We start from the raw sequence: 55052 nt of genomic DNA, 5'->3' as shown, positions 1-55052 counted from the left end.
CTCTACGCCGAGGCACCGCGCCTGCTGTTCCCGTTCGCGCGCCGCATCGTCGCCGAGACGGTGCGCGACGGCAATTTCCCGCCTTTGCTGCTCGATCCGATCGATTTCGCGGCGATGTACATGGCGCAGGCCCAGCAGGCGCAGTCGCTCGCCGGAGCAGAGCCCGCGGGCGAAGCCTGAGCCGGTCGAGGCCGGGCTGATCGCCGCGCGCGCCCGATGACGGCCAGGCCGCAATCGGGGTCGAGCGCGGGGCTCGTCCGCAAGCTGGGGTCGGTCGGCGGGCTCACGCTCGCCAGCCGGCTGCTGGCGCTGGTGCGCGATACGCTGCAGGCGAGCTATGTCGGCGCGGGCTTCGCGTCGGACGCCTTCTTCGTCGCCTTCCGCTTGCCCAACATGTTCCGCGCGCTGTTCGCGGAGGGCGCGTTTTCCGCCGCCTTCATCCCCATGTTCAACCGCAAGGTGGCGGAGGAGGGCGGCACGGCGGCCGCGATCGATTTCGCTGAGCGCACGCTTGCCCTGCTTCTACCGGTATTGCTGGTCTTCACCGTCGCGATGATCGTCGCGGCGTGGCCGATCACGTGGGCGCTGTCGGGCGGGTTCGATCGCCAGCATCCGACACACGTGCAATTCGCCTTCGCGGTGATGCTGTCGCGGATCACCATTCCCTATCTGCTGCTCATCAGCCTCGCGTCGCTTTTGGGCGGCATCCTCAATTCGCTCGACCGCTTCTGGGTGAATGCGGCGGCGCCGATCCTGCTCAACGTCGCGATGGTGACGGCGCTGGTCTTCTTCCACGGCCACGATCCCTATGCGACCGCGCGCGCGCAGGCCGTGTCGGTGACGGCGGGCGGCGCGCTCCAGCTCGGCTGGCTGATGTGGGCATGCCGCCAGGCGGGCGTGCGGATGCGGCTGCGCCGGCCACGGCTCGACGGCGATGTGCGCCGGCTGTTGCGCCTGATCCTGCCGGCGGCGGCGGGGGCGGGGGCGTCGCAGATCAACCTCGCCATCTCGACCGCGCTGGCCGGCGGGCTGCTGTCGGCCGGGTCGATCTCGTCCATTTATTATGCCGACCGGCTCAACCAGTTGCCGCTCGGCATGATCGGCATCGGCCTCGGCACCGTGCTCCTGCCCACCGTCTCGCGCCTACTCGGCCAGGGGCGCGACGACGAGGCGATGGACACGCAGAATCGCGGGCTGGAGCTTGCTCTGTTCCTGACGCTGCCGGCGACCGCCGCCTTCATCTTCGCGGCGGGGCCGATCGTGCGCGGCATCTTCCAGCACGGCGCGTTCGATGCGGCCGACACCGCGCGTTCGGCCGGCGCGCTCGCGGCCTTCTCGCTCGGCCTGCCATCCTACGTGCTGGTCAAGGTGCTGACCCCCGGTTTCTATGCGCGCGGCGATACGCGGACGCCGGTACGCTATGCGATCATCTCGGTCGGCGTGAACATCGTCGGCAATCTGGCACTGATCCCGACGATCGGCACGATCGGGCCGCCGCTCGCGACCGCGCTTTCGTCCACGCTCAACGTGGCGATGCTCTACCGCACGCTCGCGCAGCGCGGCCATTTCCATGCCGACGCGCAATTGCGCCGGCGCGTGCCGCGGCTGTTCGTGGCGGCTTTGGCGATGGGCGGCGTGCTCTATCTGCTCGCCCCGCTGGCCGATCCCTATCTGACCCGCGGCATCGCCGTGCGTGCGGCGGCGTTGATCGTGCTCTGCGGCGGCGGGGCCGCCGTCTATGGGCTTGCCTGCTTCGTCACGCGCGCTTTCGGGCCCGACGATCTGCGCCTGCTGCTGCGTCGCCGCCGCGCCTGACCGGCACCAAATGGCGCGGCCGACGTTCCGCCGTCATCGATAACAAAGCAGGAGAGTCCGAATGCGTATCTTGATGATCGCGGCCGCCGCCGCGCTCGCCGCGCCCGCGCTGGCCCAATCCACGACCACGACGACCACCGCCGACCCGATGGCGCCCGTCCCCGCGACCACGACGACCAGCACCTCGACCGGCGATTCGATGAACGGCCCGACCGCCTCGGCGACGACGACGACCAGCGGCGATATGACGATGCCGATGACGAACACGTCGACCAGCCAGAAGACCAAGACCGATCCGTCGACGGGCAAGACCACCGTCAAGACGAAGACGAAGACCAACCCCTGGTAAGCGACGCGCCGGGCGGGGGAGCGATCCCGCGCCCGGCCGCTTGACCTTGCCGCGCGGCTGACCGAAGGCGCGCGCCATGCGCATCGTCTCCGGCATCCAGCCCACCGGCAATCTCCACCTCGGCAACTATCTCGGCGCGATCCGCAACTGGGTGCGGATGCAGGACGAGACGGCGGGCGAGTGCTTCTTCTTCCTCGCCGATCTGCACGCGATCAGCGACTATCAGGAGCCGACGGCGTTCGCGCGCGGCATCCGCGAGATGGCGGCGGCTTTGATCGCCTGTGGCGTCGACCCCGATCGCGCCACCCTGTTCCGCCAGAGCAAGGTTGCGGCGCATGCCGAGCTGCAGTGGCTGCTGAACGGCACCGCGCGCGTCGGCTGGCTCAACCGCATGACCCAGTTCAAGGACAAATCGGGCAAGAATCGCGAGGGCGCCTCGGTCGCGCTCTACACCTATCCGGTGCTGCAGGCGGCCGACGTACTGCTCTATCAGGCGACGCACGTGCCGGTGGGCGAGGACCAGAAGCAGCATCTGGAGCTGGCGCGCGACATCGCGACCAAGTTCAACACCGACTATCAGGTCGAATTGTTCACCCTGCCCGAGCCGATCATCCCCCCGGCCGCCGCGCGGATCATGAGCCTGCGCGACGGCAGCGCGAAGATGAGCAAGTCTGATCCGTCGGACATGAGCCGCGTCAACCTGACTGACGATGCCGACACGATCGCAGCGAAGGTACGCAAGGCGAAGACCGATCCCGAGCCGCTGCCCGAGACCGCCGAGGGCCTCGCCGAGCGGCCGGAGGCGCGCAATCTCGTCGGCATCTATGCGGCGCTGGCAGGCGTCACGGTCGCCGATGTGCTTGGCCGCTTCGCCGGCCAGGGCTTTGGCGCGTTCAAGCCTGCGCTCGCCGATCTGATGGTCGAGACGCTCGGGCCGATCGGCGTCCGCCTGCGCGCGCTGGCGGCCGATCCGGCCGAACTCGACCGGTTGATGGACAAGGGCGCGGAGCGCGCCGCAATCGCCGCCGCGCCGACGCTTGCCGGTGCCTATTCCGCGCTGGGGCTGTGACCGGCGCGACGATCCGCCCCGCCTGCGCCGAGGATGTGGCGGCGCTCGCCGCGCTCAAGCGCGCCACCTTCCGCCAGGCATTTGTCGATGGCGGTTTCCACATCCCCTATCCGGCGGACGACCTCGCCGGGTTCGAACGCGCGAGCTATTCGGTCGAGGCGGTGGCGACCGAACTCGCAGATCCGCAACGGATGCAATGGGTGGCTGAGGCGGACGGGCGTTTCATCGGCTATGCCCATGTCGGGCCGGCCAAATTGCCGCACCCCGATGTTTCGGCAGGCGATGGCGAGCTTTACCAGCTCTATCTGGACGACGCGGCGCAGGGGCTCGGCCTCGGGCGCCAATTGCTCGACATTGCGCTCGATCATCTTGCCGCGGCGCGGCCGGGGCCGATCTGGATCGGGGTGTGGTCGGGCAATCACCGCGCGCAGGCGATCTATGCCAAGCGCGGCTTCGTGAAGGTCGGCGACTATCGCTTCCCCGTAGGGGAGTGGCACGACGACGAGTTCATTCTGCGCCACGAGGGGGCCGCGCGCGATTAGATCTCGACGCCGTCGTCGCGCCCCATGACGGCGATCGGGCAAAAGCATCCCACGATCAGCCGGCTCGCATCGAACGGAATCTCGCCGGCGACGTCCAGCGCGCCGTCGGCGTGCATCCGCTCCTCGGCGGCATCGAGGAAGGCTTTGTCGGGCCAGATCTGCCAGCAGAACACGATCTTCTCCCCGTCGTTCGCCGCGACCGCGCGGCGGAAGTCGGTTTGCTTGCCGTTGGGAACCACATCCTCCCACGACTCGACGATCTCGATGCAGCCATAACGTTTGAAGATGCGCGCGCCATTCTCCGCCCACGCACGATAGGCGTCCATCCGGTCCTCGGGCACGGGGATCACGAGACCTGCGACATACATGGTCGGGCTCCTTCGATGCTGTGCCCGACATCATAGCGCGATCGGGCGCGCCGGGGCAGCTCGGTCCTCCAGAGAATCGTTGCGCTTTCTTAATCTATGCTAGGATCACCCGGCGAAGGCCAGCGGCGAACCGACCCGAACCTGTATCGGACGGCGACATGCGAAGCGGCCTTCGCGCGTAAATTGGGCGTTCGGGGGATGCGTGATGAATTGCGAGACGTCGCTGTCGGTCGAGCTGCCCGATGCCGCCCGGTTCAACCGCAACGTGCGCACGCTGCGCACGCCGATCGAATGCGGTGCGGCATTCCGGGCGCTGATCGCACCGCTCGGCTTCGACACCTTCGCCTGCGGTGAGCTCGACCTCGATCATCGCGAGCGCAACACCTTCTACATCATCGATTGGCCGGAGCGGTGGACGCGCTTCTACACCCAGTCAGGCCTGATCGAGCGCGACCCGATCGTCACCGAACTGGCGGTGCGGCACGCGCCGTTCACGTGGAGCGAGCTTCGCGCCGATCGCAAATTGTCGCAGGCCGGCACCGATGCGCTGAACCTCGCGGCGGCGTCGGGCTGGAACGAGGGGCTGGTGGTGCCGCTGCCGACCGGTGGCCGCCGGATCGGGCTGGTGAGCATGGCCGGCAGCACGACGGTCACCTCGGCGTTGCGCGACCATCTCGCGCTGCTGAGCGTCTGCCTGCACAGCCATGTCCGCACGCTCGTCGCGCGCGAGGGCTTTCCGCTGCCGCCCGCCGGCCTGAGCCCGCGCGAGGTGGAGTGCGTCCGCCTCGTCGCGCGGGGCAAGTCCGACGGCGGCATCGCCGCAGCTTTGGGGATCGCGCCGTCCACCGCGCACGAATTCGTCGAGAAGGCGAAGCGCAAGCTGCGCGCGAAATCGCGGGCCGAGTTGATCGCCGTCGCCGTCGCGCTGGCGATCATCGAACTGTAAACGTCGCCGCACATACGGTTAATTATTTGGGAGCCCCTCCGATTGGAGGGTTTTGATCGGCACCGTCCCGGCCGAGAACCGCCTTCGGCACCTGTGCCGAGGGGGAGTATGCGATGCGTAGATCGAAGATCGGCCGGCTCGTGTCCGGTCCGGCGGCATTCGTCGGTATTGCCGCGGGGATGATGACGCCGACCGCCGCGGGTGCAGCGGGATACAGCGTCAATGCCCGATCCTATTCGCGCGCGGGGCATGCCGGCGGGACGAGCTGCTATTATAATTATGGCGGCGCGACCGGTTGCTCGGGCCTCGACCAGCCGGGCACCGGCGGCACCGTGACCCCCGCAGGTCTCGACGCGACGTCTGCGGCGACCAGTTCGATGCAGACCGGCTATGATTACGGCCAGACTCTGCCCGAGACCACGAGCATGACGGCCGCCGCCGACCTGTCGACCGGCAGCCTGCATTTCACGTCGTCCAACTCGGATGGCGCGCCCGCGTCCAGCTACGGCAGCGGCGGCAGCGCGTCGATCGCCGACACGCTGCATTTCGCGGTCGCCGGCGCATCGAGCGCCACGGTGACACCCATCACCGTCACGTTCACGATCGACGGCACGTTCAAGGCCGGCGGCGGAGATTCGCTCGGCGAATTCTACGGGACGATGGTGTTCGGTTCGAGCGATGCCCAATATTATTTCGTCAACGACGCCGCATCCGGCTTTGCGACCACCGGCACGTTCAGCACCTACCCGTCGGCCTATCCGGGGATCTGGACCTACAATTCGGATTATACCGAGGCGTCCTACACCGAATCCTACAATCTCGTCGGGGACGCGACGGACATCGCCTTCTCGTTGAACGGCTCGTTCAATTGCTACACCGGCGCGATCTGTGATTTCGGCAATACCGCGAAGGTCGGTTTGGTGCTGCCGACCGGCACCACCTACACCTCCGATTCGGGCGTGTTCCTGAGCGCGTCGGGCGCCGTTCCGGAAACGGCGACATGGGCATTGATGCTGTGCGGGTTCGGGCTCGTCGGCGGGGCGCTGCGGCGGCGGGGGGATATGCTGCCGCAACTCTGACCGAAGGAGCAAGACCGGGCGCCGTCGTCGATCGGGGGATCGGCGGCGGCGCTTTGGTATTCCGCGTTCCGGCATCGGCTTCTGCCAGGGCGCGTGCAGGCCTGTTTCCAAGCGTGCTGGTGAATAGCGGCCGCTCACCTATGTAAGGCGGTGATGCCACCCGCTTCTTCCGACATGCCGCCGAAACCCGTGAACGGCGTCGCCGCGCTCCGCCGGTTCCTGCCCTACCTCTGGCCGCAGGATCGGCCGGGCCTGCGGCTGCGCGTGGTGGCGGCGCTGCTGATGGTGCTGGCCGCCAAGTGCATCACGCTGGCGATGCCGTTCACCTATTCGGCGGCGATCAACCGCATGACGCACGGCGCCGATCGCGCGGTCGGGCTCGCGGTCGCCCTGGTCGTCGCTTATGCCGCGGCGCGGTTCGGCGGCGCTCTGTTCGACAATCTGCGCAACGCCATTTTCGAGCGGGTGGGGCAGGAGGCGGCACGGCGGCTGAGCCTGCAGGTGTTCGCGCACCTCCACCGTCTGTCGCTGCGCTTCCACCTCGAGCGGCGCACCGGCGCGCTGACCAAGGTGATCGAGCGCGGCACCAAGAGCATCGACACGATGCTCTATTTCCTGCTGTTCAACATCGCGCCGACCATCTTCGAGCTGGTCGCGGTGTGCGTGATCTTCTTCGTCAAGTTCGGCGCCGGGCTCGTGGTCGCGACCGCAGTGATGGTGACGGTCTACATCGTCTTCACCCAGCGCATGACCAACTGGCGCATCGCGCTGCGCCGCGAGTGGACCGCCAGCGACAGCGAGGCGACGCAGAAGGCGGTCGATTCGCTGCTCAACTACGAGACGGTCAAATATTTCAACGCCGAGGCGGTCGAGCAGCGCCGCTATGGCGAGAGCGTCAAGACCTTGGTCGACACCACCACCAAGGTGGAGGTGTCGCTCGCCTGGATGAATATCGGCCAGAGCTTCATCACCAACCTGATGATGGCCGGTGCGATGGCCTACAGCGTATGGGGATGGAGCGTTGGCCGTTTCTCGACCGGCGACGTGGTGTTCGTGAACACGATGCTCTCCCAGCTATTCCGCCCGCTCGACTTCCTCGGCATGGTCTATCGCGAGATCCGCCAGGGCCTGATCGACATGGAGGCGATGTTCGGCCTGGTCGACACGTCCGAGGAGGTGGTCGACGCGCCCGACGCGCAGCCGCTGCGCGAGGCCGGCGGCGCGGTGCGCTTCGAGGCGGTCGACTTCGCTTATGATCCAGAGCGCCAGATCCTCCACGACATCGACCTTTCGGTGCCTGCGGGCGGCACGCTGGCGGTGGTCGGCTCGTCGGGTGCGGGCAAGTCGACGCTCGCGCGGCTGCTGTTCCGGTTCTACGATGTCACCGGCGGCCGGATCCTGATCGACGGGCAGGATATCGCGCACGTGACGCAGGCCTCGCTGCGCCGCGCGATCGGGATCGTGCCGCAGGATACGGTGCTGTTCAACGACACGATCGGCTACAACATCGCTTATGGCCGCGATGGCGCAAGCCGGGCGGAGGTGGAGGCGGCGGCGCGCGGTGCCGCGATCCACGATTTCATCCTGTCGCTGCCCGATGGTTACGATACGCGCGTCGGCGAGCGCGGGCTCAAGCTGTCCGGCGGCGAGAAGCAGCGCGTCGCGATCGCGCGCACCTTGCTGAAGGATCCGCAATTGCTGATCCTCGACGAGGCGACCAGCGCGCTCGACAGCCGCACCGAAAGCGAGATCCAGGAGACGCTGGCGCGTGTCGCCGAGCGGCGGACGACGATCATCGTCGCGCACCGCCTGTCGACGATCGTCCATGCCGACGAGATCGTGGTGATGGAGCGCGGCCGCATCGTCGAGCGCGGCACCCACGGTACTTTGGTGGCGCTGGACGGCCTCTATGCCGAGATGTGGGCACGCCAGCAGGCCGAACGCGAGGCGGCCGAAGCCGAGATGCAAGCCGCTTGACGCCGGCCACCCGTCCCCATAAGAGCGCCGCTCCGCACCAGATCGGCCCCTTCGTCTAGCGGTCTAGGACGTCGCCCTCTCACGGCGAAAACACGAGTTCGATTCTCGTAGGGGTCACCATCTTGGAATTGCGGGATTTTTTCTGAGGGCTGTCGGCTATTTCCCCACAGTGGGGGATTTCTTTCCCACGAGCCCCATGATCTGGCCCTTTTGAACGCGCTCGGCGGCGCCCTTCGCGACCATCAGCACCCGCGCCCGCTTGGCGTAATGCCTTACGGTTTCGGGGGTCTTTCCGGTGATGGCGCTGATCTCACGATCGGACAGGCCCAGCTCGGTCAGGTAGCAGCACGCGTTCTTTCCGAGCCCATGGAAGGTGTACAGCAGCTGGTCTTCCTCATCGACGAAGCCGAGTTCGTGCATGATCCGACGGATTGACGCCTGCAGGCGGTCGGTGTCGGCGAACGGCTTTCCAGCGCGATCGTAGAGGATCGTCACTGATTTGCGGGGCAGCTTTCTGATCTCAGCCAGCCACAGCGGATGCATCGGCACCGCCGCCTCGGCATCCGTTTTCTTGTGGCGCAATTCCATGATGTGGCTGTCGTGCCATCCATGCTGCATGCGGATGCAGTCGCTTAGTCGCTGACCAGAGCAAAGGCCGGTCACGATCGCCAGCCGAAGCATCGGGCTGGCCTTGCCCAGAACGGCTTCCAACACCTCGACTGGCCAGGGATCATATTCGCCAAGCTCCAGACGGCCGACGCCCGTCGCGGGATTGACGGCGATCCAATCCCGCTCGGTCGCGAAGTCGAGCAGCGCGCGAAGCTTGGAGACGTAGGCGTTGGCCTTCCCCGGCGTGTCGCCCATCTTGTCGCGGATCTTGAACACATGGGACTTGCGCAGATCGGCAACGACTCGATGGCCGTGCTCTGTCTCGATCAGGTCGAGATAGTAGATCCAGCTCTGACGAGTACTGACGGCCATCTTTCGGTTGGCCAGAACCGGCCGAAACTCCTCGACGAGCAGCTTGAACGACCCCGGCAGGCCTTTCTCGCGCGCCGGCGGCTGCTTGTTCAGCAGCGCCAGTTCCTCGGCGAACCGTGGATCGGTAGGATCGGGGAGCTTCACGTAGAGGTCGCCCCAGCGACCGTCAGGCTTTTTGATCCTAAAGCGCCGGTACGTGATGCCATTCTTCTGGCAAACGCCAGGGATCATAAGTCGTCCCATGAGGAGCCCTTGACCTCGCCGAGTCCCGAAAGGGCGTCAACATAGCGGTCGAGCAGCTTGATGTCCCATAGCAGTCGTCGCCCATCCTTGTGGGGTTGCGGCAGTTCGCGGCGCTGCCAGCGATCCCGAAAGCGCGTCTTTCCGATTCCGAGATACGCAGCTGCGGTATCTTCGTCGATCAGGCGCGGCGTCGGCATCGCCACATGAGACGATCGCACCGCGCTCACGGTCGGCCGAAGCCGAGCTGGTAGCGGATCGACAGATATTCGGGTAGGCCCATGCGGCCGGCGTCGGCATCCTCGTCGCGCCAGCGGTTGATGAGCTGGTCGGCATCCTGATGCGCCCGCGCTCCGGTGACGCGATCGCCGCGCGTGCCGCCCCGCGTCATGCGCGCGACGACGGCGAAGGGATAGAGCTGCGCGCCGCGATGGCGGTTGCGCGCCTCCCAAGCCCGGCCATGGCCGCGATTGCAGAAGATCTGGAACGGGTGCACGCGTGGGAAGCGCTCCCCGCATTCGGGGCAACCATGCGCCGACAATGGCAATGATGCCTCAGCGGCGATCTGGCGGGGTGTCCCGGCGGAGGACGTCATGCTGCCCGATCCACCGGGCAACGGGTGCGCAGTTCGGCCGTCAGTTCGGCATAGAACATCGGCCCCAACGGGCTCGACGCGTGCCAGAGTAGTGCCTGCCCGAGATGTAGTCGTTCGAGGGCGCGTGCGACCGGCCGGATCACGTCGGCCGCAACGCACCGATCGTTGGCGGCGCGGATCAGATCCTCGATCGAGAACCCCGAGCAATTCACCTCGGCGCGGGTCGCGCCCGTCGCTGAGGGAAGGACTGCCGGCAGCGCGGCGCGCGCGCGTTGGCTCGTCGCTTCCAAGCGGTGAACGGCGCCGGCGAGCGCTTCGCGCTTTTCTTCACGCGTAGCGCTTTCGTCGCGGGCAGGGGTGGCGCGGCCGGCGTAAAGGGCAGAAATCCTTCGCCAATCGGCAGCGATGGCAGCCATGATGCGGATGCCGGACGCCGCCTCGGCCTGGGTCATCTTCCCCGCGTCAATCTGCGAAGGGTAACGACGCTGACGTTCCGCTAGCAGATCAGCTGAGAAGGCGGTCAGCGCCTCCCAGTCGAAGGCGCACCACGATGGCGGAGACGTCAACATGACGATCAGTCGACCGTCGCTACATCATTGCGGGCGAGCCATTGGCCGCGATCGTCGCCAAGCCGGCTGTCCAGCTGCTCCTCGGTCTCGGGCCAGAGGTGCATGTCGTGGACCAGGCGCTCATAGGTCTGGCGCCACCAGCCGCGAATGCGGCGAGTGGGGTGCTTGTATCCTACGATCTCGGCGGCGTGGATGAGATGGAGCTGGAAGTGGTGCGGGATTGCATCGAGTTCGCGCAGGTATTCCCCTGCGATCTCGTGCATAAGCGGCTCCCAGCCGTCCTCGTCTTCCTGGTCCAGCGCGGCGCGTTCGACCGACCATTCACAGATTGCGTTCCGCTCGGCCGTCAGCTTCTCATATTCGGCACCGACGACCTCGTCGGCCCAATAGTTGGTCCGCGCATCGAACCGCTGGGTCGCCTTCATGATCAAGACCGACCTCGGGATACTCGGCCCAGTGAAGGATCCGCCGCCGTCTTCCATCGGATCCGCCAGCACGCGCTGATCCATGGCCGAGAGAAGGATGCATCGGCGATACCAGCGAAGCAGCATCTTCGGTGCGCCATACTTGGGCAGGCCATCGGGGCCGCGGATGGCAGTCAGCAGCACGGTCTGCTGCATGAGTGACAGGTCACCGACCCAAGGCTGCAGAACGCCGCTCACGCAAACCACGCATGGAACAGGCCGATCACGATCAGCGCGCTGAGCAGGGCAAGGCCGGCGCCACGACCGACACCGGGGCGATCGGCGGGGTGGCGGCACTTGGTGCAGTCACACGACGCGGCGTGGATCTGCGGCGGGAAGGGAAGCGGCGGCATCACGCCGCCACCCGCACGGGCTCGGCCAACGTGAGACTGGCGCAGTTGGCATTGCCTGGCCGCTGGAAGGCCTCGCGGACACGGAGAAATTCGACCTTGATGAGCGGCTTCGGCGCTTCGCTCAGCGCTCGGACGAAGGCCGCTTCCTCGGCGACGTAGTCGGGGCCAATCTCATGCGACGCCCACGTACTGAAGTCCTCATAAAGGCGGGCGACCGGCGTATAGCCGACCACCGAGATCGCGTTGTGAGTGCGGGCGGCGCGCCAGCGGTCGAAATGCTCGTCATCGATCCGCTTCAGCGGCTGGATGGCGGGTGCGGGCTTGGTGCGTGGCATCGGTGCCTCCGTTGTGAACGGACGCGATATGCGATTATCGAAGTTTATGCGTCAAGGAAAAACATTCGACTATCGGAATATCCGGCTAACGGTTGACCGCTTGTTCCCTTTGTGTTCCACAACCTATGTTGCGAATCAGAGAGGCGCGAATGCTGCAGCAGGTTTCACTCTACCGCGTGACGAGCTTTCGACGCGCGGTTGCGCCTTGGAGGGCGTCGCGCGAACAGGCCCAGCGCGATGCTATCCATTTAGGTATGGCGACTGCCGAGCATGGCAGAGTTTGGCTGACCGTTCCCGCCGATATCGAGATACTTCATGTCGAAACGGCCGTAATCCGGGAGGCGCTAGTCGGGGCTTATGCGATCGAGGGCGAGCTGCAATTGAAGCTCAAGCGCTGGCCGCGCCCTTCGTTTAAAGACGAGCGGCCGTCCAGATCACGCGCCCAACAACCGAGAACGGCTCGCCACCCATAGGGATTTCTGAGTAAGCTGGGTTGCTAGAGCACGGCACAAGTCGAGCTGGATCTGCCTTAAATTGCTTGAAGGTCGTCTCGTTTTCCGCATTGAGAATCACATAATAGCGGTTCGGAAACAGTGACTTGTCGTCGGGGTCGATCAACACACGGCTGCCATCTGGCGCGACAAGATCCATCGAGTCCCCGTCAACGTCGAGGTAGAACGCGTTCCGTGGAACGGATGGGTCCAACGCCGGCATATACCCGATCGGGTTCTGAATGGCCTCACGCCAGTTTCCCGCCGTAACCATGCCGATCACGGGCAACGCCCTAAGCGATTGAGCTGCTGGCTCTATCAGGAGCCTGCGTAACTCGTCCACTTCCGCGCTCTTCCACTGGCGCGTGCCGGTGAGTGCCTTAGACACTTTTACCTGGTCGATCCCCAGCGCGATTGCGATGTCGGCCTGACGCAATCCCAGCGCCTTCATGCGCAATCTGATCTCTGCATTATCCACGCGACCATGAAGCGCGGCATTCCGATAGTCGCAATTTCTATTGTCGAAAGAACCCGCTTGCGCTGAATATGCGAATATCGCAAATGGGTGGCTATGCCGAATGCTGATGCCCTCATCGACGCCTTGGGCGGGATTACGAAAGTGTCGGAGCTGACCAAAGCTCCCCCGTCGACGGTCCACAGTTGGCGAAGTAAGGCTTCCCGCTCGCGCATCGCGCATCTCGAACTGCTCGCAGAACGCGCTGGCATCGCCGTCGCTTCGGATGAGTGCCTCGCCGATCATGCCGAGAGCGTTACGGCATGACGGGCGCCAATGTCTTGGCTCGCCCGGCGCGCCCGACCACAAAGTCCTATCGCGGTGCGACTAAGAAGATCGTGCTTCGCATTCAGGCCGATCACGATCTCTCCGATGCCGAGCTAGCGGAGCGGATCGGATGCTCTGCCGGGACCGTCAAGAACGCGCGCACGGAAGCGACGAACCTCGACGGCGTCACGCTAGCCAGCATCGAGCATGAGTTTGGCGTGGGATCGATCGATCCCTTCTACGCGCTGGGCGGTGCCCGTGGCGTTCCTCGCGCCGGCCAATCAGCCTGTCCGAAGAACGCTCCGCTGGAGCTGGCCGAGGCGCTCCACCGCCTGATCGCCACCCAGCATCCATCGAGCGACGGCGGCGTCGAAACGACCAAGGTCGAGCTGCGCGCGATCCTTCCCTTCCTCCGCGATGCGCGAGGCGCACTCGATGAACTGATCGAACAGGCGGCATGACGATGATGGGGGGAACGGCGCCGATGATCGCGGGAGCGATGCCGGCATATGAGAGCTTCACGCTGGACGCCTCGGCAATACGCGATTGGTGCGGGACCGCCAAGGCGGGCGATCAGCTGGTCTATTCGGTCGGCTGGCATCTGCCGCCGCGATCGTCGGGCGCAGCCCGCGCCCGCAAGCTGCAAGCCCTCGGCTATGTCGCCCTAGCTCAGAAGCGCTTGCCCAACGGCATGATCGAATATCGGATGCAGCGGCTTCGGCCTGCCCGCGCCGCGGTCGGCCGCGATCCGCGCCAGACCCGCGTGCGTCTCGATGGCGACATGGCGCGTGTGATGAGCGTCATCCGACGTTGCGCCCGAACCCGGCAGCCGTGCCCGCAGAACCGAGTGCTGGCACGCTTGGCCGGGGTCATCAACGCCAGCTACCAGCTGCAGAAGCTGGTCGATGCGGGCTTTATCGAGAGCCGCATCGTCGATGCAGCCTCGGGCGCGCGCATCATCACGGTCAAGGAAACGGGCGCCAGCACCGCGGTGCCCCCGGTCGGTGCCCGCTGATGGGCCGCCCGCGCAAATACGACTTCGGGCAACTCGAGGTCGGCGATCGCTTGGTCGTCGCGCTTAACGGGCGTCAGCCCTACCTGGCGCAGGCCAGCGTCAGCAACGCCGCAGCGCATTATGCGCGCACCAAGGCTTCTGACTTCGCCTTCACCACCAGCACGTCGCTGATCCGCGGGTTCGTCGTGTTGGAGCGGGTCGCTTTTCCCGGCGACCAGCCGCTTCATCTGGCGGCCGATCGCAATCGCGTGGCGCAGATCGAGCAGTCGTCGCGCCAGCGCGAGTTGACCTCGACTGAGATCGATCGGTTCAAGCGCCAGCTTTCCCGCATCGAGCGGAGGGCGGCATGAGCGCGCCCTCAGCGGCCGCCGGCAAGGCGTTCGCGCGCGGGCAGCGGGACGATCCCGCCAACCGCGAGACGCATGACTTCTATCCGACGTGGCCTGCCGCAACGACGGCACTCCTGGCGGTCGAGCGATTCGACGGGCCGATATGGGAGCCGGCATGCGGTGACGGCGCCATGTCGCGCGTGCTGGAGGCTGCCGGCCACACGGTGATCAGCACCGACCTGATCGACCGTGGTTATGGCGAAGGCGGGCGCGATTTCCTGATGGAGTGGGCGCCGCGAGCGCCGAACATCGTCACCAACCCGCCGTTCCGCTGGGCCAGCCAGTTCGTGGATCGCGCGCTGCAGCTGACCACGGGAAAGGTCGCGCTCTTCCTGCGGCTGGCCTTCCTCGAGGGGCAGGATCGCGGCCGCTGGTTTCCGACGACGCCGCTTGCTCGAGCCTGGATCATGTCGCGCCGCGTGCCAATCGCGCGCGGCCGGCTAGCCGGTCCCGACGAACAGGGTGGCGGCGTGATCGCCTTCGCATGGTTCGTTTGGGAGCGAGGCCATTGCGGCCCGCCCGTCCTCGGCTGGCTGGACTGGAAAACCGCATGAGCTTCTCGACCTTCAGCAGGCGTGTCCTGATCGGCTGGCTTCGCGACTGCGAGGAGGACGGCCGGCCGGTGCCCGGTGATCGCGCCATCATGACCCGGCTCAATTTCGGCAGCGTCGCGCTGGCCGGCGACATTCTTGCCGAGCTGGCGGCGGAGGGCCTGATCGCGATCGATGGCAGCGGCGCCGATCGCAAGATTCGGGTGCTGGTTGCGCCTGGCGTGCAGGTCGGATCTGCCAAATCAATTCCCCAGGGGGCGTCTGGAACGGCTCGAAAGGCCCCCAGCGCGTCGGTATCGGCCGACGCCTCGCGGAGCATAGCTCGCGCCCCGATCAGCACGCCGGCACCGGACATGCCGGCGCCCCCGCCCGATCCGGTGCCGCAGGTTGCTCCCTTGCCTGCGGTACCGGCGGAGGCAGAGACGGCGCGCGCCAAGGCGCCGTCGCAGCGGGTGGAAGCCCCGCACCCTGCATTCGCCAAGGGACGCAAGCCCTTCATCTCGGCCGATATCATTCGTGCCGCCCGCGAGCGCGATCAGCCGCTCGACGTGTTCGTAACAGCGCTGCTGAACATCGGCTTCGCCGAATGGCGGCAGGCGAACGGGTGGCGCGGCTGATGGCGCCGCCGGCAATCCCGCCGCTCTGCCCGCCCGCCCTGACGGCGGCACGATGAGCGTAATCGATCAGCCTTCGCTCTTCGATCGTGCGCGCCAGGTGGCGCCGGCCGAGGTCGCACGCCAGCATGGCGGGAAACTGCATCGCGCCGGCAAGAACAAGGCGCGTGGCGGTTGTCCGCTGTGCGATGGGCGCGACACCTTTCTCGCCGACGATCCCGGCCCGATCTGGCACTGCTTCTCCTGCGGTGCGACCGGCGACAGCGTCGCGTTGGAGATGGAGCTGGGCGGCCATCCCGATCGCACCGCCGCCGCGCGCGTGCTGGCTGGAGAGGCACCACGCATCGAGCGCGAGCGCGCCCAGCGCACCCGCAGCGAGGAACCGCAGAGCGAGCTGGTCGACAGCGCGGTCGTCGCATCGTGGATCGCTGAGCATATGCGGCCGGCGCGCGGCACGATCGTCGAGGCATGGCTCACCGCACGTGGGATCGACCCCGCGCGCATCGGCGGGGCGCTCGATCGCCTGTTCTTCCTGCGTGGCTGTCCGGTCACCCCCTGGCGTGTCGGCAGATCTCCGGACGGCATGCGATCGCGACCGGCAATGGTCGCGCCGCTTCGCGCGACTCCCGACGGGGCGATCCTCGGCGTCCATACGACCTATTTGCGATCCGACGGCAGCGCGAAGGCGGATCTTGGCCTCGACGGCGACGGCCGACCGCGAAAGGCGCGCAAAATGTGGGGCCGCGCCCGCATGACAGCCTGTTTCCTTGCCGATCCCGCCGACGCTGGGCCGCTCGTGCCCGGCGAGGGCATCGAGACGGTGCTGAGCTACGCGGCCGGCCTCGGCGCGTGTCGGCCGCTGGCGCTGCTAAGCCTCGATAATCTGCAGGGCCGCGCGATGCGCGATGCCGAAGGCGCGGTACCGCTGTGGAACATTCGATCCGATCCCGACGCGCCGCCGTTCACGCTGCCGAATGCCGGCGAGGTCCGCATCCTCGTCGACGCCGATATGAAGCCGCACCGCATCCGCGCCCAGGCGCAGCGTCGCGGCCGGCGCGAGATGGTGATGATCGACGGCGGGGTGCGTGCCGAGATCTGCGCGACGCTGGCAACGCAGGCTTGGCGTCGCGCCGGCGGCGCTCCGGTGCGCGCGCTTCGCCCCCCGATGGGAATGGATTTCAACGATCTCGGTAGGGCAGCATGAAAATGCTAGCGGACAAAATCCTCTTCCAAAATCAGTTCGCCGCCTTCGTAGCCAATCTCCGCGAGCTGCCAATTTGCAGCGTCTTCGATGATGCTTATCGGGCTCTTGAATCGGTAATTCCGCGCATGCGCGTAGGCCAACTGCTCCGCCCATTCGTAGATTGCCGCCGAAACGACGATACTTATCTCGCGCGCGCCATCCGACGCGACCCACACGCGGCCTCGCGGATCGGGCGCGGAGCGCCTCATTTCGTCGATCTCAAATCGAGGTTCGGTCATGGCTATCGTTCCAGAGATGTTTGCATGCCGATGGTGCGCGCCCTGCTGGCTTGCCGCAAGATGCACACGCAACGGACGTTATTCCCATGTCATGCAGGGCATCACCGATTGGCTTCCGGCTGATGTCCGATCCAGACTACGACCGCGCCGTCGCGCTGGTCCTTGAACACCAGAAGGCGTCGACCAGCTGGCTCCAGCGCCAGATGCGGATCGGCTACAATTCCGCTGCGCGCTTCATCGAGCAGATGGAGAAGCAAGGCTATGTCGGCGCGCCCGATCATGTCGGGCGGCGCGCCGTGCTGCGGCCGCCATCCGCCACCCTGCCGGGATCGAGCGTCGGCGCCGAGGTTCATCCGTGGAACCGGAACGAAGGCAAATACGACACGCCGAGCAGCATGCTGCCCAAGGCCGACACGGCCCACAGCCGGCGCATCGCCACCGATTGGCAGCCGCCGGAACCGCCGATGCGATTCGCGGCCGCAGAGCCCGATGAGGCACGCGCGACGCGGCCCGTGGAAGATATTGCGGCGGAGCTGGTCGGTGCGATCGGTCTGGATGGCGCACGCCGTTTAGTTCGAGTGGCTGCGACCGCCAGCGGCATGATGCTGCCGCCGGCCGTGCCCGACCCTGCCGTCGACTGGCTGACTAAGATTGTCGAGCGGGTCGAGCAACTGTTCGCTGAACGCGCGCAGCTGGCCGAGGAGATCCGCAACGCCTTCACCTTTGCCAAGGATTGCGGTTTCGATGCCCGCGCGATCCGCGCGTGCGTCGCCGATCGCGCGATGGACAAAGACACGCGATTCGAGCGCGAGGCGATCCGCACCGTTTACCGTGCCGCGCTGGGGATCGAGGATCCCGACTTCGCGATCGAGCTGCCGGCGCCGGCCGTTCCAGCGCCGCCCAAGGCGCGCAAGCTGACCGCGCGCGAGAAGAATTACCGGCAGGCACTGGCGCTCACGGCGGCCAGCGCGGCCATCATCGACCAGTAAGGAGGCAGAATTGGGGGACGTGACGACACGCGCCATTGCGATGGCGACGGTCGACCCGGCGGCATTGGCATGGCGCGAGCTATCCGACCTGGGCAATGCGGAGCGCCTAGTTGCGCGCGCCGGCGGGAAACTGGTACACGTGCGCGAGTGGGGCTGGGTCGCATACGACGATCGGCGCTGGTCGGCCGACGACGGCGAGCGCCTCGCCCATCTCAAGGCGCATGAGGTTGCGCGCGGACTGCGCGACGAGATCGCCGCGCTCGCCGAGGTAGAGGACGCCGAGCTGCGCACGCGCTTCGGCGAATGGTGCACTACCGATCTGCGCGCCGATCGCGTCATCAATCTTCGTAAGCACGCGGTCCAGTCGGGGAACGCGAGCAAAACGGTGGCGATGCTCGCCCAGGCACAGAGCCTCGACGATCTCACGCGTCGGATGGACGATTTCGACCGCAACCTGCTGACGATCAATACGCAGAACCGCACCCTGCGTTTTGCGCGCCGGCGTGGCGACGGCGACAGCGCGCCGTGGGTGTTGCTCGATACGGCGCACGATCCGGCCGACCACCTGACCCGCGTCATGACGTGCGAATATGATCCTGCGGCCGAGGCGCCGAAATGGAATGAACACCTCGCAACCGTGCTGCCCGATCCCGAGGTACGCATCTATTTCCAGCAGGTGATCGGCTATGCGTTGTCGGGCCTGACCGTCGAGCAGTGCATGTTCATGCTGCAGGGCAAGGGCGGCGACGGCAAGTCGACGACGATGAACGTGCTGCGCGAGCTGATGGGCGGCTATGGCGTCGCTGCCGATGTGCAGACCTTCATGGCGGCCGGCCAGCGCTCCGGCGCCGACGCGACCCCCGACCTGGTGCGGCTCGCCGGCGATACGCGCCTCGTCTGTACGCAGGAGCCGAAACGCGGCGCCGCGCTCGACGAGCAGCGCATCAAGCAATTTACGGGCGGCTCGCCGATTCAGGCGCGGGCAAATTACGGCGATAGTTTCGAGTTCAAAGCGCGCGGCAAGCTGTTCATCGAGTGCAATAGCCGCCCGCGCATCTCCGGTGATGACGATGGCATTTGGCGCCGCATCATCATCATCCTGTTCCCGCACCAATTCAAGGGCTCCGCGATCGACAAGGGCGTCGAGACGCGCCTGCTGGGCGAGGGGCCGGGCATCCTGAACTGGATGCTTGAGGGACTGCGCCAGTGGCTGGAGGCTGGCAGGCTGGTCCAGCCGACCGCCGTCGCCGACGCCGTCGAGGAGTATCGCCGCGCGGCGAACCCTTTTGGCGAGTGGATGGCCGCGCGCGTCGACACGTCTGATCCGCTGGCCGTGATCGAGGCGCGGGCGCTGTACGATGATTATTCCCGCTGGTGCGAGGACGAGGGCGTCAGCGACCGCGAGAAGCTCAATTCGACCGCCTTCGGCCGCGCGCTGGGCGATCGTCAGATCATGCTCGGGCCGCGCCATCGATCGGGCCGGAAACAGCGCAAGGGCGCGAAGCTGCGCGGCGATCCGCTGCCCATGCCCGACGATCGCGGCGCATCCTCCTCGGCCGCCCCAGCGCAGCCGTTTACGGCCAATGAGTTCGAGCGTGCGGCTTGGCAGGACGAGGACGACGACATGCCGCCGTGACCTACGCCGGCCTCGCCAATCCGCTGACGACGAATAGTTGACGAACAGTTGAGCCGAACAGTTCGTCATTCTCAAGGGTGGCGGCAAGTGAGGCGCGACGGGCGGCAAGTGTCAAGCCAGCACTATCGCCAAATCGCTCGCGCAGACTGTTCGTCTGTTCGTCAACCGTTCGTCGCGTAAGTGACTGATTTTGCGCCATTGAAGAACAGTCCGAACAGTTAGAACCGTTTCTCTCAGGACACTTCCATATGTGTGCGCAGGCATGCGCGATAATGCGTCATCTGTTCGACTGTTCATCATAAGAAAGAAAGAATCAAAAGGATGGAAATGGTCTGGTCATTCGCGATGGTGGAAGAGCGCATGATCGAAGCGGTGGGGTTCCTCGACCGCTGCACTCGCGGCGGTGGATCACCGTTCGCAGGCGACGGGCCGTGGTCACAGATCATCCGTGACCGCAACGCGGCCGCGCAGGTCGGCGGCGAAGTGGCCGACTGGATCGAGAGCGACATGGATGGCGCGGCCAAAGCGCGCGGCGGATTGCGGGCGGCCGAGGTCGACCGCATGGAACAGGCGCTGGAGTGGATCCGCTATGTGAAGGATCGTGCGCGGCTGCGCCCGCTGGTCGGCATCGTGCTGCAGCAGAAGCTCCATTACGGCCGAGATGCGCGGGTGGACTGGGCTGAGGTGAAGCGGCGGCTGCGATCCGGCGACACGCACGACGTGCTGCGCATGGGCTATTCGCGATCGATAGCGACCATATGCATGCAGCTGAACCGCGCGCATGTCGCGGTAAGCTAATGACTTTCGACCCTAAAATCCCGCAACCCCTAAAATCTGCATGGTGCGAAATATTCCCTGTTCGTTTTAGGGGTCTGGAGCAGCTATTTCTTGTCAGGCTGGGGCAGAGCTTCGGCTTCCCGGCATCCTCTCCAGACCTTCCGCGCCCCGCCTCGCATCAGCGGTCGGGGCGCGGTCGTTTGGTGAGCCCGATGCCGATGCCAGCCCCGATCCTCGCGACCCTTGGAGATCTCCATGCGCACGATCGTCATCGCATCCATCAGTATCGCCTCGGCCCTGCTGCTCGCCGCCTGCTCGACCACGTCGATGCCGCCGGTCGACCAGGTCAACCTGATCGACAACGCGCCCTGTCCGACGCCCGACGGCTCGGTCTGCAAGTAGGGGGCCGCCCCTGCCGCCGGCCCTCGCGCCGGCGGCAGGCCCACCCCCCTTTGGGTCCTTCGCCGGCATCTGAGCCGTATGCGGGGTGCAAAGGCGCTGGGAAGGCGACTACGTCGTTTTTTCTGGCGGTTTTCTCTTGTTCTTTCGGTTTCGGTTATGCTCGGTAAGCTTGCCGACCTCGCCGCGATTGCGGGCATGCCGTCGGAGCCGACGCTCCGGAAGCTGATCGCGAGCGATCCCGATTTCGCCGGGATCGTGAAGCGCGGGAAGAATGGCGACGCCTACGAGATCGAGATCGAGACCGCGGTCCGGTACGTCCTGAGTATCGAAGAGCGGAAGCGTGATGCAGAACGGGCGCGGCTCGCCGGCCTTGCCCAGCTCGGCCTGGATCTCGGCCTATCGGCAGGCCCGACCGAGCCCGGCCTGACGCTCGCCGATCGGAAGGCGCTGCTCGAAGAGGAAGTCCTCGCGATCAAGCTTGCGCGCCAGCGCGGCGAGCTGGTGCCGAAGGGCAGCGTCGAAGCGGCTATCGGCCAAGTGCTGGTCTGGCACCAGCAGCAGCAACTGAGCTTCTCGGCGCGGCTCGCAAAGCGTGCGGACGTGTCGCGACAGCTGCAAATTGAGATCGACGCGATGGTCGCGGCCGATCTCGCCGAGTTCGCGCGCCGGATCGGCGCGCTGGGAGACATCGAGGCAACCGAAGATGGCGACGGCAGCACAATTGCCCGCGCCGCGGTGGTCGATCCCGCCCTTTGAGACCGGCGCGCATATATTCGCCCGACTGGCGCACCTCGTCGCGCCGCGCGAGAAGCTGACGGTCAGCCAGTGGGCGCGCAAAAACACCAGTTTCGACCTCGATGCATTGCCCTGGCATGCCGAGGTGATGGACGCGCTGTCCGATCCGGACACGGCCGAGGTCGGCCTGCTCGGCCCGGCGCAGGCAGGCAAGTCGACGATCGGGCTCAGCTGGCTCGGCTGGGTCGTCGATCAGGCGCCCGATAACTTCTTTTTGTGCCAGCCGGATCGATCGGCGACGTCCAAATTCGTCGTTTCTCGCGTCGATCCGTTCATAAAAGAGACGTCCAGCGTCAAAACGAAGTTGCTGGACCTCTCCAACGCCAACAATATGTTCCTGAAGCAATTTCAGGGCATGTTCCTCTATTCGGTCTGGCCAGTGCCCGGCCAGTTCATCCAGGTGCCGGCCCGCTACGGCTGGCTCGATGACTTCGACCAGATGGACGACGACATCGGCGGCACCGAGGAGAAGGCGGGTCAGGGGTCGGCGATCAAGCTGGTCGAGGGACGTCTTACGACCCGCAAGGGCCGCGACACGAAGTTCGTATCGTCATCCCCGGCGGACGAAACCGGCGGCAAGACCGAGGCTTTCGTCGAGGGCGGGACGGACGAGCGACTGCACCCGGAATGCCCGACGTGCGGCGACCGTTGGGCGATCGACATTCGACGCGACCTGCGCTTCGACGACACCGGCGACGAGGACCTGGCGGAGCGCACCGCCCACGTGATCTGCGGCGCCAACGGCTGCCTGCTCGATCCGGCCGACCGTCGTGCCTTGCTGAACAGTCTGGCGCGGCTGCCTCGAAAAGGGTTCGTGCCGGCGCGGCCGGGGGCGAGCAACCGACGCCGCAGCTTCCGGGTCGACGGCCTGCTGGCTTTCACGACCTGGCCGGACCTCGCGCGCGAATGGCGCGAGGCGCAACGCACCTGGGCGACCCGGCAGGACGAGGCGCCGCTGCGCACGTTCATGAACACCAAGGCCGGCGTGAACTACCGCTCGATCCTGTCGGGCGAGAAGCCGCTTGAGACCGAGAGCCTGCTCGACCGGCGCGAGAAGGGCTGGAAAGCCGGCACCGTCCCGGCCGGCGTGAAGGTCGTCGTCACTACCGTCGACGTGCAGCAGAAGAGCTTCCAGTGCGCGACGATCGGCATCGGCGAAAAGCGCGAGCTGTGGCTGATCGATCGCTGGTCGATCGATACCCTTTCGGACGGTCTGACAACGGTGCAGCCGCTGCGCTACCGGGAGCATTGGTCTGCGCTGCTCCCGCTGTTCAGCCGCGAATGGAAACTGGCGGACGGATCGGGTCGCTCGGTTCGTGCGCTGACCGTCGCGATCGACGCGCGCGGCGGCGAAAGCGACCTGGCGATTGGCTTCTGGCATATGGCGGCGGCTGCCGGCATCCACCCGACGCGCGTCACGCTTCTGCAGGGCGGCAACAATCCGAAGGCCGCACTGATCAGCCCCGCCCGCCGGTCGGATCAGCGCTCGAACGGCGGCCAGAAGCGCAATTCGCCGGGCATCTGGACGATCAACGTCCATTGGCTGAAGAACATCCTCGACGCGATGCTGCGCCGGGACAAGCCTGGCCCCGGATATGTCCATCTCGCGGGCAATCTCGCCGAAGTGCATGTCGACGAGATCACCGCCGAACAGCTCGACAAGGGCAAGTGGAAGAAGATCCGTCCGCGCAACGAGACATGGGATCTGCTCGTCTACGCTTTGGCTGCCATCCTGCGCCGTCCGTTCGCACAATCGCGGCTCGACATGCGTTGGGTGCCCCCGGATTTCCGGGTGCCTGATCCCATCGGGCCGGCAGCGGCCGAGATCGAGCCGGACGAGGTAGCGGCAACCGTCGCCGCGGCCCGACCCGCCCCGGTCAAAGCAAAGACCGACAGTCGCAAACAACTTATTCGCACCAGGCCCAGCCCGAACTGGCTCAACCGACGAGGACGCTGATGGCTTACAATCAGGGCGACCTCGACGCGCTCAGTACGGCAATGCTGAACGGCATTCAGGAGGTGACCTATGCCGATGGCCGCAAGGTTCGTTACCAGACGCTCGCCGACATGCGCGCGCTGCGCAACGACATGAAGGCCGAGATAGCCGCCGCTGCGGCAAAGGTGACGCCCGCCCTTCGAACGACGATCGGCCGGATTTGCCGTCGATGAACATGATCGATCGCGCGATCCGCGCTGTCTCGCCGGTATGGGGCGTCAAACGCGCTGCAGCGCGTCGCGCCCTTACCGTGATAGACCGCGCCGATCAGCGCGTCAGCCAGCGGTTTGTCGGCAAGCCGGCCGACTGGGACCGGAACACAGGCAACCCGGATGACGCCCGCCTCGGCCGCGTCGTCGACCGTCGCCGCGTCCTCGAACTGGTCGCACAGGACCCGTTCGCCCGGAAGGCGCTGGCCGCGCTGGTCAACAATACCGTCGGCTGGGGCATCACCGGCGCGCCCAAGAAGGCCCCGGCTACTTTCCGCAACCTGTGGAACGACTGGCTGAAGATCTGCGACTGGAACGGCCGCCTCAACTTCTATGGGCTGCAGGAACTGGCGGTCCGCACGATGTTCCGCGAGGGCGAGTGCTTTATCGTGCTGCAGCAGCTTTCGCTGCAGGACGCTGCCGGCACCGTCCCGTTGCGGCTCCAGCTGCTCGATGCGGGCATGCTGGCCACTGGCCTCACCAGTTTCCAAGGCAATAGCGTCGTCCACGGCGTCGAATATGACGCCCGTGGCCGCCCCGTCGCCTATCACTTCTATCAGGGCCGCCCGAACCAGCTGTGGGTCAGCTATCAGACGGTCCGCATCCTCGCCGCCGACGTCATCCACCTGTTCGTTCAGGAGTATGTCGGCCAGCGCCACGGCGTCAGCGTCTTCAACACGGTCGTCAAACGGCTGGGCGACATCGACGAAGGCGTCGAGGCGGAACTGGTCCGCAAGAACATCGAAGCATGTTTCGCGGCCTTCATCACGCAGGGCGTTGACGACGAGGGCCGCCTGTTTGGTGCCCTCGATGCCGATGCCCCGACGCCGGTCGAAGGGCTGCAAGCCGAAACGCTGACTCCCGGCATGATCAACCGGCTCGCACCCGGTGAGGGCGTCAGGTTCGGCGATCCGAAGGCGTCGGGCGGGCTAGCCGAAATTTTGCGGCTGGCATTGCTATCGTCGGCGGCTGGCACGGGCATCACCTACGAGCATTTCGGCGACCTCTCGAACGTCAACTTCTCCAGCTACAAGGCCGGAAACCTTGAATTTCAGCGCTCCACCGGCCGGATCCAGTTCAACACGATCATTCCCGTGTTTCTCGACCGCGTGGCGGCTCGCTTTCAGGAGGCGGCCTTCACCGCCGGCATGATGGCGAACCGGACCTACGAGATGAACTGGGCGCCGCCGCCGTTCGAGAGCATCGACCGAATGGGCGACGTGCAGGCGGACATTCTTGAGATGGCCGCAGGCGTCGAGAGCCGACAAAATCTCGTCGTCGCGCGCGGCCATGACCCTGACCAATTGCGCGCGGACATCGCCACCGATCGCGCCGCCAACAAGCTGGCCGGGCTCGTGTTCGCCGGCGACTTCCCGCCAACCCAATACGCCGCGGCGAAAGATCCGGCCGCCGCAACGGCCGCACCGGCCAACTAGGAGCCACCATGGAAAAGCCCGACACGCCGCAGGAGGCTGCGGCGGAACCCACGCGCGCGCCCGAGCCGCGCACTGCGAACGGCCCGCTGCCACCGCCAGCGAAGGGGCGCACTGTGGCGATCGTTGGTGCCGGCGCCATCGCCGGCGCCGCTCTTGCCGGCATGCTGACCCGCGACGATCCCGGCCAGCGTCCGCAGCCTGACGCGGAGGAGCGGCGCCAACCGCAGGCGGGCGGACGCGGCACGCGCAGCCTCGATCTGACGCCCGGCAGCTACGATGCCGCCGCCCATACCGTCGAGGCGGTGCTGTCCGTCGGCTCGCCGGTCACGCGCTATTATTTCGTCGAAGAGCTGGAGATCAGCTCCACCGCAATCGACCTCACGCGGGTCACCGGCGGCGTTTGTCCGATCCTCGACTCTCACAATCAGGGCGACACCGGCGCTCAGGTCGGCCGGCTGGTCGAGGCTCGTATCGAGGGCGGCCAGCTCGTCGGTCTGATCCAGTTCGACCAGACCGATGCGGGGCAGGCGCTGGAAGCGCGCGTCGCGCGCGGCGAGCTTCGCGCCATCTCGATCGGATACCAGGTCACCACCTGGCAGATCACGTCCACTCCCGGCTCCGCCGATCTCGAAACGTGGCGCGCTGTCTCGTGGCAGCTGCTCGAGGCCAGTTTTGTCACCGTTCCCGCCGATCCGAACGCCGTGGTTCGATCAGCACCGGGCAATGCACACGGCACCACCCACCAGGAGAATGATATGTACCGGAACGCTCCGGGCGGCGGTGTCGCCCACCCAAATGCCAACCGCGGCGCAGCGCCGGAGACCCCGGCGGCCGATACGACCGTCGTCGTCGAGCCGAATGGCGAGACCCGTACCGAGCCGCACGGTCACGCGCCGGTCACGCCGCTGGCTGCCCCCGCGCCTGCGGTCACCGCTTCGCGCATCAGCGACCTGTGCGGTCGATCGACGGCGCTGGGTAGCGACTTCGCGCTGGAGCTGATCCGCGCGAACGAGACGACCCCGATGAACGAGGCGCAGCTGCTGGCGCGCGTCAACGAGCGTCTGCTCGATCCCTCGCGGCATACGATCGATGCGCGGGCCGGCGCCGCCGGACACGAGAGCGAAGGTTTTCGGCAGGCGATGGAGGATGCGGTCACCCTCCGCGCGAACCCTTCGCTGCGGCTGGAGGACGTCGCCGGCCGCACCCACGACCAGCGCGTCGCCGACGCCCGTGAGTTCCGCGGCATGACGATGATGGAGATGGCGCGTGACTATTGCGGCCGCACCAACGTCACCATCCGCGGCCTCGGCCGGATGGAGATTGCGGGCGCCGCACTCGGCATGCAGCGTTATGGCGCGCTGACCACCAGCGACTTCGCCAATGCGCTCTCCACCGCGTCGAACAAGCGCGTGCGCGCCGCCTTCACCGCGGCACCGCAGACGTTCCGACCGATCATCAGCACCGACACCCTGCCCGACTTCAAGCCGACGCAGCTCGTCGGTCTCGGCGACGCGCCGTCGCTGCTGGTCGTTCCCGAGAATGCCGAGTTCAAGCGCGGCGGCCTGACGGACACCGGGCTGTTCTACAACCTGACGACCTATGGTCGCATCATCGCGATCACCCGGCAGGCGATCGTCAATGACGACCAGTCGCTGTTCAGCCGCATCCCGACCATGTTCGGGCGCAAGGCAGCGGACCTCGAAAGCGACCTGGTGTGGGGCATCGTCATCAGCAATCCGACGATGTCGGACGGCTATGCGTTGTTCTCGACCCAGCACGGCAACCTGATGACGGGTTCGGCGATCACGATCGACTCGATCGGGCTCGCGACGCAGGCGATGCGCCAGCAGACGAGCGCCGAGGGCGGCTATCTCAGCATCCAGCCGTCCTTCCTTATCGTCGGGCCGGCGAAGGAGGCCGAGGCACGCAAGCTGTTCTTCGTCGATCCGCAGCTGAACGGGAATTACTTCTCGTCCACGCTGACGCTGATCGTCGAGCCGCGCATCACCGGCAACCAGTGGTTCCTGGCGGCCGACCCGGCGGCGTTCGACACGATCGTGCTGGCGCATCTGCTCGGCCAAGAAGAACTGTTCACCGATACGCGCGTCGGCTTCGACGTCGACGGCATCGAGAACAAGGCTCGCCTCGATGTCGGGGCGGCCGCGATCGACTGGCGCGGTCTCGTCAAGAACCCCGGCAACTAAGCCGCGGCGCAACCTCAAATGGGGGCGCCGGGTGATCCCGCGCCACCGGGAGACAGAACATGCAGGAAGTTATTCTCAAGGGCCCGCGTGTCATCGACGGCCAGGTTCGCTACCCGATCGAAGGGCCGATCCCGGTCACCGACGACGAATATGATCGGCTGCTCGAGGCAGGCGTCATCGACACCGACGATGATCATGACGGCGAGGACGCCGATGGGCTGGAAGACATGACCCTCGCCCAGCTCAAGGTCATCGCCGACAAGGAAGAGGTCGATCTCGACGGCAAGTCCCGCAAGGCCGACATCATCGCCGCCATCCGCGCAAAGCGCGCCCCGGCTGCCTGAGCCGCCGGATAGGAAGGAGCATCCACCATGAAGAACTTCGTTCACCCCGGCGACAACGTCAGCTTTGTCGCACCCTACAACGTCACGAGTGGCCAAGGCGTTCTCGATGGCGTCGAGTTCTCCGTCGCCTCGACCGATGTCGCAGCCGGTGCCACTGGCCAGGGCGTCACGCGCGGCGTGTTCACCCTGCCGACGGCCGCCGTGGCGGTCGTGCGCAAGACCGTCGCATATTGGGACAACGCCGCCCGTGTTGTCACCAACGTCGCCGGCGGTAACACCAAGATCGGCATCTTCCAGGCGTCGGCCGCCACCAGCGCCGGCGCGCCGGTCAAGCTGATCCCCGTCATCTGACAAGGTCCCTGACCTGACGGGCGCTGCGGCTTCGGTCGTGGCGCCCGTGCCATTTGGAGCACCGCCATGAAGAGCATTCAGCTGCTCGACGATGTCGTCATCGCAGGCGTGCGCCGCACGCCCGACGACGATCCCTTCATGCTCGACACCGACGCCGCCAATGCCCTCATCACCGCCAAACTGGCGGAGGAGAGCGACGACCTGGACAAGATGAAGCTCGACGAGCTGACCGCGCTTGCCGCGGCAGAGACGGTCAACCTCGGCGAGGCCAGCCGCAAGGTCGACATCGCCGCCGCGATCCGTGCCCACCGCGCGCTTGCCGCCGGCTGATCCAGCGTGTTCGATCCTTTCGCCTCGGCATTGGTCGCGCTGTTCCGCGGGCCAGGGTCGGCCGAGGCGATCTATCTTCCACCTGCGAGTTCCCCGGTGGCGCTTCGTGTGATCCGCGGCAGCAGTACCAAGGATGCCGACTTCAACGGCGGGTCGATCGAGGTCGACGTCAATTCTGTCCAGATCCTGCGCTCCGATATCGCGATGCCGGTCGCGGGCGCGCTGCTGTCGTTCGTCACGCGAGACGACACTGGAGCGATCGCCAGCCATGAGGACTTCACGCTTCAGGGCGGACCCAGGTCGGACGTCGAGCGGCTGACCTGGACCTGCGATTTGGAGCCGCTGTGAGCTTCAAGCTGAAGGCGCAGATGTCCGGTCTCGCCGAGGCGCTCGACGCGGCCGACATCAAGGCTCGGATGGATTCAATGAAGGCGATGCGACGCGCCGGCGAGGGCATGAAAGACGACCTGCGCGACCAGATGCTTGCCGCTGGCTTCTCCGACCGCTTTTCGAAAACGTGGCAGGATAAGGTTTATCCTTCGGCCGGATCGAGCCTGACGCCCGCCGCTTTGGTCTTCTCCAAGGCGCCCGGCATTGTCGACGCCTATGCGCGTGGCGTCACGATCATCGCGAAAGCCGGCCGCCGGCTGCTCGCCATTCCGACCGACGACACGCCGCGCAAGGGGTCAGGCGGCCAAGCACGCCAACCTCGCGCCAAGACGCCGCGCGAGGTTGAGGCGCAATTCGGCCGCCGCCTCCGCTTCGTTCCCGCCAAGAGCGCACAGGGGTCGCATGCTCGCAACGGCACGACCCGGGGCGCTGTCGGCTATCTGCTGATGGACAATCTGGTTGCCCGCAAGGAAACGGGCCGGTTTCGCAAAGCGAGCGTCCGCGAACTCGCCGGCACCAGCCGCAACAAGGCGCGCCAAGTGCAGGCTGTGGTGATGTTCGTGCTGGTGGCGTCGGTCCGCATTCCGAAGAAGCTGGATCTGCAGACCGTGCTCGATCGTGCCGCAGCGACCCTGCCGCAGCTTCTCGCCGAGGAATGGAGCGCATGAGCCTGCAGCTCGACATTCTTGCGGCGCTCAAGGTGCTGGCACGCTCAGCACTGCCCGCCGCCGACGTCGACATCATCGCGCCCGAGGATGATCTGCCAGCCGCGGATCGGCTGTCGCCCGATGGCCGCATCGTGATCGAATATGGCGATCCGGGCGAGCCCGAGATCGATCTTTGCCCGCCGACCTACAATTACGAGCATCAAATTCCCATCGGCTTCGCCGCCAGCAAGGCGATCGGCGGAGACAGCGCGGTCCGGGCAGTCGCCTCAATGATCGACTCCTTCTCGGCCGCGATTGCCGCCGATCGCACGTTGGGCGGGCTGGTCGATTATCTCGACGCTGCGGCGCCCGCCATCGACGACATGTTCACGCCCGGCGCCACGCCGGCGCGGGAAGCACAGGTGGTGCTGACCGCGATCTACGCCACCACCCGCCCGCTGTAAGGAGAACCACTATGGGACGCGCACGCGGTTCAAACGCCCTGCTGACGGGCGCTTTCGAGACGACTGCCGGCGTCGCGCCCGGCCCTGGCTTCGCCAAGATGCCCTTCGTCAGCCACACGCTGGGCGAAGAGCGGCCGCTGATCGCGTCCGACCTGCTGGGTCAGGGGCGCGAGCCGCAGGATCCGACGCCGGACGTTGCGACCAACACCGGCGACGTCGTCGTGCCGGTCGACGTTCGCAACTTCTGGTATTGGCTGAAGCTATTCTTCGGCCAGCCGGTGAGCGCCGCCGGTTCCGGCGCGGAGACCGTGCACACGTTCACCTCGGGCCTGCTCGCGCTGCCGTCGATGTCGCTGGAGATCGGCTCGCCCGAGATCCCGACCTACAGCACGCACTATGGCGCGCGCGGCAATCAGCTTAAGATCAGCCTCGCCCGGTCCGGCCTTCTCAACGCGACGTGCAGCCTGATCTGCATCGGCGAAAGCGATCCCAGCGCCACCAGCATCTCCGGCGCGCCGACGACCAAGGCAACGCAGCGCTTCCCGCAGGCCACCGGCTCGGTGAAGAAGGATGGCGCCCAGCTGGGATCGGTGGTCGCGGCCGATTTCACCTTCACGAACAACCTCGAGACCGTCGACACGATCAAGTCCGACGGCCGGATCGAGGACAGCGACCCCGGCATGGTCGGCATGTCGGGCTCGGTGACCGTCCGGTTCAAGGATACGGTCCTGCTCGCGGCGGCCAGCGCCAGCCCGCCGACGCCGGTCGAGCTCGACTTCGGCTGGACGAGCGGCGCGCATAGCCTGATCTTCTCGGTGCCGCGCGTATTCCTGCCGCGCCCGAAGCGCCCGATCTCCGGTCCGAACGGGATCCAGGCCGTGTTCAACTGGCAGGCCAGCGGGGCGGCTGCAGCCAGCGTCATCGCGACCCTCACCAACGACATCGCGTCCTATGCCTGACGCAGCCACGCCGCAGATCGCGGTCAAGCTGGTCGCGTCGGGCAACGAATGGCTCGGCGAGATCGTCAGCAACGATCCGGAAGACCCCCGGCCGTTTCTTCTGCCCGGCGTGCGCGTGGAGTTCGCGCCGATCGGCCGGAAGGCGGTGCGGGCAGCTCGCGACGCTGTTCGCGAAGCGCTCGGCCTCGACGAAACCGATCTGGTCGGCGCGGCGGACGCGCTATCCGAGGAACTGATCCGGCGCGGCATCACTGCGTGGGAAGGCGTCGGCGATCAGGACGGCAACGTCATCCCGGTGACGCCCGACGCGGTCGCGATCTTCCTCGGCGACATCGGCCGCTTCGAGGCCGCCGATCGCATCTATGTCCGCCCATGGTCCCGCCGGGACATGGAGGGAAACGTATCCGCCGGCTCGCCGATTGGCACTTCGGCGGAGGCGACGCCGGCGGACGATATTGCCATCTCTCCTGCGGCTACGGAGGGGCAACCGGAAGCCCTCGCTGCGAAGCGTGCCCGTACCGCGAGCACGAGCCGGCGACCGAAGAAGGCGAAGCCGTCTGGGAAGTGATTGTCGGCTGCGGCTCGCAGCTGCGCGTGGGCGGGTTCGGCGTGCCGTTCGCGCTCGATTTCGGGGCCGTCATGGCCGTCGGAACCGCCCGCCGTGTCGATCTCGATTTGCTGGCGGCGTCCCTGCCGGCGGCTGAGGCTGCGATCCTTTCCGGCCGCGACGACTGTGCCACCGATGACGAAGAGGAGGGATGACGATGGCGAGCAAGCCCGGTGTGTCCCTTCGTCTCGGCATGGACGGCAAAGAGGAGATCAAGTCCGGCTTCGCGGAGATCGGCGCGAGCGGCGAAGCCAACGCACGGCGTGCGTCGGCGGCTTTCGAGCGCGCGGGCGACGACATCGCGCGCGCCACCGCCCAGCAGGCCGCCGCCGCGCAGAAACTGGCGGCCGCCGGCGTCTCGACGCCAGGTGCCAACCAGAACCAGCAGGTGCTCGACTATCGCGCGTTCACGAAGGAGATGGCCGAGCAGCAGCGTCAGGCCGACGCGCTCCGGAACGCGATCGACCCGCTTCGCACGGCTCAAAAGCGTTATGACGACGAGATCGCGCTTTCGTCCAAGCTGCTCGCCTCGGGAAAGATCAACGAGCTCGAGCACGCCGCAGCAGTTCAGCTATCATCCAAGGCGCTCGCCGCTGCGCAGCGTGACGTCGAAGGCCACACTGCGGCGATGGGGCTCAATCGCACGCAGACGGTGATCGCTCAGTCTGCGGTCATGCGGTTCACCGACTCGCTCATCGCGGGTCAGTCGCCGATCCGCGCCTTCGCGCTGGAAGCGCACAAGATCGGCGAGGTTGCGGCATTCGATGACGGAGGTGTCGCGGGCGCGCTCGAGAAGGTCTCGGCCATTATCACCCCGACGACGATCGGCATTGCCGCAGGCACGGTCGCCTTGATCGCCGGCGCAGCGGCGTGGCTGTCCTACGACGACGCCATGAATAAGTTCGCATCCCTATCGTCGGGCGTCGGCGCGGTTGCGGGCGTCACCAAGGATCAGATGGAGCAGATCGCCGAGGCAGCGGCGAGCGCCGGCGATATCACCGTCGGCACGGCGCGCGAGTTCGAGACGGCATTCGTCCAGACCGGCCGCATCGGCACCCAGGTCCTGCCTGGCCTGATCGCGCTGGTGAAGGATTATGCGGCCGCGACCGGCGAAGATGCCAAGGAGGCGGCGAAGGAATTGGCGGCGGCGTTCGCCAACCCCGCCAAGGGTGCCGAGGAGCTTGCGACCAAGATCGGCGCGCTCGACGCCAGCACCGTCGCCTATGTCCAATCGCTGGTGGAGTCCGGCCGCGAGACCGACGCGCAGATCGTGCTGCTGAAATCGCTCCAAGACGCGGCGGGCAAGGCGTCGACCAACATCAATGGCATGGCGTGGGCGTGGCGAAACGTTACCACCTTCGCGTCCGAAGCCTCGACCTGGCTGGGCAAGGCGATCGAGCAGGCGCTGTCCGGCGGCTCCGCCGTCGAGCGGCTGGCCAACCTCCAGGCGCAGCGCGCTCGCGCGATGCGCGACAGCTACGGCATGGCCGACACGTCGGATTATGACCGTCAGATCGCGGCGCTCCAGCAGCAGCTTGCCGCCTCACAACAGCGCCAGAACAGCGCACGGGCGCGATCGGAGGCGGCGCCCGGCTTGAAGCTGGTCGACAGCTTCACCGGCGACGATAAGCTGGGCGAACTGCGAACCAACCTCGCCGCGGTGAACAAGCTGCTGGTCGACAACGGTTCGGCAGCCGGCCTATCGGCTGATCAGCTCAAGGGCGCCCGCGAAACGCAGGATGCCTATACCCGCGCGATCCAGTCCTATTTGTCGCCTGCCGAGAAGCAGCGGCAGCTGGACGGCCTCGATGCCCAGATCGCGGCCGCCCGAACGCCTGCGCAGAAGGCCGCGCTCGCCGTTCAGAAGGAGCGGGTCGAAAACGCCGGCAAGGTCATCACCGCCGCACAGGCCGAGGCTGACGCGCACTCCAAGGGCGCTGCTGCCTTGGCGACCGCGAGCAAGGCTGGCGAGAAGCATGCCGACACGATGGCGCGCGACGCCGCGTCGATGGATGCGAACATCGCGGCCACGCTCGCCCTCGCCGACGCCTATCTGAAGGGGGGTGCCGCGGCGATCGAAGCGGAGGCGCGCCGCAAGGCCCTGACCGACGCCACCAAGAAGGGGATCGACGTCGAGGCGGAGATCCGCCGGCAGCTCGCGCTGAACGTCGCCGAGGGCATCGCCAACGGCGCGAAATCCGTGTCATTCCTGCGTGACGAGCTCACCGCCCGGAAGGCGGCGAACGACAACGTCGCTGCCGGCACGCTTGCGATGGCCGATCTCGGTCATGCGCTGTCCGACGAGGCTGCGCTCCGTCCGCTGCTGACCCTGCGGACGATCGCCCATGGCGATGCGCTCAAGAAGCTGACGGACATCATCACGGCCTATCGGGCGGCGCTCGCGGCTGCCCACGAGGAAGAGAAGCGGACGGCCGCGCTGACCGCGATCGACGCCACAAATAACAGCATCTCCGGGCTGCAGGATCAGGCGGAGTTCGCCGGCGATCGGACCGGCGCCGGCCAGATCGAGATCGCGCGCCGCGCAGCGCAGCGCGACAGCGACAAATATGGCGCCAGCGCCGGTGATGTGGCCGCCGCCAAGGTGCGCGAGGCGGAGCAGAAGCTGGCGACCGACCGGAAAAAGTACGCGTCGGACGAACTAAACAGCCAGAAGGACGCGCTCACCCTTTCGCAGGCCGATCTCGCCAGCGTTACGATGGGCACCGACCAGCGCCAGAAGTATCTCGACCTCGTCAAGAAAACGGTCGACCTGCAGGGCAAGGGGATCGACCTCAACAGCGACGACGCGAAGGCGATCCTCGCTGGTGTGGCCGCGCAGGATGACATGACGGCCGCGGTGACGCGGCTCTCGAACGCGATGCAAGAGGTGCGCGACTTCACCTCCACGTTCATCGACGACCTCGCCTCCGGCAAGAACATCGCTCAGGATCTGGAGCAAGAGTTCATCAAGCTCGCCGCGCTCAATCCGCTCAAGAACCTGATCAACGGCAACAGCAATCTGCCGACGCTGGGATCGGTGTTCAGCCTGCTCGGCAAGTCGGGCGGCGCCGGCGACTTCAGCGGCACCGGGCTCAGCCTCGGCGATATCGACACGACATCGCTCAGCATCCCCGGCTTTGCTACAGGCACCGACGATGCGCCCGGCGGGCTGGCCTGGGTGGCGGAGAACGGTCCGGAGCTCATCAACCTGCCGAAAGGCGCGAGCGTGACTCCCGCGCCGCAGACGCGCCAGATGCTGGCCGCGAACGGCAATGGCGGAGACACGCACATTCACGTTTACGCGCAAGACGCCGTCCTGGCCGATACGGTTCGCGGCTGGGTTCGCGCTGGCGTCGAGGAGGCATCGACGCGGGGCGCCTACGGAGGTGCCCAGATGGCGCGCGCCAACGATGTCCGGCGTGCCGCGCGCCAGATCCGGCGCTGAACATGGCTTTTATCCTCCTGCCTTCGTCTCCGCTGCCCCAGTCGGCCAATCCGAAGCCGATCGACTATGGAATGTGGCAGCAACCCATCGCCGGCGGCACGACGACGCGGCTCGATCGGTTCGGCAATCGGTTCAGCATGGATGTTGTGCTTCCGCGGCTGAAGCCGGAGCCTGACGGCCGCATCTGGGTCGCGCGGCTGCTGCAGGCGATCAACCAGGACGTGCAGCTGGCCTTCCCACAGATGGGGCTCAATATTGGCGTGCCCGGCGCCCCGGTTGTTGACGGCCCCGGACAGGGCGGCCTCGCGCTCGCCATTCGCGGTTTCTCAGCAGGCTATCACGTCCGCGAAGGTCAGTTTTTCAGCTTTGTGGACGCCGGTGGCCGGCCATATCTGGAAATGTCGACGGCCGACGTCGTCGCGGACAGCGCGGGGAAAGCGGTGGTGCCGCTCTATCCGATGCTTCGCACATCACCCTCCGATGGCATCGCGCTCAATTTTGCCGCTCCGGTGATCGTCGGCCAGCTCAGCGGCAACGAAAACGGCTGGACGCTCGAGCGTGCCGGCACCCGCGGTCTTCAGTTCACGATCACGGAACGCAAATGAGCGCACTCTCCCCCGGCCTCGATAATGCGCTGACGCAGGAGCGCGCGCTGATCGCCATGCTGATCCGCGCCGAACTGCCCGGTCATACCATGCGGCTGCTCGTGGGCGGCGCAGGCGCGATCTCGTGGGGGTCCGACGTGTATTCCGACGTCGATCCCATCTTCGGCACGATCGCCGCGATGGACTCGTTCGAGGATGGCGCGGGGGATGAGGCGCCCGACTGGAGCTTCTCGATGTACCCGCCGAGCAACAGCACGGCCGCCCAACTCTGTTCGCCGACATATCAGGAAGCGCCGGTCTACGTGTACCTCGCCGCATTTTCGCCCTTCACCGGGCTGCTGATCCCCGATCCCTATCTCTACCAGAGCTTCCTGTGGGACGTCGGCACGCTGATGCCGGATCGGCAAAAGCGCGAGGTCGACATCCAGTGCGTGTCGATGTTCGAGCGTCTGCTCGAGGACGATGAGGGTGCGCGCCTGTCCGACGCATTCCACCAGAGCATCCACCCCGGCGAAACCGGCTTTGCCAACGTCACCGGCAACGAGCGCGATATCTACTGGGGCTTGGCGACGCCGCCAGCCGGCGCGGTCGTCACCGGCTACGGCTATGCAGGCGTCGACGGGGGGTTCGATCGGTGATCGCGCGCCCGCCCACCCCGCTCGAAATCCGGGTGGCGGCAGCCCAGCAGCTTCTGGACGCCTGGAAGGGCCGACCGTTCGACTGGAAAGCGAAAAGCCACTGCGCACGCATGGTGGCCGAGCACCTGCGCCGCATGGGCTATACGCCACCGCTCGCGAAGGCCGGACCTTTTTCGACTGAGATGGGCGCCCTGCGCGCGCTGCGCCGGCTCGGGGTGCATAAGCTGGGCGATGCGGTCGATCTGCTCGGCGTCCCTCGCATCGCGCCGGCGGCGGCCCTGCCAGGCGATATCGTCGAACTGACGAGCGCGAGCCCGCTCGGCTGCCTCACGGTCGCGCTATCGAATGGCCGCGTGCTAGGATTCGTCGACGATCACGAGGGTGTTGCGGTGTTGGAACCGCTGCAGTTCGAAGCGGCATGGAGGATCGATCCACGATGAGCGATGATCCGAAAGAGCGCTGGCGCGCGGTTATTGATAGTCAGATGTCGGCGGCCACCGCTGACGCGGCCGACCGAGTTAAGAACCAGCTCGCATTGGCGCAGGAGGCGCTGAAAGCGCTCCTGATAGCCAACGGCGGCGCGATGGTCGCGCTGTTCACGTTCGTGGGCAATGTCCTGTCGCGCGCTCCGACAGTGCGTTTCGACTTCCACAATCTGCGGGTTGCGTTCTGCTTGTTCGTGATCGGCTTTACAGTCGACCTGATCGCCTACGTGCTGGCGTTCATGTCGCAGGACCGGTTTTACAACACGTCGATGGCGGAGTTGGAGCGGCTCCGGTCAGCAGCCCTCATCGACCAACCGATCCTTGATCAAGCGAAAGAGTTCAAATTAATCGGCCAAGGCTTTGGCTATTATTTTTGCGGGCTCGGGTTGGCGCTCGTGTCGGTCATTTCTTTCGCCTTGGGCTCGGTTTTTGCATTGGCTGGCGTGCTCGTATGATCAGCGGTCAGGACGCGGCGCGCAGCCCAATATTACGCTTTCCGGAATCCACGCTTTAATTGCGGTTCCGCTCTCCAATTCTTGAACATCGACGCGAGCGGCAGTTTGGCCGTTTCCTAGTCCGCCCATCCACACAAACATTTGAGACTTAGGCCGATCTGCTTGCCGATAAATCATCGGCGGTTGATATCCTCGCAGATCGATCAGGCATCGCTCAATCTCAGATGAACTTCGTGTCGAGATATAGCTAGCCGTTGGCGGCCGATCGTCAAATTTCGAGATGGGTCCGCCTGCGACTGCAGCGATAAACATTACAATCATCGAAAATTCTTCCTCGCCACCGAAAGGCGGTAATGCCTTATGGCCAAAGCTTTGAAAACCGCCGCGCTCGTGGTGGGCGCGGTGGCGCTTGTCGCGACCGGTGTCGGTGCCGCTGCAAGCGCGGGGCTTATTGGGGTCGGGATCGGCTCTTCGGCCACGGTCTTGGGCGTCACGGCCGGCACTCTTTCGACCATCGGCACTCTCGCGGGCATTGGCGCCGCCGTGCTAAGCGTCGGCAGTTCGCTGCTCACCAAGACGCCGCCCACTACCATCTCGGGCAATCAGACCAAATTCACCGCTGCGATCGATCAGGGCATCCCCTACGCTGTCGGTCGCACCGCCATCTCGGGCTTCATCGTCCATCGCCAGACGTTCGACTGGTCCAATTCGCAGCCGCAGAACGCCTTCCAGACCTTCTTCGGCATTTGGTCGTGGGGTCGATCGAAGAACGACAGCAACGCCGTGTTCCAGGTGGAAGGCAACCCGGTCACGTTCGGCGGCGACGTCGGCAACGATGTCGCGCAGGGCGGCTATAACGATGGCCACAACACCGGCTGGATGTGGCTGCGCTGGCAGGACGGCACGCAGACGGAAGCGGTCAAGGCTACCGGCTTTTACCCTTACCCCGCCGGATGGTCGGCCAGCTCCAAGATGTCGGGCTATTCCGACTTCGCGTGGACGCTGAAGTTCGACGAGAGCGGCAAAGCGTACCCCGGTGCGGTCGTGCCGCAGCCGCGGCGGATCGACGAGTGGAACACGGTCTACGATCCCCGGCAGGATAGCACCTATCCCGGCGGCTCGGGCACGTGCCGCGCGCTGGACGAGAGCACCTACGTCTGGTCGCGCTGCCCCGCGCTGCATGCTCTGACCTGGGCGCTGGGCCGCTGGGACAACGGCAAGCGCATCCTCGGGATGGGCATGGCACTCGCCGCGATCGACGTGCCGGCCTTCGTGCAGGCCGCCAACGTCCATGATGTGAATGGCTGGGAGGTCGGCGGCGTCGTCTACTCGACCGACGGCAAGTGGGACGTCATCAAGAAGATGCTGGCGGCGGGCTCGGCCGAGCCGCTGCAGCTGGGCGGGATGCTCAGCTGCACGGTCGATGCGCCGCGCACCAGCCTTGCGACGATCACCGACGACGACATCATCGGAGCCTGCACGGTGCCCGGCGGCGCTCGGATGCGGGACCGCATCAATGGCGTGATCCCGACCTGCCGACTGGAAGATCACGATTGGCAGCTGGTGCCTTGCGCCAAGGTTCAGGTCGACTCTTATGTCGCGGCCGACACGCGGCCCCGCACGAAGGCGATGACGTGGGAGCTTGTTCAGAGCGCGAACCAGGTGGCCGAGCTTGCCACCTACGCCATCTGCAATAGCCGCGAGATCGACGGCATCGTGGTCCCGCTCAAGATCCGATGGATCGGCTATAAGGGCGGCGACGCGCTCACGATCCAGTCGCCGACGTTGGGGATGGAAAGCCAGCTGGTGGTGGTGCGCAAGCGCCAGCTCGAGCCGACGACGGGCGCGGTGACGCTGACGATGCGGTCCGAAACGGCCGAGAAGCATCCATTTTCGCTCGGCAAGACGACCACGCCGCCGCCGCAGCCCGCCCTGCAGACGGTGGACCGGACACAGCTGCTCATCCCCGGTGTCAGCGCTTCGTGGAGTGCGACCCGTGACGACAACGGAAAGCGGCCCGAGGACAACGCCACCAATACCGCCGATCCGACCAGCCCGTGGGGCGACGCCGGCCAGAAAGTGGCCGACGCGATCGCGGGGATCAAAGCGGCGGAAGACGGCGTGGCGTCGCTGGTCGCAACCTATGGGACGACCGTTGCGGCTACGACCTCTGCGACCGCCGCTGATAACGCGAGGAAGGCTGCCGAGGCAGCGCGCGATACGGCTGTCGGTGCATCGGGCGACGCTGCGACGCAGGCCGGTCATGCGCAGGGCTATGCGCAAACCGCGACCGACCAGGCTGGCGCCGCGGCGTACTATGCCAACCTGTCTTCGCAGACGAGCGCCGGAGCGCTCGACCAGAACCCGTTCTTCGTCAAATGGGACGATGCGACCCAGCCGCCCGCCGGATGGGCGTGGTGGGATGCGTCGGCCGGCATTCGCCGCGACACTGGCCAGCAGGGGCGCCCCTACGCGGCCGCCTTCGATCCCATCGCCAACCAGAATGCTGGTATTCTGCAGTTCGTTACAACGACGTTCGGCGCCTACGTGATCGAGGTCACCGGCCGCGCCACGAATTGGAACGGCGCCGGGCTCCTGCTGAACTGGCTCAACCCCTCGGGCCAATACATGGGCGAGGCACGGATCAACTGTGGCGGGGAGAAGGACAACTCGGGCTGGCTGAGCAATGTCGACGGCGGCGGTGGCACGTACCAGCGCACCTGGTCGAAGCTGTTCACCACCCCGATCGACGGCAACGTGCGCAGCTTCGTCCTGTACGCTATGGCGAACTGGGAAGGGTTTGAGGGACTGCAACCCAGCGGCGTGACTGTGCACCGCGACGCCAAGTCCATCTCATTCGACAGCGTTGTCTTCCGCAAGGCGACGCAGCCGGAGATCGACGCCGGCGCGGCGCTGTCGGGGCTGGGGGCGAAGGCCGATATTTCATACGCCCAGCAGGTCGCGACCGACGCGGCCGGCAATGCCCTGACCGCCGCGCAACAGGACTTCAACTCCAAGTTCTCGGGTACGGTCAGCACGCCACTGTTGACCGCCATCAACGGCAAGGCGTCGATCGCCGATGTCAACGCGAGCCTGCTGGATCAGGTCAGCACCGGCGCCGGTCCGCTGGGCGCGGTGGTCAGCCGCACAAGCACCCTGGAGGCCAAGTTCCGGGCCGGTTCGACCTGGAACATGGTCAAAAACTCGGACTTTTCGAATGGCTTGGCCAACTGGAATATCAACGGCGGTAACTGGGCCACTTACGTCGACCCTAATGTCGGGCCGTTCGTCGCCCACGCGCCGGGTAACGGCAATCCGCTGTTCCAGGACATTCCGATCTACGGAAATACCGATTACGCGCTGAGCTTCGAAGGCAATAGCCGTCAGGTCGGAAACCCCCAAAACTCCTACGTTCGTGTCCAATGGTGGGACCTGGTCAACGGCGGCGGCTTCCTTGGCGATGGCGTCGGGCAGGTGCTTTACGGCACACCGCAGGACGCCTGGAGCGGCCGGATGGAGGTCTATGCCGGTCATAGCCCGGCGAATGCGACCCACGCCCGCATCCTTTTATACACGGGCGATTATTTCGACGTCTCGCGCATCCAGTTCCAGCCGGGTACGCGCCCGACCGCCTACCGTCGCGACAACGACCAGGTCGATGTCAATGCGCGCCTGACCACGGCGCAAGGAGTGCTGGCCACGCTCGACGGCCGCACCACGGCTTACTTCCGCGTCGGCGCCTATTCGAGCGCGGGCGAAGCGCTCCTCGATCTGGTCTCGGACTCGCTGGCGGGCACGCTGTTCCGGATCCGCGCGGGCACGATCGTGCTCGACGGCGACGTGTTGGGGACCGGCACGGTCCGGGCCAAGGCGTTTGTTACCGATCAGGGTGTCGATCTGGCGGCGATCGTCAACGGCACCTTCAGCTTCGATCTGGTCGGCAATCAGGGGTTGAGCCAGACCCTCAACAACGGCGAACAGACCGGCGTCGTCGCGATCAGCGGCGCCGGCAACTTCAACGGCGCTCAGATGGTGATCGTCGACGGCGCTTGGCAGTACAGCGGCCCGACGGGCTCGACGGGAAGCCCGGACTTCGTCACCTTCTCGTCGTACCTGCAGGCGACGTTCGTCTGGTCGAATAACGGCGGTGCTAGCTGGAACGCGTTCGGCAGCACCGACTATCCGGGGACCGGCGTCGTCTCGACCGTCAGTTGGGGAACCGGCACGTTCAACGTCAACAGTCCCAAATACTATTTCGGGGACAACGTCATCATCGGCGTCATCCTGCGCAACGTCAGCAACGAGAATGGCCACGACAGCCATGGCCAGAACATGCCGATCAACGTGTTCGGCATGAGCTACCGCGCGCGCTTCATCACCCTGAAATAGGTGCATCATGGCCCAGCCGGCGCAGCTCAATTATGTCCTGTGGGACAGCGCACTTTTAATCACGGTCCGAAGCACGGTCGTCGTCAATGCGGCCCATCTGCCGCCGGCCGCTCCCAATACCGAATGGGTGGCGATCGAAGGCGACGCGATGACGACGTGCCTGGCTATGGTGGCCGGCGTGCGGACGGAGGTGCCGTTCGCGCTGCCTGCGGCGGTGGCGCTCGACGTCGCGCGCGTTGCCGCGTGGGCCGATGCGCTCGCCTACCGCAATGCGCGCCAGACCGGCGGATGCCTGACGCCGCTCGGTCGGGTCGACACCGACGCGGATAGCCAGCGCAAGATCAGCGGCGCTGCGCTCGCCGCGTTGATCGCCAAGAGCGCAGGCCAAGCCTTCTCGATCGACTGGACCATGGCCGACAACAGCGTCGTCACTCACGATGCCGCCGCCATGATCGCGATGGGCATGGCGGTCACCCAATATCTCGACGCCTGCCAGAAGGCGGGCACCGCGAAACGCGAGCAGATCGAGGCCGCGGCCGACGAGGCCGTGCTCGCCAGCATCGACGTAACCACCGGCTATCCAGTCTGATCCGCCCGCCGGTCCGCCGGCACTTCTTCTTCCGAAAGGACGACAATGACCAGCCACGCCGCGCGTCGTTACCTGTTTGGCACCAGTCTCAGCACGGGGCCGACGCTCCCGTCTGTCGACCAGCAGCGTATGGCGACCGTCTCGAAACTCCAGCGTGTGATGACGGCCGCGCAGACGAACAATCCGCGCGACATCGCGCCGCTGGGGATCGTGCCCGTCTCGTCGCTGGCGCCGTCGCTGACGAACGAGGTGACCTATCAGAACAATCCCGGCGTGTTCGAGGTGCTGGGTGGCGTCCCGTTCGTCACCACCGACCCGGCGATGTTCATTGTCGGGCAGGCGGATGACACGCCGAACAACAATAGCAGCACTGCCGCCTTCATGCCCAACAGCCAGCCCGTCTGGCAGTATGCAGGCAAGTGGAACATCTCGATCGCAAACACCCGCTATATCGAGGTCGTCACCCGCGAGAATGCCAGTCCGCTCATGCGCGTATGGGTCAACGGCCGCCTCGCGCATGCGACCCGTGCAGGCTATGCACCAAACCCCGGCGGCAGCGGCCTCGTCTACACGAAGTACGACCTCGGCGCTGTCGGCACCTATGAAATTGCCGTCGAGATGCATACGTCGATGCGCTTCAAGGGCATCCGCGCCGACACGGGAGCGATCTTCTCGAAGCCGACGCGCGCCGATACCGTCACGATGGCTGTCTTTGGTGACAGCTACAGCGCAGGCGTGGCGAACAACTCGCTGCGCGGCGACGACCTGATGAACAATTTGGCGCAATATTTGGGCGTCAAGAGTTCGGTTACGGCTGCCATCGCGGGGTCGGCGCTGGCGATCACCAGCAACCTGATCAAGATGATCCCGCAATTCTATTCCGACTTCGTCGTCCCGAACCTCAAGCCGGCGATCGATCCCGACATCATCGTCATCGCCGCAGGCTACAACGACACAGAGAGCGCGGGCATCAGCACGCCGGCCGCCTACGCCTTCTGGCAGCAGGTCCGAGCAGACTTCCCGCGGGCGCTGATCGTCGTCGTCGGCATGTGGGGCGGCGTTATCCAGGTTCGCACCACGCTTCAAAATCGCGAGGAGGCATTCCGCGCCCAGTTCAACACCTGGGCCGACCCCTTCTCGATATTCGTTCGCTCGGTCTATGCGCCGGGCTCGGCTGGCGACTTCGGCTGGCAGATCGGCACCGGCTATGTCGGCACCCCGAAATATGACGGCATCAACGACTACATTCTTTACAGCGACCGCAATCACCCGACCGACGGCTACGATCAGTTCAACGGCAACTGGTACATGTCCACGAAGGCGCGCGACGCCGTCATTGAGGGCATCAACAACCTCGGCGCGACCTACAATCCAGCGGGCACGCAGATCCCACGCTGGCCGCTTAGCCTTAAGCTGGCCGATCCTTCGGGCGCACCGCCTGCTGCAACGCTTAACGCTCCCTACCTGCTCGCAACGATGGCAACAGGCGGTGCGGTCGCACGCACCTTCTCGATGAAGGCGGGAAGCCCAGCGCTCCCGACCGGCCTGACGCTGAACCCGCGCGCGGGCCATTGGACTGGCACGCCGACGGCAGCGGGGACCTATGGCCCGTGGACGCTGACCGTGACCGACGGCGTTACGTCGACCGACCTGACCATCCCTCCGATCACGGTGAGCTGACGAAATGGGGCGCGGCGGTCCAATATCGCCGCGCCCCATCCCTTTGCCCCAGCGACTCGCTGAGGGGTACCCATAGTCGGGATGGGATGTGCCGGCGACCTCGCCGTGCACGTATTATCCAGAACGGATGCAATGAAGCGCGCCTGAGCGGGAGGCCGAGGGCGCGCTTCACCGACAAAGCGCTGGATGCGCATCCTTATCAACGACCTCGCTCGCCGCGCCTTTAGCTAGTCGAGCGTATCAACGGAGATGTTTGACGACGACCCGGTCACAAGCCCGGCATCGTTGAACGAACGTCCCGAAGCGCGCCGTGGCGCGGATCCGCCAACGATGAAGTCCGAAATAACAAAGTAGCTTCATGCGTATCCCCCGGACCGGATCGATCACCGGAACTTCCACAACGCTGCAATCGAACGTGGGCCGCCAACCCTTCAACATAAACTCTGAGAGGCCTGTATGCTCACGCCCGAATACCTTTTGCGCTGCGCGAGCATCGGTGCGTGGCTGATCTGTCTCGGATCGCTATCGCCTGCTGTCGCTCGCTTGCTGATCGCAAAGGGCCGATACCTTGATCCGATCTGGGCGATCGCCTTTCTGCTGGTGCTCAATCGGCTGTCGTTCCTCGCCCGCGTGTCCTCCACGTTCTCGCTCGTCACCGCCCTGTTCCTGGCGCTTGTTATGGCCGGCTTCTCGACCTGGTATCAGCGCCATGACGCCTGAAGGCATCGAGCCCGCAAAGCAGGCGGTGCAGCATGTCGCCGTCACCGGCTTCTCGTGGTCGGCAACCCTGCTGACCGTTCTCAACCTTCTCGTAGGGAGCGCGCTCGTGACGTGGCTCAAGCTGCGACCGAAGATGGCAGAGATCGAACAAACCGCGGATGATCGCTTGCTCACGACGTTGACGACCCGCGTGGAGCAGCTCGAGCGTAAACTCGATGAGGAGCGACAGCTGGCTGCATCTGATCGGCGGTCCCTTGAGCAGAAGCTTGAGGCGGAACGCCAAAGGCACGAGGCCGAAATCGCACTGCAGCGGCATCGGGCCAACAACTCGGACCAATGCCTCGATGCGATGATCTTGCTGCTCAAGAACGCCGACGAGTTGCCGGAAAAGGTGAAGCGGGCGATCGCGTCCGTCGAAGAGATGCGCGCGCGGCAAAAGGCGGAGGAGGCTTTGGAAAAGGGCGCGATCGCGGGAGCTAAATTGGCGGCGGTCGGACCGCAGGCCGCGCTCCCGGAACGTGCCCCGCCGGCCGCCTAAAAGGGGGGTGACCGGCGAGGCACTCCCGCCGCACAGGGGAGCACGGACGGGTCAGCGCGGCATATCGCAAAAGCTGATCGCGCAGCAATACAAAGGATTGCAGAAACCTTCTGCCGAGACAGCGTTGGACGCGGCATCGACGCGTCAACTCAGGACGGCGCCGTCGCGAAGATGAGCGCAGAGACCCTGTAATTTATGGCCGCAGACGCCCCGCCGCAGCATCCTCCCCCAAGGTGAGCGACGGAGCGTCACAACAGCCGGCAAATCGCAGCTGCCGGATCGGTCGATTAGCATACATATATTAGTTTCGGAAACGCCCCGCTGACCTTCGTGGAAAAGGCCAGCGGGGACGCCGGAGGCGAGCATCGGGGGCGAAGTGCTCAGCCTCGCGCTCCAAAACATTCGGCTTTAACTTGGAGTTCCGCATGATCGACTGGAAGGGCATCGCCCAGCCAGCGCTTTCGCGCGCCGGCTATTACGCGGGTGCGACCGACGGCGACGATGGCCCGAAGACCTATACGGCGGTGTTCGCCTATGCTGCCCAGCGGCCGGCCGACATCACCATCGCCGCAATCGGCATGGCGGCGGCGAAGTGGATCAAGGGTGATCCGATCGCGCAGACGCCCGCGCGGCTCGCCGAGTTCGTCGCGCAGACCTGCAACGAGACCGGCGGCTTCACGAGGTTCGAGGAGGATTTGCGCTACTCGGCGGCGGCCTTGCTCGCGCAGTGGCCCACGCACTTCACCGCTGCGCAGGCGGCGGCCTGCGTCGGGCGGCCGGTCGACATCGCCTGCCGGGCCTATGGCGGCCGTATGGGCAACGTTGCGCCACCGGCGAAGGATGGGTGGCTCTACCGCGGTCGGGGCATGCTACAGCTGACCGGCAAGGCCGCTTATGCGCGTTTCGGCCAGCTGGTCGGGCTCGACCTTGTCGGCAACCCCGATCTGGCCGCCGACCCGGCCGACAGCCTCGTCATCGCGCGCGAGTTCTGGCGCGCGGCCGGCGTCAACGCCGCTGTCGACGCCGGCAACTTTGCGAAAGCGCGCCAGCTCACCAATGGCGGATCGATCGGCCTCGCAAATGTCGCGGCGATCCGCGCGCGCCTGCTCCGCGTCTTGGCCTGACGGAAAAGCGGCGGCCGTACTCCACACTACCAACACGGACTGAAGCCGGAGCGCGGGTGCTTACCCCTCACCGCGCTCGACATGCCCCGTGTTGAGACGCCGCCGCGTGGCAACGTGCTCATCTCATGGAGAAATTTATGTCCGACCTTCCCGCGCCGGTCGCCACGGCCGTGCATGCCCTGCTCGCGTCGCTCGTCCGTCACGCCCTCGTCGCCGCCGGCTCCGCGCTGGTGACGCGTGGCATCGTCGACCAGGGCGCGGTCGACGGTTTCATCGCCACCATGGTCGAGACGATCGTCGGCACGCTCATGGTCGCCGGCGCCACCGGCTGGGCACAGGCGCGCGCCTTCCTCTCCCACACCCGCTGGCCGCCGCATGGGCGGCGCTCAACGTCGAGCCCGCATCTCTTCCCGCCGCTGCCGCCGGTCAGGCCGGCAGCGCTGGCCCCGTCGCCTGACCTTCAATCGGAGAACATCATGTCCAAGCTTTTCGTCGGCTTCCTCAATTCCGCGCAGCTGACTGCGCTCCACGCCGCCGGCCACGCGGTCGAACAGTTCGCCCTGTCCGAGACGCAGAAGGTGGTCGCCACCCTCAAGGCAACCTCGATCGGCGCCACCGTCACCGCCGACATCAAGGCGCTGAAGGACTCGACGCTGACCGGCGCTGAGAAGTTCGAGCAGGTGGTGACGAACACCGCGCCGCTCGTCCTGTCCTATGTCACCGGCGGCGGCCTTGCCTCGCTGGCCTCGGACGCGGCCGACGTCGCGCGCGAGCTCGTGCAGTCGCTCTACAATGACGTGGCGTCGGCGCTGAAGGTTGCCGCTGCGCCGGCGGCCGCTGCCGCCTGACCCAAACGGCGGAGGGGCTTAGCGCTCCTCCGCCAACGCGGCATCGAACATGGCCAGCCCCCGTTAGCCGCCGATGCTGGCTAGGGCGATAACGGGCGCGTCCTGGTCAGCAGATATTTGCACGAATGGCAGACCCATTATCCTTCGATCGCCACCATCGGCCACGTTGTAAGCCAGAAAGCCGTTGTGCTCCGCCTCAATCTCAATCGAGATTAACGCCTCGCGCTTGATCTCCCAATGTGTTGGCGTGCGGCCCTCGGCAGTGACATCCGCCAACAGTTTGCGCATCTGCTCGATCATGGTCGGTTCGGTCATGCTGCCACCCGCGGCTCGATCTTGATCTGCAAGTCGAGCGCCTTCAGTACCTTCATGACGGTCGCCAGCGTTGGATTGCCGTCGGTTGCCAACGCGCGATAGAGCGCCTGTCGCTTCATGCCGGTATCCCGCTCCATCTGCGTCATGCCGCGGGCGCGCGCGATGATGCCAAGAGCGTGTGCGAGATAGCCCGCGTCGCCCTGCTGGATCGCATCCTGTAGGAGTTCGGTCTGTGCGGCCGGCTCTTTGAAATGCTCGGCGCTGTCATAATCGATCAGTTCGGTCGTCATTTTCCAACCCTCCGGTTTGACTACTGCCCAGCCATCCGGCTTGGGGGGCGGGAGGCTCAATCGAGCCCCGCCGCCAGTTCTTTCGCTTTCCTGATGTCGCGCTCCTGCGAGTTTTTGTCGCCACCGTTGAGCAGGATCACCCATTCGTTGCCGCGCTTCACGAAGTAGACCCGATAGCCGGGGCCGACATCGATGCGCAGCTCGCCGATGCCGTCGAAGAACTTCACGTCGCCCAGCAGGCCGGCCTCGACACGGGCGATCCGGATCGTGACGGCGCGCGCTGCGCGCTGATCCTTCAGGCCCTTGAGCCACTTTGCGAACAGGGGGGTCTGCTTCGTCTTCATACGTCGTATATAAGCGACGCATCGTAATACGTCAACATATAAGTGACAGATTGTCGGGCTTCGGGAGGATAAAAATTTTACAGCGCCCGGCTAAGCTTTTGAAAAGAAGGGCCGATTTTCGCGTGATTTTACACGAAGCGCCGCAGAAAACTGGCAAATCTGGTAGCTTGGAAGGCTATCTATTTGCCCTATATTTTCGCTTTCGGTACTTTTTCCGCATACGTATTACGTTGATGGAGAGGGTCCGCACCGCTTGCGCAGAAACAAAGGAGCCGCTCAGGAACAAGAGCGCAAAGGTTAGGTTTATGAACCTGGCCAACATCATGATCTTAAAATATTTATGTCCGAATACATGCGCGTCGGCGAACGGATCGAACTGACCGAGGATTCCTATCAGCGCTCCAGCTATCGATAGAGCAAATAGACAGGCCGCCATCGCGAGGTAGGCGGCGTATAGATTTATGTCGTTCGCACATTGGATCGATCTGCGAGCAAGTTGGAACTTAGTGCGTTCGTAAGCAACCTTGATTGAGGTGTGATAAGCATTTGCGCAGAAATTCCAAACCGCGCGCAAACTGACCGCAATCAGAACGATGCCCGATATCAGGGCAAACGCGTTTGCGGCGGCCTGAATAAGGGTGTTCTTAGCAAATAGGATTGTGATTGCTTCCATGTGCCCCCCCCGTATGCGCGTGTTATGCGTTTACGCGCACTCAGGTTCAATCACACAGAGACACGTCCGCTGGCCGTAGGCTGAGCGGGGGTGCCGTGCTTGCAACACGGCAACCAACGGGAAGAGAGCCCGTCACGCGCGGCTGGCCTAGCCGCTAACGCCCCGCACCCGTCGACGGGCGGGGCTCCCCTGAAAGCAAAACAGAATGGAGTCCATACTGAGCGAAGTGCGTCCGGTCAGCCCGGCCGCTCCATACCTTGGCGGAAAGCGAAACCTCGCGAGCCGCATTGTCTCTTTGATCCGGAGCGTCCCCCATCGGACTTACGTCGAGCCTTTCGTGGGCATGGGCGGAATCTTCCTTCGTCGCGATCGCCGCGCGCCGGTCGAGGTTATCAACGATCTTTCCGGTGATGTGGCGACGCTCTTCCGTATCCTCCAGCGCCATTATCAAGCGTTTATGGATCTGCTGAAGTGGCAGTTGACGAGCCGTGCCGAGTTCGAGCGCCTCCGGGCCACGGCCGCTAGCAGTCTCACCGACTTAGAAAGGGCCGCCCGGTTCCTTTATCTGCAGCGGCTCGCCTTTGGCGGCAAGATCGAGGGTAGGACTTTCGGCGTTGATCGACGTACCCCCGGCCGATTCGATGTCACCAAGCTCGAGCCCATGCTGATGGAAATTCATGAGCGGCTTGCCGGCGTTGTGATCGAACAGCTGCCGTATACCGCAGCGATCGAACAGTACGATAGCGCGGAGACCTTGTTCTATCTCGACCCGCCCTATTGGGGCTGCGAATCGGACTATGGCGCTGCCGCATTTTCGCGCTCGGACTTTGCGTGCCTTGCTGACCTCCTCGACCGAATCGAAGGTCAGTTCGTTCTGTCGATCAACGCAACCGATGGTGCCCGAGAGGTTTTCAGCCGCTTCGACTGCGCCGACGTTGAAACCACCTACACGGTATCGAGCGGCGCCACGGGGGAGGGCAAGCGAGCGACCGAGCTAATCGTCAGCCGGCTTGCTCCTGGCCGGCTCTTGCTTTGAGGCTACACGTCCGCTTTTAGGATTGCTGGTAGCGATCAAATCCCTCTACCCGCTCTCCGCTCACTCGTTAAAGCACATAGCCGCAGCTGATCGCTTCAGGCCATCGGGTAGAGCAATGGCCGGAAGTGGCGGTTAGCGGACGTGTCCGACCCAGGGCATGCCTTGCCGCCGCACGCTTTTCTGCCAAAGCATACCCAAGACCGTCTTCACGGAAGCGGATCGATTAGTGCTTTGACCGTTTCGTGCAAAACCTCGACGAAATGCATGAGATGTAGCTTGCGGAGCCGGGTGCTTCGAATCCGGAGAAATTGTCCGGCAGACATCAAAAAAAGGCGCTCTGTGCCAAGATAGTTTCGCTGAACGATGCCGAATTGCTGGCGAGCCTCCAACGAATCATGGGCGATCCGATTCCGGATACGTTCCCCATCCGATAGCACCTCCTCCTTGGTAGCCATCATATCTATTAGCGGCCACCCTTCTTTCATATAGATCGACGCAGTATTTCGTATCTCGGATGGCTTTGCCCAGCTTAGGTACTGCTTCCCAGCTTTCGTTAATCGACGTGCGTGCTGTGCGTCCTGGACATTGAGGTAGCTTGTTCCAATTGTTCCTCCTCGTGATGCGCCGCCGGTGACGTAGTGTAAAAACATTGCTTCTACTGAAGACTCATAGGCCGTGAACGCTCGGAGAAAGATAGCTTCGGCAAAGCCGTCAGATCGAAAATCATCGGACTCGACGTCCGCCGAAGCCGCTTCGAGTTCATCTACCATTCCGAGCGCGAGCGCGTTTTTCGCGGCCGCCGCTTCGGCGAAGTCGCTCAGCTCTTCCGGGCTCACAGTTCTAGGGCAGCTAGAACGTACTTCGCGCGCTCCCGGCGAGCCTCAGTATCGGTCGTCCGGCGCTGAGCGTAGTTGATGAATCGTGCGAAGGCCGCCGGCACGTCCTCTTCTGTGTCTTCGGTATAACGATCATACAAGGCACTCAGCTCGTCCAGCTGTCCCCGCCAATATATTACTTGGGCTTGGGTAAGGGATGGCCGATCCGCATCTTCCAAGCCTACCAGCGGTTGCAGGGCGTGGGCAACGCAGGTGAAGAGAGTATAAAACCAGTGGGACCGAGCCCAATTCGTGCCCGCAAGTTCTTGTGCAGGGTAAATTGCCCCGATGTATCGCATCGTCTCATTATAAAGCTCGATTGCGCTTGCCACTTCCGGTGGCACGACTTCTTTGCTCTCATATAAACGGTAATATCGCTCGATATTCTTAACCGTCTGCACTCCACCCACCAACGCGACCAACAGATCAGACGCCAGTTGAGCCTCCCCCATTCGGCTGATAGCTTTCTCTGACAGCACACCGCCGTCCAAAACATACCCTACGTATGCATGCCCAAGTTCGTACGCTGCAGTTTTAAACACCCCAAGGTACTTCGCATTGAGCTTCTCTTGCGTGTTCAGGGTGACCGAATAAGTGTTGATGCGGGCGAATATGTCCAGCATATCGGACAGGCTCACATTGTATAGAAGATCAACGCCTAGCTCATATTGCAAGATAATCCCTTGGGTATCGTCATCCAGTGCGGAAAACGTCTTTCCGGCGTGATCCGCATTATGAGCGGCAAGCACGGTGAATCCGTCCGACACAAACTCCAAGATCGTACGGATCCGCTGCTGCCCATCGACCACAGTGCGGACGTTCTTTTTGCCCACCAAATCCTGCGTCAGCAGCACCTTGGGCATAGGCTTGCCGCGCAAGACGGTATCGATAAGGAAGGATTTTGCAGCGCGCGTCCAAACGCTACGACGTTGGAACTTTGGTGATAAATCCAGAAGCTGGCCCGCATTCCACTCGATGAAGTCAGCAATACTGTAGGATCGGGCATCAAATTGCTTCACGGTTCGGCCTCGAATGGTATGGCCTTTCCTTAGCTAGGCCGATGGGGAAGAACCAGAGCCAAGACCCTGGCTAGCTCGCCTCCGGTTAATGAGCCGTTCGTAGCAGGCGCCCGGCTTACCGCCGCAGTGTCACTACGCGGCTGAGATGGCCCTGCCGCTCCCGCCGATCGCCGAGCATGAAAAGCTGGATATTTGCCGTTGTGTGCCCAAATCAGACCCGCCGCGAATGTCCGCACCTGGGCGATGCCCGCCACTCGCGAATCAGCAGCACGTTCAAACGATAGCGATCAAAATAGCTGGTAGCGGCCAACTTCCTCTAGCCGCTCCAACCCGCATTTCCATCCCACAAGGGTTCTAAGTCTTTGAAATCTAACGGCATGAAAATAGGGGCGCGATGGGGAAAGGGCTTTGAAAACGTTGACCTTTTCCCTTCCACGGCGAAAACACGAGTTCGATTCTCGTAGGGGTCACCATGGTCGGCTTGAGCCAGTTTCGGCTGGCATGCCCGCACACCGCTCGTGCAGGAGTCGCGCCGCGAGCGTGTGGCGGTTTCCCCGCATCGACCGGCAAGATTTGGCCTGCGACGCCGCGATTTGCCGCTATTCCGGTTCCGTTCGCCGTCATGGCATTCGGAGCCGATCGATGATCCTGCCTGCTCTCGTGGTGGCCGCCGCCGGCTTCCATTGCACCATTAGCGATGCGAATCCGAGCGCAGCGCCCGTCATCCTCGAGCTGCGCCGGGATGCTGGCGGGCTCGTCGATCAGTCCGGATCGCGATACGTGCTGGTGGGCGAGAATCAGAATGGCCTGGCCGCCGCCCAGTGGATTTCGGGCAAGGATCTGCTCGCCGACACGCCCTATGTCGGCAGCCGCACCATCGTCATCAACAAGGTCACGGGCGCGTTCAGCCTGAGCCAGCTTTCGATCCCGCTCGGCGGTGGCGTCGAAACGGTCGCGGGGCTGTGTACGCACCCGGACCATGTCATCGAGAGCCGGCCAAATCCGGCGCCTGCGCCGAAGAAAAAGGGCGGCCGGCGTTGAGCCGGCCGCCCCAGGGCGTCGCATCGTGAGCAAGGGGGCGGCACTGCGCCGTCCCCTCGGCCCCATTAGAAGTTGATCGTCGCATCCACGCCGAAGGTGCGCGGCGCGTTGAAGTTGCCATAGTCGCCCAGCACGTTCGAGATGCTGCCGGTCGACACGCTGGTGGTCGGCGAGCCGGGCAGGCTGTTCGACGGATCGCGGCGATAGACATATTGCTCGTCGAACATGTTGCGGACCCACACGCCGAACGTCAGCTTCTGGCCGCCATTGCTCATCGGCAGGTCGGCGAGCGAGAGGCGGCCGTTGAACAGCAGCGACGCGTCGTTCTTCGTCGCAAACTGGTCGAACGCCTGCGTCGCCTGCGAGTAATTGCCGTCGATGTGGAAGCGGACGTTGGTGCCCGCGCCGCCGACCGGCAGGCTGTAGTCGGCCGAACCGCTCGCGGCGTTGCGCGGCGTGAAGACGATGTAGAAGTTCTGGTAGACGCTGGTGGTGGCACCGCCAGCGGTGGCGCTGATCAGCACCGGCGGGATCTTGGTATAGGTATAGGCGTAGGACGCGTTCAGCGTCAGGCCTTCGATCGGTCGCACCGTCAGGTCGGCCTCGATGCCGCGGATCTTGGTCGTGCCCGGCGCATTGATCGTGACGAGGTTGTTGAAGCTGCCGGTCGTGGTCGTCTGGATCGAGCTGATGTCGACCTGGCTGTTGTCGCGATCCATGATGTAGCCGGCGAGGTTCAGGCGCGCGCGGTGATCCCAGAAATCGGTCTTCAGGCCAACTTCGTATGAGCGCACGTCCTCCGGGTTGAACGCCTGATAGTTGGAGGTACGCGAGCTGGCGCCACCGGCGCGATAGCCGGTCGCATATTTCGCATAGGCATGGATCGTGTCGCTGAGATCGTAGGCCAGCGTCACCATGGGATTGAAGCGATCCCACGTCTTGTCGAGCGGCTTGTAGCCATTGCCCGCCGCGGCGGCGGTGTTGGTGTCGTAATTGACGTTGCGCGACATGTGCAGCACGCCGCGCTTCTTGTCGTGCGTGTAGCGTCCACCGACCGTCAGGTGCAGCACGTCGAGCGGGTTCCACGTCACCTGGCCGTAGACGGCATAGCTCTTCGACCACACTTCCGATGCGCGGTCGGTCGACCGGCAGCGATATTCGGAGCCGAAGCCGCCTGAGCCGGTGCACGAATCGAGCACGCCGATCACGCCGGTGGCAGGCGTGTAGACGTTCGAGTTCGGCGTGGCGGCGTCGTCGCTGACATGCTCGTTGAAGTAATAGAGGCCGCCGACATAATCGAACCGGCCGGCGCTGCCGACCGCCTGCAATTCCTGGCTGAACTGATTCTGGAACAGGTCGGCGAGGCTGTAGCGGCTGAAATTACACGTCGCGCTGGTGCAGTTCATGATCGGCACGCGGTGTGCGCCGCCCGAATTGTCCCACTGGGTCGCACCGACGCCGCGCCATGCGGTGATCGAGCGCAGCTCGACCTCGGGCAGGGCCTTCCACTTCAGCACGTTGGTGTAACCGTGGGTGGTGTCGACGCTCGGCTGCTGCGGCACGCCGATATCGGCCACGCTCATGCGCGTCTTGCCGTTGACCACCACCTGCGGTGCCAGCGGGCGGACCGAGCCGCTCAACGCGGTATAGGCCGTGCCGGGCAGGACGCAGCCGGCCGAAGCCGATTGCGCGCCGGCGGCGCAGCCGTTGGGATTGAAGTTCAGCAGCTGGCTGTAGAAGGGCGAATTGGCGTCGCGCGCATTGTCGTACGAGAAGTCGTTGGTCAGATCGGGGTTCGGCTGCCAGCGGACGGCGGCGCGGACGCCGCGCCGGTTATAGTAATTCCAGCCGGTCTGCCCCGCGAGCGGGTTCTTGGTCGTGGCGCCCTGATATTGGACGACGCCGTCCACCTTGGCGCTGAAATTGTGCCAGGTCGGCAGGTCGACGTGCAGCTCGCCGGTATAGGCGCCGTAATTGCCGATGCCCGCGCTGGCGCGGCCGCCCCATTCGCCGCTCGGCGCCTTGGTGACGATGCTCAGCGCGCCGCCTTCGGTGTTGCGGCCGAACAGGGTGCCCTGCGGGCCCTTCAGCACTTCGACCCGTTCGACGTCGAACAAGGCTGCGTTCAGGCCGTGCTGGCGGCCGAGATAGACGCCGTCGATATAGATGCCGACGCCCTGCTCGCGCGCGGGCTGGTTGGCGTCGAGCGGCACGATGCCGCGGATGCCGATCGTCAACGCGCTCTGGCGCGCCTCGAACGTGGCGACACGCAGCGACGGGATGGCACCGTCGGCGAGGTCGTACAGGCTCTGGACGTGGCGATCCTTGATCGCCGCCGTGCTGAGCACGTTCATCGCGATCGGCGTGCGCTGCAGGTTGGTCTCGCGCTTGGTCGCGGTCAC

Annotated in this window: 63 protein-coding genes, 1 tRNA gene and 1 pseudogene (2 of these 65 running past the window's edge); 48 read left to right on the top strand and 17 right to left on the bottom strand. The window is 65.1% G+C overall.

Going from position 1 to position 55052, the window contains the following annotated elements:
- The 5 genes from secB to K8P63_RS18220 form a co-directional block, all read left to right on the top strand.
- Window positions 1-180, top strand: the 3' end of a protein-coding gene (gene secB / locus K8P63_RS18240) for a protein-export chaperone SecB (protein WP_223797407.1). It extends 321 nt beyond the left edge of the window; only the last 180 of its 501 coding nucleotides appear in the window; its start codon lies off the left edge, out of view; it ends in the stop codon at window positions 178-180.
- Between the two features lie 36 nt (window positions 181-216).
- Complete coding sequence (gene murJ, locus K8P63_RS18235) at window positions 217-1815, top strand: murein biosynthesis integral membrane protein MurJ (protein WP_223797406.1); 1599 nt, start codon at window positions 217-219, stop codon at window positions 1813-1815.
- A gap of 61 nt (window positions 1816-1876) precedes the next feature.
- Entirely contained in the window at window positions 1877-2164 is a 288-nt protein-coding gene (locus K8P63_RS18230; RefSeq protein WP_223797405.1) for a hypothetical protein, read from the top strand.
- A gap of 76 nt (window positions 2165-2240) precedes the next feature.
- Window positions 2241-3233, top strand: coding sequence for a tryptophan--tRNA ligase (gene trpS, locus K8P63_RS18225; protein ID WP_223797404.1), 993 nt, complete (start codon window positions 2241-2243; stop codon window positions 3231-3233).
- On the top strand, window positions 3230-3775 hold the full coding sequence (locus K8P63_RS18220; protein ID WP_223797403.1) for a GNAT family N-acetyltransferase: 546 nt from the start codon (window positions 3230-3232) through the stop codon (window positions 3773-3775). Before trpS ends, K8P63_RS18220 begins: the two co-directional genes overlap by 4 nt.
- On the opposite strand, the gene K8P63_RS18215 is transcribed toward K8P63_RS18220, so the two are convergent.
- Window positions 3772-4143: a DUF1428 domain-containing protein gene (locus K8P63_RS18215; protein WP_223797402.1), complete on the bottom strand. Its 372-nt coding sequence runs from the start codon at window positions 4141-4143 to the stop codon at window positions 3772-3774. The two genes, K8P63_RS18220 and K8P63_RS18215, sit on opposite strands and share 4 nt — an antisense overlap.
- A 205-nt stretch (window positions 4144-4348) precedes the next feature.
- Here K8P63_RS18215 and K8P63_RS18210 point away from each other — a divergent pair, with 205 nt between their 5' ends.
- The 4 genes from K8P63_RS18210 to K8P63_RS18195 all read left to right on the top strand — a co-directional run bounded on the left by K8P63_RS18210 (window position 4349) and on the right by K8P63_RS18195 (window position 8265).
- Entirely contained in the window at window positions 4349-5089 is a 741-nt protein-coding gene (locus K8P63_RS18210; RefSeq protein WP_223797401.1) for a LuxR family transcriptional regulator, read from the top strand.
- A 113-nt stretch (window positions 5090-5202) separates the two neighbouring features.
- On the top strand, window positions 5203-6168 hold the full coding sequence (locus K8P63_RS18205) for a PEPxxWA-CTERM sorting domain-containing protein (protein ID WP_223797400.1): 966 nt from the start codon (window positions 5203-5205) through the stop codon (window positions 6166-6168).
- Between the two features lie 153 nt (window positions 6169-6321).
- Window positions 6322-8145, top strand: coding sequence for an ABCB family ABC transporter ATP-binding protein/permease (locus K8P63_RS18200; RefSeq protein ID WP_223797399.1), 1824 nt, complete (start codon window positions 6322-6324; stop codon window positions 8143-8145).
- 44 nt (window positions 8146-8189) lie between these two features.
- Window positions 8190-8265 (top strand) — tRNA-Glu (locus K8P63_RS18195).
- A 36-nt stretch (window positions 8266-8301) separates the two neighbouring features.
- Here the strand turns inward: K8P63_RS18195 and K8P63_RS18190 are convergent.
- The 8 genes from K8P63_RS18190 to K8P63_RS18155 all read right to left on the bottom strand — a co-directional run bounded on the left by K8P63_RS18190 (window position 8302) and on the right by K8P63_RS18155 (window position 12933).
- The gene (locus K8P63_RS18190; RefSeq protein ID WP_223797398.1) at window positions 8302-9357 is read right to left on the bottom strand and encodes a tyrosine-type recombinase/integrase; all 1056 of its coding nucleotides are present in this window, start codon (window positions 9355-9357) and stop codon (window positions 8302-8304) included.
- Window positions 9354-9572, bottom strand: coding sequence for a helix-turn-helix transcriptional regulator (locus tag K8P63_RS18185; RefSeq protein WP_223797397.1), 219 nt, complete (start codon window positions 9570-9572; stop codon window positions 9354-9356). The genes K8P63_RS18190 and K8P63_RS18185 overlap by 4 nt, the downstream gene beginning before the upstream one ends.
- Before the next feature lie 20 nt (window positions 9573-9592).
- Window positions 9593-9961: a hypothetical protein gene (locus K8P63_RS18180; protein ID WP_223797396.1), complete on the bottom strand. Its 369-nt coding sequence runs from the start codon at window positions 9959-9961 to the stop codon at window positions 9593-9595.
- Window positions 9958-10413: a hypothetical protein gene (locus tag K8P63_RS18175; protein WP_223797395.1), complete on the bottom strand. Its 456-nt coding sequence runs from the start codon at window positions 10411-10413 to the stop codon at window positions 9958-9960. The genes K8P63_RS18180 and K8P63_RS18175 overlap by 4 nt, the downstream gene beginning before the upstream one ends.
- Before the next feature lie 122 nt (window positions 10414-10535).
- Window positions 10536-11192, bottom strand: coding sequence for a hypothetical protein (locus K8P63_RS18170; RefSeq protein WP_223797394.1), 657 nt, complete (start codon window positions 11190-11192; stop codon window positions 10536-10538).
- Window positions 11189-11347 carry a hypothetical protein gene (locus tag K8P63_RS18165; RefSeq protein ID WP_223797393.1) on the bottom strand — a complete coding sequence of 53 codons (159 nt, stop codon included), beginning with the start codon at window positions 11345-11347 and terminating at the stop codon, window positions 11189-11191. The genes K8P63_RS18170 and K8P63_RS18165 overlap by 4 nt, the downstream gene beginning before the upstream one ends.
- Window positions 11347-11682 carry a hypothetical protein gene (locus K8P63_RS18160; protein WP_223797392.1) on the bottom strand — a complete coding sequence of 112 codons (336 nt, stop codon included), beginning with the start codon at window positions 11680-11682 and terminating at the stop codon, window positions 11347-11349. Before K8P63_RS18160 ends, K8P63_RS18165 begins: the two co-directional genes overlap by 1 nt.
- Window positions 11683-12093: 411 nt before the next feature.
- The gene (locus K8P63_RS18155; RefSeq protein WP_223797391.1) at window positions 12094-12933 is read right to left on the bottom strand and encodes a LexA family protein; all 840 of its coding nucleotides are present in this window, start codon (window positions 12931-12933) and stop codon (window positions 12094-12096) included.
- Window positions 12934-12950: 17 nt separating this feature from the next.
- On the opposite strand from K8P63_RS18155, the gene K8P63_RS18150 reads away from it, so the two are divergent.
- From K8P63_RS18150 to K8P63_RS18125, 6 genes are read left to right on the top strand one after another with little or no spacing between them, the layout of a single operon-like run.
- Complete coding sequence (locus tag K8P63_RS18150; RefSeq protein ID WP_223797390.1) at window positions 12951-13415, top strand: XRE family transcriptional regulator; 465 nt, start codon at window positions 12951-12953, stop codon at window positions 13413-13415.
- Window positions 13412-13969 carry a hypothetical protein gene (locus K8P63_RS18145; protein WP_223797389.1) on the top strand — a complete coding sequence of 186 codons (558 nt, stop codon included), beginning with the start codon at window positions 13412-13414 and terminating at the stop codon, window positions 13967-13969. The genes K8P63_RS18150 and K8P63_RS18145 overlap by 4 nt, the downstream gene beginning before the upstream one ends.
- Window positions 13969-14319 (top strand): hypothetical protein, encoded by a 351-nt coding sequence (locus K8P63_RS18140; protein WP_223797388.1) that lies wholly within the window; start codon window positions 13969-13971, stop codon window positions 14317-14319. Before K8P63_RS18145 ends, K8P63_RS18140 begins: the two co-directional genes overlap by 1 nt.
- A complete protein-coding gene (locus K8P63_RS18135) occupies window positions 14316-14912 on the top strand; it encodes a hypothetical protein (RefSeq protein WP_223797387.1) in 597 nt (198 codons plus the stop codon). Before K8P63_RS18140 ends, K8P63_RS18135 begins: the two co-directional genes overlap by 4 nt.
- Entirely contained in the window at window positions 14909-15526 is a 618-nt protein-coding gene (locus tag K8P63_RS18130; protein ID WP_223797386.1) for a hypothetical protein, read from the top strand. The genes K8P63_RS18135 and K8P63_RS18130 overlap by 4 nt, the downstream gene beginning before the upstream one ends.
- A gap of 52 nt (window positions 15527-15578) precedes the next feature.
- Complete coding sequence (locus K8P63_RS18125) at window positions 15579-16727, top strand: DUF7146 domain-containing protein (protein ID WP_223797385.1); 1149 nt, start codon at window positions 15579-15581, stop codon at window positions 16725-16727.
- Window positions 16728-16732: 5 nt separating this feature from the next.
- On the opposite strand, the gene K8P63_RS18120 is transcribed toward K8P63_RS18125, so the two are convergent.
- Window positions 16733-17005 carry a hypothetical protein gene (locus tag K8P63_RS18120; RefSeq protein ID WP_223797384.1) on the bottom strand — a complete coding sequence of 91 codons (273 nt, stop codon included), beginning with the start codon at window positions 17003-17005 and terminating at the stop codon, window positions 16733-16735.
- Window positions 17006-17151: 146 nt separating this feature from the next.
- Here K8P63_RS18120 and K8P63_RS18115 point away from each other — a divergent pair.
- The 31 genes and pseudogenes from K8P63_RS18115 to K8P63_RS17965 all read left to right on the top strand — a co-directional run.
- Window positions 17152-17310 (top strand): annotated as a pseudogene (locus K8P63_RS18115) (DNA translocase FtsK); the annotation flags it as partial.
- 90 nt (window positions 17311-17400) lie between these two features.
- The gene (locus tag K8P63_RS18110; RefSeq protein WP_317629375.1) at window positions 17401-17994 is read left to right on the top strand and encodes a DUF2312 domain-containing protein; all 594 of its coding nucleotides are present in this window, start codon (window positions 17401-17403) and stop codon (window positions 17992-17994) included.
- Between the two features lie 19 nt (window positions 17995-18013).
- A complete protein-coding gene (locus K8P63_RS18105) occupies window positions 18014-19630 on the top strand; it encodes a DNA primase family protein (RefSeq protein ID WP_223797383.1) in 1617 nt (538 codons plus the stop codon).
- Window positions 19631-19957: 327 nt separating this feature from the next.
- Window positions 19958-20428, top strand: a complete 471-nt coding sequence (locus tag K8P63_RS18100) for a hypothetical protein (RefSeq protein ID WP_223797382.1) — start codon at window positions 19958-19960, stop codon at window positions 20426-20428.
- Window positions 20429-20662: 234 nt separating this feature from the next.
- A complete protein-coding gene (locus K8P63_RS18095; RefSeq protein WP_223797381.1) occupies window positions 20663-20809 on the top strand; it encodes a hypothetical protein in 147 nt (48 codons plus the stop codon).
- Window positions 20810-20965: 156 nt separating this feature from the next.
- Window positions 20966-21565 carry a hypothetical protein gene (locus tag K8P63_RS18090; RefSeq protein WP_223797380.1) on the top strand — a complete coding sequence of 200 codons (600 nt, stop codon included), beginning with the start codon at window positions 20966-20968 and terminating at the stop codon, window positions 21563-21565.
- Window positions 21513-23561 carry a terminase gpA endonuclease subunit gene (locus K8P63_RS18085; protein ID WP_223797379.1) on the top strand — a complete coding sequence of 683 codons (2049 nt, stop codon included), beginning with the start codon at window positions 21513-21515 and terminating at the stop codon, window positions 23559-23561. The genes K8P63_RS18090 and K8P63_RS18085 overlap by 53 nt, the downstream gene beginning before the upstream one ends.
- Window positions 23561-23773, top strand: a complete 213-nt coding sequence (locus K8P63_RS18080) for a phage head-tail joining protein (RefSeq protein WP_223797378.1) — start codon at window positions 23561-23563, stop codon at window positions 23771-23773. Before K8P63_RS18085 ends, K8P63_RS18080 begins: the two co-directional genes overlap by 1 nt.
- Entirely contained in the window at window positions 23770-25245 is a 1476-nt protein-coding gene (locus K8P63_RS18075) for a phage portal protein (RefSeq protein WP_223797377.1), read from the top strand. The genes K8P63_RS18080 and K8P63_RS18075 overlap by 4 nt, the downstream gene beginning before the upstream one ends.
- A gap of 8 nt (window positions 25246-25253) precedes the next feature.
- Window positions 25254-27449 (top strand): prohead protease/major capsid protein fusion protein, encoded by a 2196-nt coding sequence (locus tag K8P63_RS18070; RefSeq protein ID WP_223797376.1) that lies wholly within the window; start codon window positions 25254-25256, stop codon window positions 27447-27449.
- Between the two features lie 59 nt (window positions 27450-27508).
- Window positions 27509-27793 (top strand): hypothetical protein, encoded by a 285-nt coding sequence (locus K8P63_RS18065; protein ID WP_223797375.1) that lies wholly within the window; start codon window positions 27509-27511, stop codon window positions 27791-27793.
- A gap of 27 nt (window positions 27794-27820) precedes the next feature.
- Window positions 27821-28144 (top strand): DUF2190 family protein, encoded by a 324-nt coding sequence (locus K8P63_RS18060; protein ID WP_223797374.1) that lies wholly within the window; start codon window positions 27821-27823, stop codon window positions 28142-28144.
- Window positions 28145-28210: 66 nt separating this feature from the next.
- Entirely contained in the window at window positions 28211-28474 is a 264-nt protein-coding gene (locus K8P63_RS18055; RefSeq protein WP_223797373.1) for a hypothetical protein, read from the top strand.
- Window positions 28475-28480: 6 nt separating this feature from the next.
- Window positions 28481-28822, top strand: coding sequence for a head-tail joining protein (locus tag K8P63_RS18050; RefSeq protein ID WP_223797372.1), 342 nt, complete (start codon window positions 28481-28483; stop codon window positions 28820-28822).
- A complete protein-coding gene (locus K8P63_RS18045) occupies window positions 28819-29532 on the top strand; it encodes a DUF6441 family protein (RefSeq protein WP_223797371.1) in 714 nt (237 codons plus the stop codon). The genes K8P63_RS18050 and K8P63_RS18045 overlap by 4 nt, the downstream gene beginning before the upstream one ends.
- Window positions 29529-29975 carry a hypothetical protein gene (locus tag K8P63_RS18040; protein WP_223797370.1) on the top strand — a complete coding sequence of 149 codons (447 nt, stop codon included), beginning with the start codon at window positions 29529-29531 and terminating at the stop codon, window positions 29973-29975. Before K8P63_RS18045 ends, K8P63_RS18040 begins: the two co-directional genes overlap by 4 nt.
- Window positions 29976-29986: 11 nt before the next feature.
- Window positions 29987-30934 carry a phage tail tube protein gene (locus tag K8P63_RS18035; RefSeq protein WP_223797369.1) on the top strand — a complete coding sequence of 316 codons (948 nt, stop codon included), beginning with the start codon at window positions 29987-29989 and terminating at the stop codon, window positions 30932-30934.
- The gene (locus tag K8P63_RS18030) at window positions 30927-31502 is read left to right on the top strand and encodes a hypothetical protein (protein ID WP_223797368.1); all 576 of its coding nucleotides are present in this window, start codon (window positions 30927-30929) and stop codon (window positions 31500-31502) included. The genes K8P63_RS18035 and K8P63_RS18030 overlap by 8 nt, the downstream gene beginning before the upstream one ends.
- Window positions 31499-31696, top strand: coding sequence for a DUF7697 family protein (locus K8P63_RS18025; RefSeq protein ID WP_223797367.1), 198 nt, complete (start codon window positions 31499-31501; stop codon window positions 31694-31696). The genes K8P63_RS18030 and K8P63_RS18025 overlap by 4 nt, the downstream gene beginning before the upstream one ends.
- Before the next feature lie 2 nt (window positions 31697-31698).
- Entirely contained in the window at window positions 31699-34986 is a 3288-nt protein-coding gene (locus tag K8P63_RS18020) for a phage tail length tape measure family protein (RefSeq protein WP_223797366.1), read from the top strand.
- A gap of 2 nt (window positions 34987-34988) precedes the next feature.
- A complete protein-coding gene (locus tag K8P63_RS18015; protein WP_223797365.1) occupies window positions 34989-35591 on the top strand; it encodes a hypothetical protein in 603 nt (200 codons plus the stop codon).
- Window positions 35588-36229, top strand: a complete 642-nt coding sequence (locus tag K8P63_RS18010; protein WP_223797364.1) for a hypothetical protein — start codon at window positions 35588-35590, stop codon at window positions 36227-36229. The genes K8P63_RS18015 and K8P63_RS18010 overlap by 4 nt, the downstream gene beginning before the upstream one ends.
- Complete coding sequence (locus K8P63_RS18005; RefSeq protein WP_223797363.1) at window positions 36226-36669, top strand: DUF6950 family protein; 444 nt, start codon at window positions 36226-36228, stop codon at window positions 36667-36669. Before K8P63_RS18010 ends, K8P63_RS18005 begins: the two co-directional genes overlap by 4 nt.
- On the top strand, window positions 36666-37169 hold the full coding sequence (locus K8P63_RS18000; protein ID WP_223797362.1) for a hypothetical protein: 504 nt from the start codon (window positions 36666-36668) through the stop codon (window positions 37167-37169). The genes K8P63_RS18005 and K8P63_RS18000 overlap by 4 nt, the downstream gene beginning before the upstream one ends.
- Window positions 37170-37529: 360 nt before the next feature.
- Window positions 37530-41558 (top strand): hypothetical protein, encoded by a 4029-nt coding sequence (locus tag K8P63_RS17995; protein WP_223797361.1) that lies wholly within the window; start codon window positions 37530-37532, stop codon window positions 41556-41558.
- Window positions 41559-41565: 7 nt separating this feature from the next.
- The gene (locus K8P63_RS17990; RefSeq protein WP_223797360.1) at window positions 41566-42147 is read left to right on the top strand and encodes a DUF4376 domain-containing protein; all 582 of its coding nucleotides are present in this window, start codon (window positions 41566-41568) and stop codon (window positions 42145-42147) included.
- A 45-nt stretch (window positions 42148-42192) separates the two neighbouring features.
- Entirely contained in the window at window positions 42193-43827 is a 1635-nt protein-coding gene (locus K8P63_RS17985; RefSeq protein ID WP_223797359.1) for a GDSL-type esterase/lipase family protein, read from the top strand.
- Window positions 43828-44283: 456 nt separating this feature from the next.
- On the top strand, window positions 44284-44547 hold the full coding sequence (locus K8P63_RS17980; RefSeq protein ID WP_223797358.1) for a hypothetical protein: 264 nt from the start codon (window positions 44284-44286) through the stop codon (window positions 44545-44547).
- On the top strand, window positions 44537-45085 hold the full coding sequence (locus K8P63_RS17975; protein WP_223797357.1) for a hypothetical protein: 549 nt from the start codon (window positions 44537-44539) through the stop codon (window positions 45083-45085). Before K8P63_RS17980 ends, K8P63_RS17975 begins: the two co-directional genes overlap by 11 nt.
- A gap of 425 nt (window positions 45086-45510) precedes the next feature.
- A complete protein-coding gene (locus K8P63_RS17970; protein ID WP_223797356.1) occupies window positions 45511-46209 on the top strand; it encodes a glycoside hydrolase family 19 protein in 699 nt (232 codons plus the stop codon).
- A 137-nt stretch (window positions 46210-46346) separates the two neighbouring features.
- Window positions 46347-47057, top strand: a complete 711-nt coding sequence (locus K8P63_RS17965) for a Pam3-gp28 family putative phage holin (protein ID WP_223797355.1) — start codon at window positions 46347-46349, stop codon at window positions 47055-47057.
- A gap of 63 nt (window positions 47058-47120) precedes the next feature.
- Here K8P63_RS17965 and K8P63_RS17960 read toward each other — a convergent pair whose 3' ends face one another.
- From K8P63_RS17960 to K8P63_RS17945, 4 genes are all read right to left on the bottom strand, one after another.
- Window positions 47121-47372: a hypothetical protein gene (locus K8P63_RS17960; RefSeq protein WP_223797354.1), complete on the bottom strand. Its 252-nt coding sequence runs from the start codon at window positions 47370-47372 to the stop codon at window positions 47121-47123.
- The gene (locus tag K8P63_RS17955) at window positions 47369-47722 is read right to left on the bottom strand and encodes an addiction module antidote protein (RefSeq protein WP_223797353.1); all 354 of its coding nucleotides are present in this window, start codon (window positions 47720-47722) and stop codon (window positions 47369-47371) included. The genes K8P63_RS17960 and K8P63_RS17955 overlap by 4 nt, the downstream gene beginning before the upstream one ends.
- Window positions 47719-48006, bottom strand: coding sequence for a type II toxin-antitoxin system RelE/ParE family toxin (locus K8P63_RS17950; protein WP_223797352.1), 288 nt, complete (start codon window positions 48004-48006; stop codon window positions 47719-47721). Before K8P63_RS17950 ends, K8P63_RS17955 begins: the two co-directional genes overlap by 4 nt.
- 175 nt (window positions 48007-48181) lie before the next feature.
- Window positions 48182-48679 carry a hypothetical protein gene (locus K8P63_RS17945; RefSeq protein WP_223797351.1) on the bottom strand — a complete coding sequence of 166 codons (498 nt, stop codon included), beginning with the start codon at window positions 48677-48679 and terminating at the stop codon, window positions 48182-48184.
- A 205-nt stretch (window positions 48680-48884) separates the two neighbouring features.
- Here K8P63_RS17945 and K8P63_RS17940 point away from each other — a divergent pair, with 205 nt between their 5' ends.
- Window positions 48885-49715: a DNA adenine methylase gene (locus K8P63_RS17940; protein WP_223797350.1), complete on the top strand. Its 831-nt coding sequence runs from the start codon at window positions 48885-48887 to the stop codon at window positions 49713-49715.
- 206 nt (window positions 49716-49921) lie between these two features.
- Here K8P63_RS17940 and K8P63_RS17935 read toward each other — a convergent pair whose 3' ends face one another.
- Window positions 49922-50551 carry a hypothetical protein gene (locus K8P63_RS17935; RefSeq protein ID WP_223797349.1) on the bottom strand — a complete coding sequence of 210 codons (630 nt, stop codon included), beginning with the start codon at window positions 50549-50551 and terminating at the stop codon, window positions 49922-49924.
- Window positions 50548-51609: a DUF262 domain-containing protein gene (locus tag K8P63_RS17930; RefSeq protein WP_223797348.1), complete on the bottom strand. Its 1062-nt coding sequence runs from the start codon at window positions 51607-51609 to the stop codon at window positions 50548-50550. Before K8P63_RS17930 ends, K8P63_RS17935 begins: the two co-directional genes overlap by 4 nt.
- Before the next feature lie 540 nt (window positions 51610-52149).
- On the opposite strand from K8P63_RS17930, the gene K8P63_RS17925 reads away from it, so the two are divergent.
- Window positions 52150-52650, top strand: coding sequence for a hypothetical protein (locus K8P63_RS17925; protein ID WP_223797347.1), 501 nt, complete (start codon window positions 52150-52152; stop codon window positions 52648-52650).
- 65 nt (window positions 52651-52715) lie between these two features.
- Here K8P63_RS17925 and K8P63_RS17920 read toward each other — a convergent pair whose 3' ends face one another.
- Window positions 52716-55052, bottom strand: partial view of a TonB-dependent receptor gene (locus K8P63_RS17920; protein WP_223797346.1) — the 3' portion only. It continues 147 nt past the right edge of the window; only the last 2337 of its 2484 coding nucleotides appear in the window; the start codon falls outside the window, past its right edge; it ends in the stop codon at window positions 52716-52718.

Origin of the sequence: Sphingomonas nostoxanthinifaciens (assembly GCF_019930585.1) — a bacterium.
In the GTDB taxonomy this organism is placed as follows: Bacteria; Pseudomonadota; Alphaproteobacteria; order Sphingomonadales; family Sphingomonadaceae; genus Sphingomonas_I; species Sphingomonas_I nostoxanthinifaciens.
Note: the sequence above shows the minus strand (reverse complement) of the source record. Positions and strands in the feature narration are given on the sequence as shown.

Coding starts and splice junctions, on each gene's coding strand:
- murJ (WP_223797406.1), top strand. CDS start 217: ATGACGGCCAGGCCGCAATCGGGGTCGAGCGCGGGGCTCGTCCGCAAG.
- K8P63_RS18230 (WP_223797405.1), top strand. CDS start 1,877: ATGCGTATCTTGATGATCGCGGCCGCCGCCGCGCTCGCCGCGCCCGCG.
- trpS (WP_223797404.1), top strand. CDS start 2,241: ATGCGCATCGTCTCCGGCATCCAGCCCACCGGCAATCTCCACCTCGGC.
- K8P63_RS18215 (WP_223797402.1), bottom strand. CDS start 4,143: ATGTATGTCGCAGGTCTCGTGATCCCCGTGCCCGAGGACCGGATGGAC.
- K8P63_RS18210 (WP_223797401.1), top strand. CDS start 4,349: ATGAATTGCGAGACGTCGCTGTCGGTCGAGCTGCCCGATGCCGCCCGG.
- K8P63_RS18205 (WP_223797400.1), top strand. CDS start 5,203: ATGCGTAGATCGAAGATCGGCCGGCTCGTGTCCGGTCCGGCGGCATTC.
- K8P63_RS18200 (WP_223797399.1), top strand. CDS start 6,322: ATGCCACCCGCTTCTTCCGACATGCCGCCGAAACCCGTGAACGGCGTC.
- K8P63_RS18190 (WP_223797398.1), bottom strand. CDS start 9,357: ATGATCCCTGGCGTTTGCCAGAAGAATGGCATCACGTACCGGCGCTTT.
- K8P63_RS18180 (WP_223797396.1), bottom strand. CDS start 9,961: ATGACGTCCTCCGCCGGGACACCCCGCCAGATCGCCGCTGAGGCATCA.
- K8P63_RS18175 (WP_223797395.1), bottom strand. CDS start 10,413: ATGACCCAGGCCGAGGCGGCGTCCGGCATCCGCATCATGGCTGCCATC.
- K8P63_RS18165 (WP_223797393.1), bottom strand. CDS start 11,347: ATGCCGCCGCTTCCCTTCCCGCCGCAGATCCACGCCGCGTCGTGTGAC.
- K8P63_RS18160 (WP_223797392.1), bottom strand. CDS start 11,682: ATGCCACGCACCAAGCCCGCACCCGCCATCCAGCCGCTGAAGCGGATC.
- K8P63_RS18155 (WP_223797391.1), bottom strand. CDS start 12,933: ATGATCGGCGAGGCACTCATCCGAAGCGACGGCGATGCCAGCGCGTTC.
- K8P63_RS18150 (WP_223797390.1), top strand. CDS start 12,951: ATGACGGGCGCCAATGTCTTGGCTCGCCCGGCGCGCCCGACCACAAAG.
- K8P63_RS18145 (WP_223797389.1), top strand. CDS start 13,412: ATGACGATGATGGGGGGAACGGCGCCGATGATCGCGGGAGCGATGCCG.
- K8P63_RS18140 (WP_223797388.1), top strand. CDS start 13,969: ATGGGCCGCCCGCGCAAATACGACTTCGGGCAACTCGAGGTCGGCGAT.
- K8P63_RS18135 (WP_223797387.1), top strand. CDS start 14,316: ATGAGCGCGCCCTCAGCGGCCGCCGGCAAGGCGTTCGCGCGCGGGCAG.
- K8P63_RS18130 (WP_223797386.1), top strand. CDS start 14,909: ATGAGCTTCTCGACCTTCAGCAGGCGTGTCCTGATCGGCTGGCTTCGC.
- K8P63_RS18125 (WP_223797385.1), top strand. CDS start 15,579: ATGAGCGTAATCGATCAGCCTTCGCTCTTCGATCGTGCGCGCCAGGTG.
- K8P63_RS18120 (WP_223797384.1), bottom strand. CDS start 17,005: ATGACCGAACCTCGATTTGAGATCGACGAAATGAGGCGCTCCGCGCCC.
- K8P63_RS18110 (WP_317629375.1), top strand. CDS start 17,401: ATGCTGCCCAAGGCCGACACGGCCCACAGCCGGCGCATCGCCACCGAT.
- K8P63_RS18100 (WP_223797382.1), top strand. CDS start 19,958: ATGGTCTGGTCATTCGCGATGGTGGAAGAGCGCATGATCGAAGCGGTG.
- K8P63_RS18095 (WP_223797381.1), top strand. CDS start 20,663: ATGCGCACGATCGTCATCGCATCCATCAGTATCGCCTCGGCCCTGCTG.
- K8P63_RS18090 (WP_223797380.1), top strand. CDS start 20,966: ATGCTCGGTAAGCTTGCCGACCTCGCCGCGATTGCGGGCATGCCGTCG.
- K8P63_RS18085 (WP_223797379.1), top strand. CDS start 21,513: ATGGCGACGGCAGCACAATTGCCCGCGCCGCGGTGGTCGATCCCGCCC.
- K8P63_RS18080 (WP_223797378.1), top strand. CDS start 23,561: ATGGCTTACAATCAGGGCGACCTCGACGCGCTCAGTACGGCAATGCTG.
- K8P63_RS18075 (WP_223797377.1), top strand. CDS start 23,770: ATGAACATGATCGATCGCGCGATCCGCGCTGTCTCGCCGGTATGGGGC.
- K8P63_RS18070 (WP_223797376.1), top strand. CDS start 25,254: ATGGAAAAGCCCGACACGCCGCAGGAGGCTGCGGCGGAACCCACGCGC.
- K8P63_RS18065 (WP_223797375.1), top strand. CDS start 27,509: ATGCAGGAAGTTATTCTCAAGGGCCCGCGTGTCATCGACGGCCAGGTT.
- K8P63_RS18060 (WP_223797374.1), top strand. CDS start 27,821: ATGAAGAACTTCGTTCACCCCGGCGACAACGTCAGCTTTGTCGCACCC.
- K8P63_RS18055 (WP_223797373.1), top strand. CDS start 28,211: ATGAAGAGCATTCAGCTGCTCGACGATGTCGTCATCGCAGGCGTGCGC.
- K8P63_RS18040 (WP_223797370.1), top strand. CDS start 29,529: ATGAGCCTGCAGCTCGACATTCTTGCGGCGCTCAAGGTGCTGGCACGC.
- K8P63_RS18035 (WP_223797369.1), top strand. CDS start 29,987: ATGGGACGCGCACGCGGTTCAAACGCCCTGCTGACGGGCGCTTTCGAG.
- K8P63_RS18030 (WP_223797368.1), top strand. CDS start 30,927: ATGCCTGACGCAGCCACGCCGCAGATCGCGGTCAAGCTGGTCGCGTCG.
- K8P63_RS18020 (WP_223797366.1), top strand. CDS start 31,699: ATGGCGAGCAAGCCCGGTGTGTCCCTTCGTCTCGGCATGGACGGCAAA.
- K8P63_RS18015 (WP_223797365.1), top strand. CDS start 34,989: ATGGCTTTTATCCTCCTGCCTTCGTCTCCGCTGCCCCAGTCGGCCAAT.
- K8P63_RS18010 (WP_223797364.1), top strand. CDS start 35,588: ATGAGCGCACTCTCCCCCGGCCTCGATAATGCGCTGACGCAGGAGCGC.
- K8P63_RS18000 (WP_223797362.1), top strand. CDS start 36,666: ATGAGCGATGATCCGAAAGAGCGCTGGCGCGCGGTTATTGATAGTCAG.
- K8P63_RS17995 (WP_223797361.1), top strand. CDS start 37,530: ATGGCCAAAGCTTTGAAAACCGCCGCGCTCGTGGTGGGCGCGGTGGCG.
- K8P63_RS17990 (WP_223797360.1), top strand. CDS start 41,566: ATGGCCCAGCCGGCGCAGCTCAATTATGTCCTGTGGGACAGCGCACTT.
- K8P63_RS17985 (WP_223797359.1), top strand. CDS start 42,193: ATGACCAGCCACGCCGCGCGTCGTTACCTGTTTGGCACCAGTCTCAGC.
- K8P63_RS17980 (WP_223797358.1), top strand. CDS start 44,284: ATGCTCACGCCCGAATACCTTTTGCGCTGCGCGAGCATCGGTGCGTGG.
- K8P63_RS17975 (WP_223797357.1), top strand. CDS start 44,537: ATGACGCCTGAAGGCATCGAGCCCGCAAAGCAGGCGGTGCAGCATGTC.
- K8P63_RS17970 (WP_223797356.1), top strand. CDS start 45,511: ATGATCGACTGGAAGGGCATCGCCCAGCCAGCGCTTTCGCGCGCCGGC.
- K8P63_RS17965 (WP_223797355.1), top strand. CDS start 46,347: ATGTCCGACCTTCCCGCGCCGGTCGCCACGGCCGTGCATGCCCTGCTC.
- K8P63_RS17960 (WP_223797354.1), bottom strand. CDS start 47,372: ATGACCGAACCGACCATGATCGAGCAGATGCGCAAACTGTTGGCGGAT.
- K8P63_RS17950 (WP_223797352.1), bottom strand. CDS start 48,006: ATGAAGACGAAGCAGACCCCCCTGTTCGCAAAGTGGCTCAAGGGCCTG.
- K8P63_RS17945 (WP_223797351.1), bottom strand. CDS start 48,679: ATGGAAGCAATCACAATCCTATTTGCTAAGAACACCCTTATTCAGGCC.
- K8P63_RS17940 (WP_223797350.1), top strand. CDS start 48,885: ATGGAGTCCATACTGAGCGAAGTGCGTCCGGTCAGCCCGGCCGCTCCA.